Origin of the sequence: Caulobacter sp. RHG1 (genome assembly GCF_013181195.1) — a bacterium.
GTDB lineage: Bacteria > Pseudomonadota > Alphaproteobacteria > Caulobacterales > Caulobacteraceae > Caulobacter.
This window is the reverse complement of record NZ_SMZP01000006.1, coordinates 1-57,093: the sequence shown is the minus strand read 5'-3', so window position 1 is coordinate 57,093 and position 57,093 is coordinate 1. Positions and strand designations below refer to the sequence as shown.

Below are 57,093 nucleotides of genomic sequence, written 5' to 3'. Positions count from 1 at the left end.
TCCCGGCCGGTGCCCGAGTTCAGCACGAACGACTGACCCCAGCTGGCGTGCAGCGCCCAGGCGTCGGTCAGCCGGTAGCGGCCGGCCAGGCGATAGTCGAGCGGCTGGCCCTCCGTCCGCCCCGTCGCGCCGGTGCGGTTGTTGCGGATCTTCTGGACGTAGTCGTCATAGCGCACCCCGCCGGTCAGGCTGAGGCGGTCGGTGACCTCCCACAGGTCCTGGACGTAGACGGTGGTGACGCGGCGAGTCTCGTGATTATCCGTAAACGGAAGAAGTGGCAGAGCCTGGCCGCCGTAGACCGGATTGAAGACGTTGATCGGGTACGGCGCGGCCGCCGTCGGGTTGCGGCGCAGGAAGCGTTCCTGGAAGTCCAGCGTGTAGCCCTTGAGGCCGATGCTGACATGGTGATGACCAGGCCCGGCCTGGATGTCGCCGTTCAGCTCCAGCCGGCCCGACCAGTCCTCGACCGCGAAATCGCGCTGCCGGCGCTGGCGCCATAGGGTGTCGCCGACCAGCCGTGACTGGTCGCTGGAAAAGCCCTTCAGCGTGCCCTCGCGATAGGCCAGGCCCCCGTTCAGGCTCCAGGTCCCGCCCAGCGCCGCCTCGCCGCTCAGCTGATGGCGCTTGTTGCGAAACTCGGTGACCCCGTCGCCGGGCTCGCCAAAGAAGGCCGAGGCCGGCAGGGCCAAGGCGTCACCGTTGATCGCCGGCTGGCCGCGGTCGAACGGCGTGTCGTAGCGGGTGATCTCGCCAACGTAAGTCAGGCGCAGGCCGTCCTTGGGCTTCCAGGTGAGCGACGGGGCGATGGCCGTGCGGTTCAGCGTGACGAAGTCGCGCCAGCCGTCGCTCTCCTCATGCGCCACCACCAGGCGGGCGGCCAGGGTGTCTGTCAGCGGACCGGTCAGGTCCAGCTCGCCGCGCCTGAGGCCGAACGAGCCGACGGTCGCCGCCGCCTCGGCCTGCCGCGTGAAGCGCGGGGTCTTGGAGACGATATTGACCCGGCCCGCCGGATCGATGTCGCCGAACAGGGCGCCGGCCGGACCTTTCAGCAGCTCGACCCGCTCGGCCGTCGCAGGATCCCGCGGCGGGGCCAAGCCCCGGTTGGCCAGGAACCCGTCGACATAGTACTCGGCCCCGCCGTCGGGGGTCCCTAAGAACCCGCGGATGGCGAAGTTGTCCATGACCCCGCCGCGGTTGTTCTGCTGGCTGACGCCGCTGACCAGCTCAAGCGCGTCGGACAGGCGCGAGGCCCCGACCGCCTGCAGCAGGTCGCGCTCGATCGAGCGGCTGGACGGCGACATCAGCTCGGTGACCCGCCCGGCGCTGAGCGTGACGTCGGCGGCCGCGTCGCGCCGGCCCAGGATCACGATCGCCTCGACCGCCTCCGCTTCGGGAAGAGGCGCGGCGTCGACACCGGACGCGGACAACAGGCACGCGACCGCGCAGCTCGAAAGCGAAGGCAAGACCGGAAACTCCGTTTGTAATGTTATATTGTATCGGCTAATCGAAACCTCGCCATGCTGTCAACCGTCGCTGTCGCCGCCCCGCCCTCACCCGCCCCCACCGCGCGCATCCGTTCGATCGACGCCCTGCGCGGCCTCGTGATGCTGCTGATGCTGGTCGACCACACGCGGGAGTTCTTCTTCATCCACGCCCAGGTGTCGGACCCGATGAACCTGGCCACGACGCCGCCGGACCTGTTCTTCACCCGGATGGCCGCGCACCTGTGCGCGCCGGTGTTCCTGGCCCTGACCGGTCTGGCCGCCTTCCTCTACGCGGCCAAGAGCGGCGGCGCGGCGGCGGCCTCGGGCTTCCTGTTCAAGCGCGGCCTGTTCCTGGTCGCGCTGGAGCTCACGCTTGTCGGCTTCGCCTGGAATTTCTCGCTGAACCCGCCGGTGATCTACCTGCAGGTCATCTGGGCCATCGGCCTGTCGATGATCGCCCTGGCCGCGCTGGTCCATCTGCCGCGCGCCGCCCTGATCGCCGTCGGCGTCGTCATCATCCTGGGCCACAACCTGCTCGACCCGATCGCCTTCGAGCCGGGCCAGCCCGGCCACGCTCTGTGGGCCATCCTGCACGATCGCGGCTTCATCGAACTGCCCTGGGGCGCGCGAGCCCGCACCTCGTATCCGCTGCTGCCCTGGATCGGCGTCGCGGCCCTGGGTTACGCCATCGGCCCTTGGTTCCGGCAGGAGGCCTTGAGCCGCCGCCGCAAGCTGGTGCTCTCAGGTCTGGCGATGCTGCTGCTGTTTGCCCTGCTCCGCGCGACGAACCTCTATGGCGATCCGACGCCGTGGAGCGTCCAGCCCACCGCGCTCGGCACGATGATGAGCGTGCTGAACCTGCAGAAATACCCGCCCTCGGCCGACTTCCTGCTGCTGACCCTGGGCGTCGGCGCCCTGTTGCTGGCAGGCCTGGAGAAGATCCCCGACCGCCTGGCCATCGCCGTGGCGGTGTTCGGCGGCGCGCCGCTGTTCTTCTACCTCCTCCACCTCTACGGCCTGCACCTGCTGCACCTGCTGGCCACGGCCGTGTTCGGGCCCAACCAGGGCGAGGTGTTCGGCCTGCCGAACGTCGCGTCGCTATGGCTGCTGTCGGCCGTCGTCGCCGCGCCCTGCTGGTACGCGTGCCGCTGGTTTGGCGCCCTCAAGCGCCGCAGCGATCAGCCGTGGATGAAGTACCTCTAGGACGAGGTCAGTCGGGGCGGAACTTGTTCACCGCCACCCGCAGCTGGCCGACATTGATCGGCTTGGCCAGCACCTCGATGCTCTCGAAGCCCTTGCGCGGCAGGTCGCCATAGCCGGTGGCGAACACGAACGGCACGCCGCGCTCGCGCAGCTGCTCGGCGACGGGAAAGACCATCTCGCCGCCGATATTGACGTCCAGCACCGCGCCGTCGGGTTGAGGATCTTCGCCGCCCAGCCAGGCCAAGGCGTCTCCGACCGCGCCGAACGACCCGGCGACTTCGCAGCCCAGATCGTCGAGCATGTCCTCGACCATCATGGCCACCAGGGCCTCGTCCTCGACGATCATCACCTTGGATTTCATGCGGCCAGCCAGCTCATGCAGCGAGACTCATCCGTTGTGAAAGCGGCGCGCGCAGGGTGTAGATGACGCCGTCCGGCGTGAAATCGAGGGTGGCCTTGCCGCCCAGGTCGCGCGCCAGGCCGCGGGTGATCATCTGCGACCCGAAACCCTTGCGCTCGGGCGTGCCGACGATCGGCGGGCCGCCAACCTCGCGCCAGGTCAGGGTCAGCATCGGCGGGCTCGCCGTCTCTTCGACGCTCCAGCGAATGACGATCCGCCCGTCGGCCGTCGACAACGCGCCGTGCTTGGCCGCGTTCACCGCCAGCTCGTGCAGGGTCATGTGCACCGACACCGAGGTCTCGGCGCTGAAGGTCAGGGCGGGGCCGATGATGTCGAAGCGGTCGGAAAGGTTGGCGCTGAACGGGGCCAGGGCCTTATCCAGGATCTCTTCCAGCTGGGCGCGCCCCCAGGCGCGGCGCGTCAGCAGCTCGTGGGCCTTGGACAGGGCCAGGATGCGGTTCTCGAAGGTCTCGGCGAAGGCTTCCGGCGAAGACGCCGCGCGCAGGGTCTGGCGCGAGATCGACTGGACGATGGCCAGGGTGTTCTTCACCCGGTGGTCCAGCTCCTGCAGCAGGAAGGTGCCGTGGTGGCGAGCATCGACCAGGCTGTCGTGCAACCGGCCGCTCTCCAGGGCCGAGGCCGTGGCGCGGGCGATGACCTGCAGCTTCTGCACCGTCTCCGGCGACGGCGTATGCTCCTGCGCCCAGTAGGCGCCGATGGCGGCTACCGGGTCCTCCATCCGCACCGGCGTCATCACCAGGCTTTTGACGAAGGTCGGGCGATAGGCGTCGTGCGGAATGCGGTCGTCCAGATAGATGTCGGGGATGACCACCGTCTGGCGGTTCAGCATCGCCCAGCCGGAGATGCAGGCGGTCAGCGGGAAGCGCTTGCCCTTCCACAACGGGCCGATCGCATCCTCGTCGAAGTACCAGCACTGGTTATTGTCGCGCAGCACGAAGGCCACGCCGTCGGCGCCCGAGATGCGGCGAGCGGCCTTGCGGACCACGTCCGCAACCTCGCTGATAGTGCGGGTCGCCGAGAGCGCCTCGATGGTTTCGATGAGCGTCAGCAGGCCGTTGTCGGCGTGTTGGGCATCGTCTCGGGGCGCGTAGTCCAGCATGTCTCCAACATCACACGGCGGTTGTATTCGAAACCCTAACATGCGCGCCAAGACGGGCAAGCTGGGCCTTATGCGACCGATGCGCGCAAACGCACATGCGCACCGGTTGAGCCCGTCGCGGCGCTTTCGTCGGGTTTTCGACACAAGGCTCGCCGAACGCCGGACTCCCTTGCGGAGTCAGGGCTGGACGCGAGTTTCCGACCTGGTTCGCGCTCTGCGATTATGACGCTGCGGGCTCGGCGGCGGCCGGCTCACCGCGCAGCACCCGCGACAAACGGTCGCGGTCCAGAGCGCCTTCCCAACGCGCCACGACCAGGGTCGCGACCCCGTTGCCGACCAGATTGGTCAGAGCTCGGCATTCGCTCATGAACCGGTCGACACCGACCAGCACGGCCAGGGCCGCGATGGGGATATCGGGTACGACGGCCAGGGTCGCAGCCAGGGTGATGAAGCCCGCCCCGGTCACGCCCGAGGCTCCCTTCGAGGTCAGCATGGCCACGCCCAGCAACGCCAGTTCCTGGCCAAGCGTGATCGGGGTGTTGGTCGCCTGGGCCAGGAACAGGGTGGCCAGGGTCATGTAGATGTTGGTGCCGTCCAGATTGAAGCTGTAGCCGGTGGGGATCACCAGGCCGACGATCGAGCGCTTGGCGCCGGCGTTCTCCAGCTTCTCCATCATCTGCGGCAGCACGCTCTCGGACGAGCTCGTGCCCAGCACGATCAGCAGCTCCTCGCGGATATAGGCCAGGAAGCGCAGGATCGAGAAGCCGCTGGCCCAGGCGATCGCGCCCAGCACCACCAGCACGAACAGGATCGAGGTCAGGTAGAAGGTCGCCACCAGCGCGCCCAGCTGCATCAGCGCCCCGATCCCGTACTTGCCGATCGTGAAGCCCATGGCCCCGAACGCCCCGATCGGCGCCAGCCGCACCACCACATGGATGACGCCGAAGAACAGCTTGGCGATGTCTTCCAGCACGTTGGCGACCTTGTCGCCGAAGTCGCCCATCCGCGTGCAGGCAAAGCCCGTCAGGATGGCCACCACCAGCACCTGCAGCAGATTGCCCTCGGCGAAGGCTCCCACGAAGGTGTCGGGGATCAGGTGCAGCAGGTACTCGACCAGCCCCTCGCCATGCTTGGCTTTCTCGACATAGCCGGCGGCGATCGACGGATCGACGGTGGCGGGATCGATGTTGAAGCCATCGCCGGGCCGCAGGGTGCGCCCGACCAGCAGGCCCAGCGCCAGAGCCACCGTCGACACCACCTCGAAGTACAGAAGCGCTTTGACGCCCACCCGGCCGAACGCCTTGATGTCGCCCATCCGGGCGATGCCGCCCGCCACGGTGCAGAAGATCACCGGCGCGATGACCAGCTTGATCAGCTTGATGAAGGCGTCGCCCAGCGGTTTGACCGCCACCCCGATCTTCGGCCAAAGCGCCCCGACCAGGATACCCAGCGCAATGGCGACCAGGACCTGCACATAGATCGATTTCAGATGCCGCAACCCAATCGCCCCCACAAGCTGCGCCCGATCCCCTCGGCGGGGTTCGCACGCCCGCCGTCTTGCGCTATTGACCCTGACCCGCGCGCGCCGCGGCCCGGTAGCTCAGCAGGATAGAGCAGCGCTTTCCTAAAGCGAAGGTCGGGGGTTCGAGTCCCTCCCGGGCCGCCAAAATTTTTCAATGAAAACAATATTTTGATGGATTTTATCGCGTCACAGGCGAGCAGAAAAAATGGAACAAACCAGGTAAAAGTCCCGCCTGCGGGAGTCGATTCCCCGCAATAGTCCCGCACAATGTTCTGCGTGCGTTCTTGATTTTTCGAGGTTGAAACCCAGCGGGCAGCAACTCACTCCGATGCCGATCGCTGACGCTTTGCGCGTTCAGGCTTTCGTCGGCGGCGCGAATCCGTAACCTCACCTCATAGATGCCGCGTCCAGTGCTCTTCAGACACGATTGAGATCGGTCGGCCCTCTTCGCGCCACTCACTTGCCTGCAAGATTTTGTTGCCGAAGGTCGAATGCTTCCAGGAATCGGTCGCGTAGGCGCCGATCACGAGCACCTCGGTCTTGCGACTGAGCCCGCCGCTCACACCGCCACGCTCGACGACGGCGCGTTCGCAGGCTTTGCGCTGTCCATAGATGAAGGTCCCTGTGAAACAATAGGTTCTGCCCGTAAAGGACAGCTTGGGCGGCGGATCGCACAGGGGAAGCGTCGATGACTTCAGGACCTCTCCCAGCTCAAAGTCACGATTGGAGAAACTGCCCAGCGTCTCCAGCAACGACACCTTTTCCTCATCGTCCAAGACACCGTCCGCCAGAGCTTCGTTGATACGCTCATAAAGCGTCCGGATGAGCGGCTGCTCGCTGATCGCGACGTTGGCCGCGAGCCACTTCTGGAGAAACTCGACTTCAGCCTGATTGATATCGCCGTCCGCCGCCACGCCGCGCGCGAGACCGACCAGTTCGTCGATCTGACGCGAGGCGATCCGATCACCGCCGAAGCGATTGAGAAGTTCGTCGTCCATCGTCATCCCCCAATTTCCAATGGTTAGTGCGCGAAATGATCCCGCACGTAGGCCGCGACCTGGTCCAACGGGATCTCCGGCGACGAGGCGCCGGCGCGTACGACCAATCGCTTGGTCGCCGGGCCATTCCCCTCCGACAGCGCGAGGTAGACAGGCGTCCGGGACCGTTTGACATCGATCCTGCAGACCAGCTCGCCCTTCAGCATCGGATAGCTGACAGAGACGCACCCAGCCCTGAAACTCTCGGAGAAGCGATCCTTGATCAGGTTGGTCAGGTGCAGTTCGAACCGGTCACGGACGCCGCCGAAGCAGGCCACGTCTTGACCAATCCCTCGAACGGTTCCGTCGTCCCGAACCCCGATCAGCAGAACCCCGCCGCTGTGATTGCTGAAGGCGGCGATCGCTTTCATGGCGCTGTCCTCCAGTTTCTTGTTCACAAGACCCTGACGGAGATCCCAGCGCAGCGTCTCTTTGAACTCGAGCCGTTCGCCTTCGCCTTCCGCGATCAGCATTTCCAGCGCGGGCCTTTCAGGCTCCCGCTTCGGCTGGGGCGCATTGGGACCGACCTCGATCAGCGTATCCCGTCGCGCGAGAACGCCCTTTTCAACGGCGCGCTCGACCACGACGCCGAGCACGTCACGCAGTTGGGTGCTGGTCGCCTTGAAACCGAAGGCTCGCGAGACAGCCTGAATGGCCTGGTCCTCGGTGGCGCCAAAGTTTCGGGACACCACATCGACCAAAGCCGCTTCGATCTCGGCGGGCGGCAGCATGTCAGGCCGGCGTAGTGTCGGCGAGGCCGCCTCGCCACGATCGCGCACAAGGATATCGGTGCCCGGCGTCGAGAAGAACTCCCCTTCCGCCACGATCCGGCCCATGCGGGTCGAGATGTCGACGGCGTTGCGTATCGCATCGCGAATTCGACCGCCCGCCCTGCCGACGCCCCAGGCGGTGCGCATGCGGACGACGATTTCGTCGAAATGGATCGGCCCTTCGCCTTGAACGACGGATTCCGCCAATTGCGACAGGACCCCCGTCGGCGTCTCATGGATGTCGCCGAAGACATGGGCTGGGCGCGTCACGACCGTCTCGACATAGGGTTGCGAAAGAGCCGCCTCTTCGGCGACGCCTGCCAGCCCCATTTCCGTGACGTCCTCGCGCTCCACGGAAATGATCTCGTAGGGCGCAAGACGCGCCGCGGCCGCGCCATCGCGAACCAACTCGACTTTGGCGGCTTCGATGGCGGCTATGGCTCGCTCGAGCTGCTCCTGCGGACGCTTGAACCAGTCGCCGCTCCAGATACGATGAACGATCCAGCCTTGGCTCTCCAGAACGCTGCGGCGCAAGCGATCGCGGTCACGCGCGGAACGCGCGCCCTTGTAGGACGGCCCGTCACACTCGATGGCCAAAAGATATCGGTCCGGATGATCCGGCGAGGCGACGGCGATATCGATGAACAGGCCCGACACGCCCACGTCCTGGTGAACCTGGTAGCCACGGCTGTGCAGGGCTTGAGCCACCTGGGCCTCGAAGACGGGATGCCGGTCACGGCCGATCGACTCGGCCAGAGACATCCGCCCAGTGCGAGCGAAGTGCATGAACAGTTTCAGCGCGAACACGCCTTTGCGCGTCGAAGCGAAATCAGGGTCGATATCTTCGTCGGTCAGGGAGGCGAAAACCTCGCACCGCCGCTTGGCTCGGCTAATCAACACGTTCAGGCGACGCTCGCCGCCGTCTTGTCCGACAGGTCCAAAGCGCATCGGCGGCCTGGCGTCGAGCGCCGTGGGTCCATAGCCGATCGAGATCAGGATGACGTCGCGTTCGTCCCCCTGGACGTTCTCCAGGTTCTTGATGAAGAACGGCTCGGTCGGATGCAGCTGGAAGAAAGCCTCGTTCGCCGGCGTCAGCTGTCGACGCAGGAGCTCCAGCTGCTCCATGATCGCCTTGCGTTGCGCCGCCGAGAAGGCGACCACACCCAGCGATAGCTCCGGCGTGGTGCGGGCGTGATGGACGATGGCCTGGGCGACGGCCTTGGCTTCCACGGGATTGGTGCGCGAGGCGCCGGTCTCGAACACCCCTTCCTTGATGTGGTGGAAACGCAGACCCAGTCCCGATTGCGCCGTGAACGGACTGGGGATGATCACCAGCTTGTTCTCATAAAACTGGCGGTTCGAGATCGCGATCAGCGACTCATGGCGGCTGCGGTAGTGCCAGCGCAGCATACGCATAGGCAGGCCACGCGCCGTGAACAGCCCCAGGATGCTCTCGATGTCGGCCACCTTGGCGGCGCCTTCATCGTCGTCTCCGTCGGCCTGCCCCGTCATCTTCGAGAAGAAGGCCGTCGGCGGCAGTTGCTGCGGATCGCCGACGACCACCACCTGGCGGCAGCGCGCGATCGCGCCGAGAGCGTCTACAGGCTGGATCTGGCTGGCCTCGTCCATGACCAGAAGGTCGAAGGTCAGCTCGCCCGGCGGCAGGAATTGCGCCACCGATAGCGGGCTCATCATGAAGACGGGCTTCAGCCGCTGTACCGCGGGGGCGGCCTTCTGCATCAGCTGGCGGATAGGCATGTGCCCCCGCCTACGCGCCATCTCCCCTTTCAGGACGCCCAACGGGCCGACCGCGCCGCCAACCAACGGGGGGATCTTTCGGTGATGCGCCCGCGCCACCTGCATGGCTGCCAGGCGAATACGCTGCTGATCCAAATCGACGAACTCGCGAACGCGGCGGCCTTGAATTTCCCCGTCGAACACCGCCAGTTCGGGATCGGCTTCGACCTGCTGCTCCAGCACGGCTTCGAAGAAGGCCTGTTCGAAATCGTCATGCACGGCCACGGGCTCAAGCCGGCCGTCATGCAAGCGCTCGACGATGTCGTTCAAGCCCAGCGCCGCGGCCTGCTTGGCGCGGGCGCGATAGTTCACCCAGGAGGTCAACCGCTCGCCGCCGTCTCGCCAAGCCGCCAGATGGGCGCCCAAGATCGCGACCGGCGTCGTCAACAGATCTTCAGCCACGACGGCCGCCTCGGCGCCAGCCTTGAGATCGCCGAGCAAGGCGCCGACGTCAGCGGTCCAGACGTCCCGCGCCGCCAGGCTCGCTTCCCAACGGCTCGCCAGTCCAGTCCGGTCGGCGATCCGTGACGCCAGCGCGCGGATGTCTCCGTTGGCCAACAGCCACAACGCCGCCTCAGACAACTCGGTCCAGTCCGACGCCTCGGCGCGCCATCGAGACCCGAACGCCGCCCGCCCCTGCGCGTCAGCAGAGACCAGAGCCGCGCGGCGGCCCTGGCCCTTCAAAAGGTCATCCAGATCACGCAGGCGGACGGCCAGCGAGGGTTCATCCTGAAGGCGCAGCGCCAACAAAGCCCGGTGCGTGCCAACGACGACATCGCAAGCCTGCGCCAAGGCGGCGAGGTCGGTCAAAGCTGGCTCTTCCGCTGAGCCGAACAGCTCCCGTCGACCGCTTCCCACCTCGTCCCAGAGCCGATTGACCTCTGTCCAGAGCGTATCCAGGTCACGCGCCAGCGCCACCGTAAGATCGGCGATGCGCCGGCGATCCGGGCTGGCGCTGACGATGAGACGCGGCTCCGCGCCCAGACCACGCAGACTGCGCATCCACTCCACCAGCGCCGTAAGCGGCGCGGCCGCCGACCGCTCTCCTCGCCAGTCACCAGCGAAAGCGCTACGGCCAAACTCGGCGTCGTCCCGGATGAGCTTCAGGGCCGCCTGTCCGCGCGCTAGAGTGTCCAGAAGCGCCAACTGGCGCGCCAGCGGCGTTTTCGGGTCAGTCAGGAACGACCGGACCAGCCGGTCTGCCGCCCGCCACTCACCGCTGAACAGCCTGAAGAAGGACGACCCATGGGCCGCGAGCACGCCGCGCGCCGCTGCCAGATCCGCCGACCAGCCAGCATCGCTCAGAGCCGCACCGATCTCACGACGCGCTTCTTCCAAGGCTTGAACCGCGCCTGCTAGGTCCGCCGCTCTCTCGATGCCGCTGTTCCAGAGGTCCTGGGCGAAAGCGGCGGGATCCGCGTCCGGCGCCGCCCCTACCCGCTCGCCGATCTGGGCCAGGTCCGCCAATCCCTTGACGTCAGTCGGCCGCGCCTGACGTCCCAGCGCCTCGGCAAGCCGGCGTCCCTGCTCGAGCAGGAGAGGGACACGGCTGACGATCACGACGGCCCGATCGAAAGCCTCGTTCGACATGGCCGGGTCGAGCGGTGCGAGCACTGTTCGCAGCGGCTCCAAATCGACCGACCAGGCCTCGCTCGAAAAGATCGGAGCCAACTGAGTTGTCAGCGCCGTATGCTCGACGCCGTTGGCGAGCAGATCGCGCACCACGCTCGGCGTGTCCCAGATCTCGGACGCCAAGGCCTCGGCGTCGAGCGACGGCGCTTCGGCGAGACGGCGCGCCAGGACCGCCAGGGGTTCAAGTCCGGTCAGCGTCTCCGGCTCGCGCGCTTCAAGCAGGCTCGCGATGGCGACATTCTCTTCGCGCATGGCGACTAGGCGCAGGTACAGCGCCGCCAGTCGCTCTTCCAGCCGGGCAATATCCGTCGGCATCGCCCTGTCCCGTTCGACGCCACGCCACAGATGTTCGCCTGGCGCGCCGATGTCGAGAACGCGTTCGGCCAATTCCCCCAGCAGCCGTGAACGCTCCTCGAACGCCGCCTTAGTCCAGGCTTCCACGCCGTCGAGACGCAGATAGCCCGGCTTCACACCCGCCTGTCGCAGACGAACGAGATGGCCGATCACCTCATAAGGCGTCTGTTGCGACGCGCCCAGGGGCGTATGCAGTCGTTCGGCGTGGGCGTTCAGGTGATCCCGAGCATCCGTGAGGCGGGCGTTCAGCGCCTCCAGGCTCTCAGACTTCGGTGCGCCCAGTTCCCAGGTCCGACGAAGCTCCTCGAGGACGGCGCGCTTGTTGGCCTTGTTGCTATGCAGTTCGAGGCAGGCGTCGCCAACACCCGTGGAATCCAGGCGGCGCTTCACCACCTCCAGCGCGGCCATCTTCTCCGCGACGAACAGCACCGTCTTCCCATCGGCGATCGCCGAGGCGATGACGTTGGCGATGGTCTGGGACTTGCCGGTGCCTGGCGGCCCCTGGATCACCAGGTCACGCCCGCGACGCACCTCTTCCACCGCCAAGGTCTGAGAGCTGTCGCTGTCGACGATATGGATCATCTCCGACGGCGAGATATTGGCGTCGATCGACTCGTCTTCCGACAGGAGGGCTTCACCTTCGGGGAAGCCATCGGACACCAGCGGGCGGATCAGCGCGTGATCGGCCAGCTTCGCGCCCGCCGGCCACGTGGCCGGGTCCAGGTCGCGGTACATCAGAAACTTGGCGAAGGAAAAGAAGCCCAGGACGATATCGTCCGGATCGACAGACCAGCCTTCCTTCGACGAGATGGCGTCAGCGACCGCCGCGGCGTAGGCGGACGGGTCGAAATCGTCACTCGCCTCGAACGTCGGCAGCTTCAGGCCGTGAACACGGTCCAGATAGGCTTCCAGCGACAGGTTCGCGGCGAAGTCCTCCAGCCGCGCGCGCAGCTTGAATTTCTCGGCCGCATTGCCGCGCTCCAGCTCGACCGGAACCAGAATGAGCGGCGCGTACCGGACGACGCTCGTATTGTTCGGATCGACCCACTTCAGGGTTCCCAGCGCCAGGAAGAGGATGTTGACGCCCTGCTCCTCTTCCAAGGTTCTGGCGTCGTAATAGAGGTCTAGCAGCTTCTTCTGCAGACCTGCGGGAGTCAGCCGGGTCTGGAGTCGGGTGTCGGCATGGCGATTGGCGACGCCGCGTGCATCGACCCCGTCGTCCTCGGGCTGCGCCAGTTCCGCGATCTCGATTTCATCATCGTCCTGCTCGGCGGTCGCGCCCTTGCCGGCCAGGAAGGTGAAGGCCTTGCCGTCCTTGACCAGCAATCGGAACACCTCGGCCGTGCGCTCGTCGATCACCTCAAGCGTCTTGGCGCTCTTTGCCGAACGCGGGATGTTCAGAAGCCGGTTGCGGGCTGAGAGATCCAGTAGCTCCGTCCTGGCGCGTTCCAGCTTCGCATCCAGCGGAAGATCGCTTTCGAACACCGATTGGCGCTCGCCCGCAGCAGTTGCAGCAACATCAGTCATATTCGCCCCCGTTGAGCGCACTCTACGAGGGGGACGTGCATCGTCTAGAGGGCGAACCGCAAATTGAGCATGGCCGAGCCTAGCCCCCGCGCGCCCTTGAGCGGCGCAATCCGATCAGCTCGGTGGCGTCGCGCCAGTTGCGGACCTCGGCATCCGCCCAGAAACAGGACCTCTTCCGGACGGCGCGTGTTCAACGATCCCAATCTTCATCGGCCAACGGCTCTGCGTTCAGTTCGTCACGAAGCGTTCGCCAATTCGGCAAAGACTTGTCCATCAGATCGACAAAACGGTCTGAGTGCTGGCGCTCCAGGAAATGCACCAGTTCGTGAACGACAATATATTCGAGAGTTCGGGAAGGCTTCTTCACCAGCTCGAGATTAAGCCAAATGCGTCCGGCATCGACGCTGCACGTCCCCCATTTGGTCTTCATCCGCTTGATACCCCAGACCGGTGGCGGCACATCCAGTTTGATCACCCACTTGTCGATCATAGGCGCCGCTTGCGATCGGAGCTCTTCCCGGTACCAGCTGAGGAATACACGCTCTCTGGTGTCGCGGTCGCTCTCGGACCTGACATAAAGATCAAGGGCCTTCACGCTGCGGACTTGTACCCAGCCAGCGGGGGCGCCTTCGATCACGCGCAGCCGATATGGCCGTCCCATGAAATAATGGGTCTCGCCCGACACATAGGCGCGCTCCGATTGGCGAGGCTGATCGGCGAACCGGGCGCGTTGACGTTTGATCCAGGGCAAGCGGGTCACTACGGCCAAGCGAACCGCATCGTCGCTCACGGCGAGTGGCGCTGCTACCCGAACTCGCCCGTGGGGGGGATAAACACCGACATGCAAGTTCTTAATTGGCTTGCGTACGACGTCGATACGAAGACCGCCAACACTGATTTTATGCGCCTCAGTACTCATGCTGGCTCTTCACCAGATCCATGATGAACTCGACCTGCTCGTTGTCGGAAACATGACAGCGGATAGCGTTGCGAATTTCGCGCTCTTTGAAGGTATTTCCGCGCCAGTCGTCCTTCTTGACCTTGCGAATGTCGGTATCGATCGCCGCGGCGACGTCTTCGTTATTGCTGAGGTTGTCATACAGCGCGCGCCGCGCGGCCGAGTTCATTGAGTCTGGATAGGTCGCGCCGCCCGGGTTGCTCGCCGCCTTTGTGAGCGCCACGATCTTGGCGAGATATTCTTCGTAGTCGATGCCAATGTCTGGAATTGACGCTAAGTGCTCGTATAGGACCAACAACTATAAACGATGCACCGCTTGTTGCTCCTTCACAAGCGCGGCCCTTTGCTCTTCAGATAGGGCCAACCGAGCCTCTACCGTGATCTCCCCGACTAAAAGGTCGATCACAAACGAACGCCAAACGGCTACGCTATTCGACAGCAGCCAAGGATATCGTCGGATAAGCCGGCGGAGCACCCAGAGCGGCAGCCTAATCTCCATAGGAAGCCGGTGGAGCGCTGCACCTGGTCAACACCGGTTTCATCGAGCGTCAGTAGAGGTCTCGCCGCCATGCACCGCGCATGGGTCGCCATGGCGCATGAGCCAGTCAAACGCAGACAGCTGAATCCTGCCGCTGACGGGGTTCTTGCATTGCGCGCCTGAACGGGTCCGTTCGCCGCACATCGCTCGGCCGTCTAGCGCGACCCATAGCTCGTACTCCTCCACCTCCAGCTGGTAATGAGCTGCAGCAACCGCCTTCCAGTCATCCAGATAGGCGAGGACCATTTCGGCCTCGAGAGGGATGGTTTCTGCCCCTCCGGGCGCTGACACGGCCGCGCTGAACTCGATGCCGGCTTTGACCAGCTTCTCGACGACTCTTCGTTCTTCAGCGCGCATGGGTGGCTCCAAAGGCGTTTGCGGGATCAACGATAGTCACGGACAGATCGCGAAGGAGCGCGCCAAGTTCGTCGCGTAGCGCTCTGGCCGCCAAGGCCGTGCGCGTCCGTATCGTTCGGGATGACGGGATCCACGCACATGGGGCGAGGTAGCTGGTCGCCCATCCCAGATCCTTGGTGCGGATCGCACCGGCCCAGATCTCACTTGGCCCTTCGAAGGCCTGCGACCCGGCCGGCAACTGAGCAGAGGGGGGCGGCGCAGCTTCGTCCGCCCAACATCCTTTGAGAAGCCAGCTGGTCGGCGACTTGGTGAACCGCCTGGGACGGTCCTGAACGCGTTGGGCGTACCCCCGCGCGCCGCGAATGAGTTCGTCCGGCGTTGCGTCGCCACAGCGGACCAGGCGCATGAACGCGACCTTGGCTCCACGCTGTTCGACCTTGTTCGGATAGGCGGACCAAAACTCAGCGAAGTGATCCTCGGATGTCCCCGCCTGGGGCGCGTTGGGTTCACTTACCGGTTCTATTACAGGTTCCTCTATATAGGCGGACGCCATATTGGCGGGTGTTGGTGCCGAAATTGGCGGGTGTTTCGCGCCAAATTGGCGACCGAAGGCCCTCTTCAGCTTCGCCAAATTGGCGCCCCCTGGGCTCTCCAGGGATGGCTGGTCGGGCTCTTGACCGCCCTCCCCGCCGAAACGGCGCAGCGTATAGAAGTAGGCGCTTTCGCCACGCCGCCGGTCCTGCCTAGCCTCACGGCTGATCCATCCTTCAGCGATCAACCAGGCCAGATGCCTCTCGATCGTCCGCTCGCCTTGCGCCGTCCACTTTGCAAGCCGCTTCACGGAGGGGAAGCAAGTCCAGGCTTCCCGGCCCTCGTCCCGAGCATGTTCCGCAAGCGCGACCAGAATAAACTTGGCGCCGCTGCTGCGGATCGGGGCGTTGAAGGCCCATTGCATGGCGTAGAGGCCCATTTCAGGCCTCCCCTGCACAGCTAGGAAGGTTAGACACCCGCCCAAAAACGCCAATGAAAACAAGACCCCGTTTCGAACGAGTTAGACACACTAACGCATTGTTTTCATTTACTAGTAGGACATCCTCCCGGGCCGCTATAAACGGTCAATATTTCAACATCTTGAGATATTTTCTAGCCCGCGGCCAGCCGTCTCGAAACCGGACCAAAACGGGCAGAACGGGCAGAACGGGCAGAACGGGACTCGAAGTCCCCGAATAGTCCCGGATAATGTTCCACCTTTGTTTACGGCACTTCGAAGCATTCAATCCTTAGTTCGTCACAGCGCAGCCCTTCGCGTCTGCCCGGTCTCGGCTGTCGGGCACGCCCCATAGCGTCACGCGCACCGGTCTCGGTGGACGGAGGCGCAGTCGGCTCCTTGTGACGGCGGCGCGGGCAGCTTCAGCCCAGCTTTTAGGCGCCGGGGCCGATCGCAGCGGACCTATCTCATTGCCATTGAGCATCGTGTGATTGTCATACAATGTACTTCGGTTCTTGTAATCGGAGACTACTCGACATGACGCGATTGGCGCCCCGCTGGCGGCAGCTGTGGATCGGGATCGTCGCCTGCTATGCGGCGACAGCGTGGGGGTCCGACGCGGCGGCGCAGGGTAACAAGGCTTCGACGGATGCGAACCTGACGGCCAAGGCGGTCTGCGAAAGCGTCGTGGCCTGGGATCTTTCGCGACTGGACGGCGCGCCGACCTCGATCACGGCCGCCAAGCTGGTTGCGGCGGCGAACGGGACGCCGGAATATTGCGACATCAGCGGCTATGTGCAGCCGCAGATCCAGTTCCAGCTGCGTCTGCCGACCAAGACCTGGAACGGCCGCTACTTCCAGGTCGGCTGCGGCGGCTTCTGCGGCGGCGTGAACATCCAGAACTGTGGCGACGTGCTGGCCAAGGACTTCGCCGTCAGCGCCAACAACATGGGCCATGTCGGCCACTTCCTGCGCGACCCGCTGTGGGGCGAGAGCGAAGACGCGCGCCGCGACTACGGCCGCCGCGCCACCCACGTCTCGGCCATCGCGTCCAAGGCCATCGTCGAGAAGTTCTATGGCGCCAAGCCCGCCTTTTCCTATTTCCGCGGCTGCTCGACGGGCGGTCGCGAGGGGCTGATGGAGGCCCAGCACTATCCGGGCGACTTCGACGGCATCATCGCTGGTGACCCCGCCTTTGCCGGCCGCCTGGGCGCGATCGCCAACACCTGGGACGCCAAGTATCTGCTCAAGCCCGACAACACGCCGGTGATGTCCGACGCCACCCTGCAGGTGCTGCACCAGGCGGTGATCGCCGCCTGCGACGGGATCGACGGGGTCAAGGACGGGATCATCATGGATCCGCGCGCCTGCAAGTTCGACGTCAAGACGGTGCGCTGCAAGGACGGCAACGAGGGCGCGACCTGCCTCAGCGAGGCCCAGGTCGCCGCCGCGCTCAAGGTCTATGACGGCCCGCGCAACAGCAGGGGTGAACGCCTGTTCCCCGGCGGCGAGACCTTCGGCAGCGAAGGCGCCTGGAAAGGCGACGACCGCCTGACCCTGGCCGACGGCGCCCAGCGCTTCCTGAACTTCACGCCCAATCCGCCGACGTCGTTCACCTACCGCGATTTCGACTTCGACGCCGACATCCCGAAGATCAAGGACGCCCTCACCCGCTATGACCCGGTCGCGCCGGACACCGCCCCCGACCTGACCGCCTTCGAAGCGCGGGGCGGCAAGCTGATCCTGTATCACGGCTGGGCCGACCAGGGCGTCTCGCCCCTGAACACGCTGGACTATTACGCCCAGGTCCACACCCGTCAGGGCGGGCTGGACAAGACCCGCAACTGGTTCCGCCTGTTCATGGTGCCGGGCATGTTCCACTGCCGCGGCGGCAATGCGCCCAACACCTTCGACTTCATGCCGGCCGTCATGGCCTGGGTCGAGAAGGGCGAGGCTCCGAATGGCGTGGTCGCGACCCAGAAGGACGCGAGCGGCGCGGTCATGCGTCAGCGCCCCCTATTCGCCTACCCGCAGTTCGCCGCCTATGACGGCAAGGGCGACGTCAACGCCGCCGCCAGCTGGAAAGCCGCCACGCCGAAAAAGCTGACCGACGACCGCATCGACTGGATCTTCGGTCCCAAGGCCACCGCCCCGCAGACGGGAGAGCAATGATGAGCCCCCTGATCGTCGGCATCGGCGGGGCCACGCGTCCCGGCTCGACCACCGAACTGGCGCTGAAGGTCAGCCTGGCTGCGGCGCAAGCTGCCGGGGCCGAGGTCCGCCTGTTCGACGGCGCCTTCCTGGCCAGCCTGCCGCACTATGATCCCGCCGCCGCGCGCACCCCGGCCGAGGCGGCGTTCATCGCCGCCTGCCGCGCCGCCGACGGCTTCGTGATCGCCAGTCCCGCCTATCACGGCGGCGTCTCGGGCCTTGTGAAGAACGCCATCGACCTGATGGAGGAGATGCGGGCCGACGCGCGGGTCTATTTCGACGGCTGCGCGGTCGGCTGCATCGCCACGGCCTATGGCCCGCAAGGCGGCGGGCCCGTGCTGGCAGGCCTGCGGGCCATCGTCCACGCCATGCGCGGCTGGCCCACGCCCTGCGGCGCCTCGGTCCAGAGCGCGTCCGGGCTGTTCGACGCCGAGGGCCAGTGCCAGGACGCCAAGGTCCGCGAGCAGCTGGAGCTGGTCGGCCGTCAGGTCGTCGCCTTCGCCCGGACCACCGCCCAAGCGGCTTGATCCTGATCAATTTCCAGGCGCCGCGCAGCCATCGGCTTCGCGGCGCCGCTTTGCCGTCCAACCCCGGCTTCGATTGCATACCGTATGCGACAGGGGTGGGACCCGTCTTGGAAAGGCCGATTTCCTTGATTACCCATGATACTCGACGAGGGCGGCGCAGGCCGGCTCTCTCCGTGCTGCTGGCCGCGTCCGCGCTGGCCAGCACGGCCCAGGCGCAGGACACGGTGATCCACGCCGGCCGGCTGATCGACGGCCTGACCACCAAGCCACGCGAGCAGGTCTCGATCCTGATCGCCAAGGACCGCATCACCGGCGTCGAGGCGGGCTTCGTCACGCCGGCCGGGGCCAAGGTCATCGATCTGTCCAAGGCCACGGTGCTGCCGGGCCTGATCGACTCGCACACCCATGTCACCTCGCTGAGCCGCACCGGCAATGGCATCGCCAAGGCGGTGACCAATTCGGCGCTGGACGCGGCCCTGGCCTCGACGGTCAATGTCGGCAAGATCCTGCAGTCGGGCGTCACGACGGTGCGCGACCTGGGCGGGCTGTCAGGCGTCGATATCGCCATGAAGAAGGCCATCAACCAGGGCTCGGTCGCCGGACCTCGCATGTGGGTGGCCGGCGAGGCCATCGGCCCGACGGGCGGCCATAACGACTGGAGCCACGGCTATGCCGAGGACGTCTCGCGCCGCGACTGGGGCGCGGGGCTGGCGGATGGTCCCGACGCCGTGACCAAGCTGGCCCGCACCGAGCACAAGCTGGGCGCCGACCAGATCAAGATCATGCCGAGCGGCGGCGTGGTCAGCCAGGGCGACGATCCCAAGGCCCAGCTGATGAGCGAGGCCGAGATCAAGGCCGCCGTCGAGGCCGCCCACGCCCTGGGCATGAAGATCGCCGCCCACGGCCACGGCAAGGGCGCCATCGACGTCGCCGTCCGCCTGGGCGTCGACTCGATCGAGCACGGCACCTATGCCGACGCCGAGTCCTGGAAGCTGATGAAGGCCAAGGGGACCTATTTCATCCCCACCCTGCTGACGACCCAGCGCCTGTACGAGACCGCCAAGACCCGGCCCGAGGCGCTCAATCCCTCGACCGTGGCCAAGGTTCTGGCCATGGGCCCCAGCCTGACCAAGCTGACCAACGCCCACGCCGCCGGGGTCAAGATCGCCTTCGGCAGCGACACGGGCCAGGGCGAGAACGTCAAGGAGGCCGCGCTGATGGTCCAGGCCGGCATGAGCCCGGCCGAGGTGATCACCGCCGCCACCGCCGCCGGCGCCGACCTGATCGGCTCGCAGGACATCGGCGCGGTCGCTCCAGGCCGATATGCCGACATCGTCGCCGTGGCCGGCGATCCGCTGGCCGACATCACCGAGCTGGAACGCGTCAAGTTCGTGATGAAGGGCGGCAAGGTCTATCGCGCCGACGGCGCCCCGGTGTTCGTGGAGCTCGTCAATCCATGACCGCCGACGCGCTCGAAGCTCCCGCCGCCGTCCGCAAGCCGATCGGCGCCAAGGGCTGGCTGATCATCGGCATCTGCCTGTTCGGCATTTCGACCGGCCCCGCCGCCTTTGGCCTGGCCTCGCTGGGCCTGGTCATCAACGCCTTCCAGGAGCAGTTCGGCTGGAGCCGCAGCGAAGTCAGCGGCGCGGCGTCGCTGATGATGCTGTGCACGGCCCTGTCCCTGCCGTTGGTCGGCGGCCTGGTCGACAAGTTCGGGGCGCGACGCGTCCTGATCCCGTCGGTCATCGCCCTGGGCCTGTGCCTGCTGGCCATTCCGCTGGTCGTGACCAAGGTCTGGCAGTTCATGGCCGCCTACGTGCTGATGGGCACCCTGGCCGCCGGGGCCAACAGCGTGCCCTATATGCGCATCCTGGCCTCGTGGTTCGACCGTTCCCGGGGCCTGGCTATCGGCATCGCCGGCAGCGGCACGGGCCTGGGCTTCGCCTACGTCCCCCTGGTCGGCCAGGCGGCGATCCACCAGTTCGGCTGGAAGGGCTGCTATGTCGCCCTGGCGCTGATCATGCTGTGCGTCACCCTGCCGATGGTGCTGTTCCTGCTGAAGGAAAAGGCGCAGGGCGAACCCAGCATCGACTCTGATTCAGACACCGCCGAAGCCAATCCGGCCGAGAGCCAGGGCGACACGCTGAAGGCCGCCATGGCCAAGCGCGACTTCTGGGTGCTGGCCTCGATCTTCGTGGGCCTGGCCTTCGTGCTGTACGGCCTGATCCCGCACATGGTCCCGCTGCTGACCGACCGAGGCCTGACGGCCGAAGCCGCCGCCAGCATGGCCTCGCTGTTCGGCTTCGCCACCTTCGGCGGGCGGGTGCTGATCGGCTTCCTGATCGACCGCTTCGACGCCCGAAAGATCGCGGTGATCTTCTTTGGCCTGTCGGCGCTGGGCATGGCCCTGCTGGCCGTGCCGCTGCCGACCTGGGCGCTGATCGTCCCGGCCCTGCTGCTGGGCGGAAGCCTGGGGGCCGAGGTCGACATGCTGGCCTATCTGACCAGCCGCTATTTCGGGCTGAAGGCCTTCGCCCGGATCTTCGGGGTGCTGTTCTCGGCGGTGATGGTGGCCATGGGCCTGGGCCCCGTCGCCTTCGGCGGGGTCTATGACGCCACCGGCTCGTACCAGGTGATGCTGGCGATCGGCGCGCCGGTCTGCATCGTCGCGGCCCTGCTGATGCTGGTCCTGCGGCCCTATGGCGAGCGCAAGCGGGGGGCGGCGATCTCGGTCACCTGACCGGGATGCTCCGTTCAAAGAGAAAGGGCCGCGCCTCCTTCGAGGCGCGGCCCTTTTTGCTGAGGCGTGGGACCCTAGTAGTCGGCGGGGTTACCCTCGACCTGCACCCGGAAGCCCGAGCGCAGCTGCGGGAAGTAGTCCCACACCGCCAGATGCTGGGTGCAGCGGTTGTCCCAGAAGGCCACCGCATGCGGTGTCCAGCGGAAGCGGACCTGCCAGTAGGCGTTTTCGGCGTGGTTATAGAGGTATTGCAGGAGGGCGTTGCTCTCCTCGCGGCTGACGCCGTTGATGTGGCTGGTGAAACCGCGGTTGACGAACAGCACCTTCTTGCCGGTCACCGGATGGGTGCGGATCACCGGGTGGACCGCCTTGGGGAACTTGCCCTCGGGATCGAAGCGACCGAAGGCCAGAGCGCCGTCGTGGGTCGCCGTCAGGGTTTCCAGATAGGTCTTCATGCCCGGCGACAGCGCGTCATAGGCCGCGTACATGCTGGCGAAGATCGTGTCGCCGCCCAGGGTCGGCAGGGTGTGCATGTAGAGGATGCTGCCCATCGGCGGCACCGCCAGGCACGACATGTCGGTGTGCCATTCCTCGCCGGCGACGTGCTTGGACGTCTCGTCGGCGTGCAGCTTACGCACCTCGGGATGGTCCGGCAGGCCCTTCAGGGCGTGGGCCTGCAGCTCGCCGAAATACTGGCCCACGCGCTTCAGCGAAGCCGGGTCCAGCGTCTGGTCGCGGAAGAAGATCACCTGATGGTCGGCGATCGCCTGGTTCAGGTCGGCCAGCTGGTCGGCCGAGATCGGCTGCGACAGGTCGATGCCGCTGATTTCGGCGCCCAGGGTCGGCGTCAGTTTCGACGCGGTGATGGTCTTGTAGGCCATGAAGGAAACTCCGGTCCGTGGACGCCCGACTTCTGCGGGTCGTCCTCCCCCTTGAAAAACATTGTCGCCGGCCTCGCCGGCCGGCTTTGTCATACAAAGCAGATCGGCCGCACGATCTCAATTTCTTTGTATACAGTATGCAGAAAATCGACGCCTAACGCCGCCATTGCATACAGCATGCCGATTGCGTCGGCGCCGCCCCTCCCCTAAGCCAGCCAGGGGATTTCGACGGAGACGGGGATGGTCAGGAAGACGGGCGACATCGCACCGGGAGAGCGCCTGCGCGACCAGGTCTATCGCCGCATGCGCGAGGAGCTGCAGTCGGGCGCCCTGGAGCCTGGCCGCCGCCTGGTCGAGACCCAGCTGGCCGAGACCTATGGCGTCTCCCGCACCCCCATCCGCGAGGTGCTGCTGCAGCTGTCGCGCGAAGGCGTGCTGACCCAGCAGGAGCGCGGCTTCCTCGTTCCGATCGACACCCAGAAGGACATCCTGGACCGCCTGGAAATGCGCCGCCTGCTCGATGCGCGCCTGGTCCGCCACGCCGCCCAGGAGGCGACGTCCGACGAGATCCGCGCCCTGGCCAAGGCGCACGAACGCCAGGAAAAGGCCCACGCAGCCGGCAAGGCCAAGGCCTTCATCGACGCCAACGCCGAGTTCCGAACCCTGCTGCGCGAAATGTGCCGCAACGCTCTGCTGCGTCGCTGCGCCGGCATGGTCGACGATGTCTTCCAGACGATGCGCGGCCGTATCCATGAGACCCCCGAAAACCGTGACCTGACCCTGGCTTGCGACGCCCAGATCCTGAAGGCCCTGCAGGACCGCGACCCCGACGCCGCCGAGGCGGCGGTGACCGGCTTCGTCGATCGGCTGCTGGCCTACTACGAGGCGCGCGCGGCGGGCGAATAGGCGCAAGACGGCGCCGCTTCACGCGATTCCTCGCTGAAGTTGGATGGAGAGGCGACGGAGCGGCCGGGCGAACCCGGAGACCGTAAGGTTTGTTTGTGTTTCGGCTCGCGAGCCCGCTCCGCCAGGTTGTTCTTGTCCGTGAGGGCGGAGGGCGTGGGCCTTGTCGGCCCGGGACTCCAAGAACCCCCGGACGGGCGCAGAGCAAGTCGATCGGCTACATCCGTCTCGACCCCGACGCTCCACGATAGGCGGCTTTAACGGTCACCGCCCTGTCGCTCCGCTGAAGGCTTGATCCCGAACGGTCCCGTCACCCGTACGCGCCCCTAAAGAGTAAGCCGCACGACCTGACCAAACCGTCCGGGAGCCATCAGCGGCCCCGCTCAACCTATCCCCGTCGCCGCTTTGGGCCGGATCCAAGCGCCCTCCCCTTGCGACGGGGACCAGATGAGTATGGGGCAGGGCTGAGCGCGGATGATGGAATGGCGCGAGAAATCGACAAGCGATTGATTTCGTTTGGTCTGGAACCGCGAATGCCGTGGATAGAACACGCGGAACGCCCGTGCCGGCCCCTCCACCGGCGTTCGCCGGTCCCCCTCCCCCAAAGGGATTTATATACGTGCTTGACCCAAAATGAGAGGTGAGGGATAGTCAGATCACAGTCGGGAGCAGCCGCCGTGATCCAGAAATTCGACAACCTGATCCAGCTTTTCCGGGCCTTTCCGACCGAACAATCGGCCATTGATCACCTGACCGCGACGCGCTGGGCTAACGGAAAGTTCTGCCCTCTGTGTGGCAATGCCGACGAGGCCAAGATTGGAACGTTGAGCGGCACGAACACCCACAAGTGCTACTCGTGCCGCAAGCGCTTCTCCATCAAGGTCGGGACGATCTTTCAGGACACGAAGCTTCCGCTACGCACTTGGTATGCGGCTATCTGGATGATCACGAACCATCCGAAGGGCATCGCCTCGACGACGCTGGCGACGGATCTGGGGATCACTCAGAAGTCGGCCTGGTTCGTCCTTCATCGCCTGCGCCATGCTGCGCGCACGGACAGCTTCAACGCGCCCCTAAGCGGCGACGTTGAGGTTGATGAGACCTATGTGGGTGGCAAGGAGGCTAACAAGCCCAAGCGCCTCCGAAAGCGCGTCAATGGCACGGCCGGTAAGACCGCCGTTGTGGGCGCCGTAAGCCGTAATGGTGATGTGGTCGCTCGCGTCGTCACTTCCACCAACACGGCGACGCTCGACGGATTCGTTCACCAGCACGTCTCGGCTGATGCCTACTCGGTTTCAACCGACGAGCACGCTGGTTATCGCCTGCTAGGCCGAACCTTCAATCACGGCATTGTCCGTCACAGCGCTGGCCAGTACCGCAAGGGCGACTTCCACACCAACTCGATTGAAGGCGTTTGGTCGCAACTGAAGCGCCAGATCATCGGCGTTCATCACTGGGTCTCTCCGAAGCATCTGGACCGCTACGTCGGTGAGATGGCCTATCGCTACAACCGTCGTAGCGAAGCCAAGGGCCAACGCTTCGCCGACCTCCTCGGCAAGATCGAATGCCGCCTCACCTATAAGGCGCTCACCGCATGACCAGCCCGAAGACGGAACCGCCGCTTTTCCTAGACATGGGATTTGGAGAGGCCTTGGCGCGCTTCATACAGACGAAGCCGGAAGAGGTTGCTCCACCGCCAGGGCAAAAGACAAAAGCCCCCAGGCCGAAACCTGGGGACCCTGGTGTTATCGCCTCTGGTAAGGCGAAGGCCGGTGGTAAACGCGGACCCTCGTAGGGCGTCCATTTTGTATGCGCCAATGAGCGCGGACGGTGGTATGCTTACGCATAGCCTTTTTCCTTCTTGGTGGGGGATTGAGACTTCTGAAAGCCGCTCCGGGCCAGGAGCGGCTTTCTTCGTTTCATGGACATCACATCGGCTTCCCTCCAGTTCATGGCTGAAGGTTGAAGGTCCGAAAAATCGGCGCCAAACGCTAAGTTAAATCTGCAAAACCAATTCTGCGCTATTTTCGCCTAATTGATGGATTTCCTCGACTTTTTGTCATTCCAAGCTTGGATATCTCGTCTTTAACGCGCTGTTCCGAAACCGCAGAATTGGGGAAAGCACTTCGCGCAGAATTCAGAAATGTGCGGAACGGAGCACCTGGGTTTGCCCCTCCGAAAGCTTCAGCCCACGACCTCAGCTCGCTCAACCCGACCTTTGGCTTTCGCAAGCTTTTGGGATCGCTTTTTGGTGGATCAAGAGAGGCCACGCTTTGCGATAGTTGGGTCTCTATGCGCGAAGTCGGAGCCATCCTCTCAACCCCAACAGGCTCAAACCGCACGCCATATGCATTGAAGGAGACTCCCCGCTGCCCTGAGGTGAAACCCCTGAAAGTGCCTAAGATCCAGAACTGAAAGTCTGTTCCGGTAGACCAATCGTCCCATATGGTTCTAGCCAGAACCACAAACTGATGGGCAGTGCCGCCAACCACCAATGTCTCAGCGGCAGCCCTGATTAGTCCGTCCTCTAAGCGGCTAGCAATGTCATCCTGCTTTACCGTCGTCGGGACGGTTGGGCCGATAAGGTCAAGCGCCTGGCTTGGCGTCAGCCAGTTTCCGTACTCGACTTCACTGATTTTGCCGGCCGATATCATCGGGACCTAAGCTCTGACGCCCACATCAGAGAGTCAATTTACAGTCTCGCTCTGCCGGTCTCGCTTTCGACCCTACCGCGTGGCAAAGTGGACTCACCGCCCAAGCCTTGATCAGCGACGGCGGCGCGCATCAGCGCTGAGACGCAAGGGACCCCCTTTGTCGGGCGGCTCCCCAAATAAAACACCTCTCGTAGGGAATACGGGAGGCGCGTCTCCTTGCGTGCGCGTGATCAACCGTCCCGGCTCCAGGCCGGGCAACGCGGGGATTTACATGCGCAAGGTTCTAGCAGCGGCCATCGCCGTCGTTGCTCTGGGTGGCTGTGTCTCAACAACCATGAAGCAATCTGTCGGGCTTCCGATTGAAGAGGCCTACATGCGTCACGGTCGGCCGGTGAACGAGTTCGATCTTCCCGATGGCCGTAGAGCTTTTCAATTCCGGGTCGGAGGCGGAACAGCAACTCTTCCACAGTACGGAACGGCCACGGCAACGACGGTAGGCGCCACGACCACCGTAAGCACGATGACAACGCCAGGAATGGTCCACTCCGAGGGATGCCTGACAACCCTGATCGCGGCCAAGCGTGGAACCGGATGGGTCGTCGAAGAGTCTCGCGTGCCTAAGCAGTTGGTGTGCTGACCATGAAGGACAAGATTGCACTGGTGGCCGCTATAGGCGCCCTTATCGGTATCACCGCTTTCCTCGTTCTCGGCACCGACGCCAAGTTCTGGACCGGAGCCTCTGTCGTTGCTGGCCTCTATATGCTGGCCATGATCGTCGATCGTGTTGGACGAGTTGCTGATGCAGCCGAAGAAACGCGCGACCTAACTCGCGAGATGGCCGTTAACGTCGAGCGCAGCAATCACAAGCTCAACGACATTGCGGAGGCCTCAGTAGGCACGCCTCAAGCGCCTCGCAGGAATCTACTGCAAGGCATCAGCTAGGAGGTAGGGCACTGTCTTTATCGTACGGTGCCTTTCCATTTTGGGTCACTCAGGTATATAAACCCCTCCCCCAAAGGGGGAGGAGAGATTTATCCGCCCCGCTTGGGGGCGGACAGACCGCGCAGCGGTCAGGTGGGGGCCTGTGCTGAGCTTACCCCGCCTTCGCCAGATCCAGCGCCACATCGGTGATCATGTCTTCCTGGCCGCCGACCATGCGGCGCTTGCCCAGTTCCAAGAGGATCGTGCGCACGTCCAGGCCGTGGTCCTCGGCCGCCTTTTCGGCGTGGCGCAGGAACGACGAATAGACCCCCGCATAGCCCAGGCTGAGGGTCTCGCGGTCGACGCGGACCGGGCGGTCCTGCAGCGGGCGGACCAGGTCCTCGGCGGCGTCCATCAGCTTGAAGAGGTCGCAGCCGTGGTTCCAGCCATAGACATCGGCGGCGGCGATGAAGACTTCCAATGGCGCGTTGCCGGCTCCGGCCCCCATGCCCGCCAGCGAGGCGTCGACCCGGATGGCGCCGTTCTGGACGGCGGCGATCGAGTTGGCGACGCCCAGGGACAGGTTGTGGTGGGCGTGGATGCCGCGCTCGGTCTCGGGTTTCAGCACCTTGTCATAGGCCTGCAGGCGCGCGGCGACGGCGTCCATGGTCATGGCCCCGCCGCTGTCTGTGACGTAGACGCAATGGGCGCCGTAGGTCTCCATCAGCAGGGCCTGCTGGGCCAGGGCCTCGGGCGGGCTCATGTGGCTCATCATCAGGAAGCCGGCGACGTCCATGCCCAGGCCGCGGGCGTATTCGATGTGCTGGCGCGAGACGTCGGCCTCGGTGCAGTGGGTGGCCACCCGCACCGAGCGCACGCCCAGCTCGTAGGCGCGCTTGAGGTCATGCACGGTGCCGATACCCGGCAGCAGCAGGGTCGTCAGCTTGGCGTGGGTCAGGACCTCGCCGACCGCCTCGATCCAGGCCCAGTCGGTGCAGGCGCCGAAGCCATAGTTGAACGACGAGCCCGACAGGCCGTCGCCGTGAGCGATCTCGATGGCGTCGACCTTGGCCTCGTCCAGGGCCTTGGCGATCGTGCGGACGTGGTCGACCGTGTAGCGGTGACGGATGGCGTGCATGCCGTCGCGCAGGGTGACGTCCTGGATGTACAGCTTCTTGTCGGTCATCTTCAGGCCGCCTTCTCAGCGCGGTGGGCGACGATGGCCTCGGCGGTCTTCAGCGCCGCGGAGGTCATGATGTCCAGATTGCCGGCATAGGCCGGCAGGTAGTGGGCCGCGCCCTCGACCTCGAGGAAGATCGTGACCTTCAGGCCGGTGAAGGCCTGGTCCATCTCGGGGATGAACAGCGGGGCGTTGTCGCCCAGGCGCTCGAACTGCACCTTCTGCTTCAGGCGATAGCCGGGAACATAGGCTTGCACCTCGCGCACCATCGCCTCGACCGAGGCCTCGATGGCGGCGGTGTCGGCGTCGTCGCAGAGGCAGTAGACCGTGTCGCGCATGATCAGCGGCGGCTCGGCCGGATTGAGCACGATGATCGCCTTGCCGCGCGTGGCGCCGCCGACCGTTTCGATGGCGCGCGAGGTGGTCTCGGTGAACTCGTCGATATTGGCGCGGGTGCCGGGGCCGGCCGACTTGCTGGCGATCGAGGCGACGATCTCGCCATAGTGGACCTTGGCCACGCGACCGACGGCGGCGACCATTGGGATCGTCGCCTGGCCGCCGCAGGTGACCATGTTGACGTTAGGCGCATCCAGATGCGCCGCGCCGTTGATCGGCGGCACCGTGTACGGACCGATCGCGGCCGGGGTCAGGTCGATCACCTGTTTGCCATGGGCGCGCAGCACCGCGTCGTGATGCTTGTGAGCGCCGGCGCTGGTGGCGTCGAAGACGATGGCGATGTCGGCGAAGTTCGGCAGGGCGACCAGGCCGTCGATGCCGCCAGCGGTGATCGGCACGCCCAGGCGCTCGGCGCGCTTGAGGCCGTCCGACTCGGGATCGATGCCGACGAACGCTCCCATCTCCAGCGACTTGGACAATCGCATGACCTTGATCATCAGGTCGGTGCCGATATTGCCCGATCCGATGATGGCCACTTTCGTCCTGTGGCCATGGGGCGCCTGACTGTTCATCACTTTCCGATCCGCGAGCCGAAACCTGTCGCCCTGAAGGCGGATCTTTGTCATACGATATTATCTTAAGCGCGCAAGTCGGAGAGGCATGATGGCGGTTGGCGGACGTTTGGCCCTGATCGGTTACGGGGCCATCGGGCGGGAAATCGCCCAGGAAATGACGCGTCTGGGCGAGGCCGCCCAACTGGTCGCCATCCTGGTCCGCCCGGGCCGCGACGCCGACGGCGCGCCGGTGGTCAACGACCTGGAAGGCCTGCTGGCCGCCAAGCCCGACATCGTCCTGGAATGCGCCGGCCACCAGTCGGTGCGCGACTACGGCGCCGGCGTGCTGGCGGCAGGCGTCGATCTCCTGGTCTCGTCGGTGGGCGTGCTGGCCGATGCGGCGATGGTCGAGACTCTGTCGGCGGCCGAGGCGAGCGGCGGCGGCCGCGTGCTGCTGCCGGCCGGGGCGATCGCGGGACTCGACGGCCTGTCGGCCGCGCGCCTGGCGGGCCTGTCGTCGGTGACCTACACCTCGCACAAGCCACCGGAAGCCTGGCGTGGCACGCAGGCCGAGCAGTTGATCGACCTGGACCACACCGAGGACGAGGTGGTGTTCTTCGAAGGCACCGCCCGCGAAGCGGCCCTCGGCTATCCCAAGAACGCCAATGTCTCGATCGCCGTATCCCTGGCCGGAATCGGTCTGGACGACACCCGGGTGCGCCTGGTTTCGTCGCGCAAGGTCACCGATCCGCTGGGCGTGATCGAGGCCGAAGGCGCGTTCGGCCGCTTCCTGTTCGAGATTTTCGGCAAGGCCTCGGCGACCAATCCCAAGACCTCGGCCCTGACCGCCTACAGCCTGCTGCAGACCGCCCGCCTGGGAATCGCGCTACCCGCCTTGCGGTTGATCAAGGAGAACGCTCGCAGGACTTGATCTTTGCGCTATGCGCGGCTTTGAGAGTCTTTGTAGGATAAGCAGACAATCAGGCTTGGCCGAAGCCGCGCATGGAAAGCTGAGGACGCCTTGGAATACGAAGACCTTCGCATCGTCGAGACCCCGTCCCTGGTCCGCGATTATACGCTGGAAAAGCTGCGTAACGCGATCAGCACCGGTCTCTATCCGCCTGGCGCGCGCCTGGTGGAGCGCGAACTGTGCGAAGCCCTGGGCGTTTCCCGCACCTCGGTGCGCGAAGCCCTGCGCCAGCTGCAGTCGGAAAATCTGGTCGAGGTCAGCAAGCGCCGCAACATCAGCGTGGCGGTGATCACCTCCAAGGACGCCGAAGACATCTATCTGATCCGCGAAATGCTCGAAACCATGGCGATCCGCCGGTTCGTCGCCCTGGCCGACGACGCCGAGGTCAAGCAGCTGGTCAAGATCCAGAAGAGTTTCGGCAAGACCGCCAGCAAGAGCGCCCCGCGCCAGTTGGCCGCCCTGGCCGGCGAGCTCTACAACACCATCCTCGAAGGCGCCCGCAGCCGGGTGATCTCGGAAGTCGCCCGCCCGCTGCTGGCCCGCGTCAACTATCTGCGCGCCGTCTCGATGTCCGAGCCCGGGCGCATGGAAGGCGGCCTGGTCGAGTGGGAGGCCATGGTCGACGCCGTGGTCGCGCGTGACGCCGACAAGGCCGCCGAGGCCATGGCCCAGCACCTGCGCAACGCCCGCGCCGCCATCGTCGCCCGCCTGGAAGCGGACGAAAACCAAGCGGAAAAGGTCGCTTCTTAAGCAGCCCGGGGCAGCGCCCCGACAGCGCCAACTTATATGATTGTCATACAAAGATTCGAGCCCTAGCGTGTCTCCGTTCAACGGAGTTCGCTATGGCTTCCTCGCGTAAGGTCATCATTGTCGGCGCTGGTCCGGTCGGCGCGGTTCTCGCCTGGGCGCTGCGCCGCAAGGGCCTGCCGGTCGTTCTGGTCGAGGCCCTGGCCGAGCCCGAGATCGACTGCCGCGCCGCCTCGTGCCATCCGCCCACCGTGGCGATGCTGGACGACCTGGGCCTGCTGCAGGACGGGCTGGAACAGGGCCTGGTCTCGCCGGTCTTCCACTATCTGGACCGGCCGACGGCCTCGCTGATCGCCCGCTTCGACATCCGGCAGATGCAGGACGTCCCCAGCCACCCCTACGTTTTGCAGTGGGAGCAGTACAAGATCGTCAAGACGATCGTGCCGCGCCTGCAGGCCGACGACGGCGCCGAGATCCGCCTCGCCACCCGCCTGATCGACATCGAGCAGACCGCCGACGGCGTGAAGGCCCGCGTCCAGACCGACGGCCAGCCTGAAGAGATCATCGAGGGCGCCTATATCGTCGGCTGCGACGGCGCCCGCAGCACGGTGCGCAAGCTGACCGGCTTCGAATTCGAAGGCTTCACCTGGCCCGAGCGCTTCCTGAAGATCGACACCTATTTCGACTTCACCACGCTGCGGCCCGAGATCGACAATCGCAACTATTTCGCCGATCCCGACGAGTGGCTGAACCTGTTCAAGGCCCGCGGTCCTGGAGGCGACGGCCAGTGGCGCGCCGTGGGCCCCACCCTGCCCGAACAGACCGAGGAAGAGCTGCTGGATCCGGACTTCATCGAGGCCCGCCTGCAGAAGTTCTGCCCCAAGCCCGGCCGCTACGAGATCGCCACGGCGGCGACCTATCGCGTCCACCAGCGCGTGGCCTCCAGCTTCAACAAGGGCCGGGTGCTGCTGGCCGGCGACGCCGCCCACGTCAACAATCCGGTCGGCGGCATGGGCATGAACGGCGGCATCCACGACGCGGTGAACCTGACCGAGAAGCTGGCCCAGATCCTTCTCGAAGGGGCCGAGGCGCAGCCGCTGCTGGACCGCTACACTCGCCAGCGTCGCAAGGCCCAGACCGACTTCGTCCAGGCCCAGAGCATCCAGAACAAGAAGACCCTGGGCGAGACGGATCCGACCGTCCGCGCCGCCAATCTGGACGCCATCCGCACGGCCGGCGTCACGCCGGACCTGCACGACGCCTTCATCCGCCGCGCCTGCATGATCGACGCCGTCAAGGTCGCCGACGCGGTCCTCTGATCAAGACAAGGGAACTCAACGCCATGGCCGCTCGTCACCAGCGCCCCGCCCATCTCGAGAACGCCTCGCTCGAGGAGATCGCCGAGACGTACATCGCCAAGTTTGAGACCCGCGTGCCCGACTGGGACGCCTTCTCCGACGCCAATATCGACGGCTACCGCCGCGCCCAGCACCGCTTCATCGGGGCCGGCGCCTCGGGCAAGCACGACGCGGCGGGCGTCATCCCGGCCGAGAACTTCACCCTGTCGATCATGCTGGTCCCGCCCGGCCAGGGCAACGCCCCCCACACCCACGAAGTCGAGGAGGTGTTCTTCATCCTCAAGGGCCGCTGCGTGGTGTTCATCGACGACGAGGACGGCCGCCGGGTGTCCAAGGAGCTGGGCCCTTGGGAGTGCATCTCCTGCCCGGCCGGCGTCATCCACGGCTATGTCAACGAGACCGACGAGGACTGCTACCTGCAGGTCGTCCTGGGCCGCGGCCGCCCCGACGTCGCCGGCTTCGCCGACCAGACGCTGTTCGAGAACCGCGAGCGGCACCTGAAGGACTAAGGGCGCCCCACACCCCGAAACGCGAAAGGCGCTGGCGTCACGGCCAGCGCCTTTTTCATTGCCCCTCTCCCATGGGGAGAGGGAGGGACCCGCGCCCGCAGGGCGTGGGAAGGTGAGGGGTTACAGCCCAGGACGCCATCTGACTGGATAGGCCGCGCTTCGACCACAGACGACCAACGCCGCGGCGCTGAAGGCCCTGAAGCTTCACAGATGGGTGGCGAGCGGACATTGGCGCGGTGCGCTCTAGGTCGTAGCCTGCGACGATGAACAGCGCGCCCTTTCTTGCCGCCCTTCCAGACCATCTCGTCGCCGCTGTAGAGGTGATCGGCGGAAATGCTTCGTGGCCGCTCACCTCGATAGCGCTTGTGATAGAGGCTTACCGGGACGCGGGGATGATCAATCGGGGCGGCGACCTTCAAATCGTCCAAGACGGTTGCGCTTGGGAGTCGCCGAACCTCGGCGTCTGGATTTTCGATAGCGAGCTGACCGGACCAGAAAATGGGTTGGTCAACGAAGCGGCTAACCTGGCTTTGTCGAAGCTAGACGCACTAGATCGCGAGGCCCTGCGCGAAGATGCTGCTGCCGGCTGTCCGTTCTTCGCGGAGACCGCCTCGGCGATCGATCTGTCTATCCTTCGCATGACCTGGCGCGCCGAGCCGCCTCTGCCGCGAGCTGACCTCTCGAGCGCCGGCTGAGGGTGGTGAGCGGCCATCGCCACCCCACCCGGAACCAGGCGATCAGAGCTTCACGACCTCGCCGTCTTCCTTGGTGAAGCTTTCGGGCCGGCGGTCCAGCAGCTCCAGCACGACCTCCGACGGCCGGCACAGCTTCACGCCCTTGGGCGTCACGACGATGGGCCGGTTCATCAGGATCGGATGCTCGACCATGGCCTCGAGGATGCGGTCTTCGCCCACGTCGTCGGCCAGCAGGCCCAGCGCTTCGGCGGGCGTGCCCTTCTCGCGCATCAACTGGCGGAACGTTAGGCCCGCCTTGCCGGCGAGGTCCCGCAGCTGATCGTGCGTCCATCCGGCTTGCAGGTACTCGACGACCTGGGGCGCGTAGCCGGCGGCCTCGACCATGGCTACGGTGTTGCGCGAGGTGCCGCAGGCGGGATTGTGGAAGATGACGATTGAGAAGGCGGTCATGCAGGCGTTTCCGTTTTGAGAAGCCAGCCGAAGACGCCGGCCGCGAATAGTGCGCCGACGATCTGGGGCAGGATGAAGGCTGGCGCGCTGGATGGCGCGATGCCGGAGAAGGTGTTCGACAGGCTGCGCGCGATCGTCACCGCCGGGTTGGCGAACGCAGTCGAGGCCGTGAACCAGTAGGCGGCGGTGATGTAGAGCCCCACCGCCATCGGCGTGCTGTCCGGTCGGAACCGCACCGTGCCAAGAATGGTGGCGATCAGGCCGAACGTCGCTACGGCCTCGGAGAACGCCTGGCCGCCGCCGTCCCGCAGCTTGGTGGAGACCTGCAGGATCGCCTCGCCGAACATGGCGTGCGCGGCCCAGACGCCCAAGATTGCGCCCACGACTTGAGCGACCGGATAGATCAGGGCCAGCCGCCACGGCATCTCACGCCGCATGGCCGCGACCAGCGTGACGACGGGGTTGAAGTGCGCGCCGGAGATCGGGCCGAACACCGCGATCAGCACGACCAGCGCCGCGCCGGTGGCCAGGGTGTTGCCCAGCAGGGCGATGGCGACGTTCCCGCCCGCCAGCCGCTCGCCCATGATCCCCGAACCGACCACGACCGCCAGCAGCAGGGCCGAGCCCAGGCCCTCGGCGACCAAGCGGCGCGACACGCTCGTCATCAGCAGCATGCCTTGGCCCGGGCCACGACCTCGTCCAGCGGCGCGCAGATTTCGGGCGCGCCGTTGCAGCAGTCCTCCATCAGGAAGCCGAGAAGGCCGCTCATGGCGCCATAGTCGGCCGAATAGATGATCGAGCGGCCGTCGCGACGCGAAGCGATCAGGCCGGCGTGCGACAGGACATTGAGGTTGGCCGACAGGCTGTTGGGCAGGACATCGAGCGTCCGGGCGATGTCCCCCGCCGCGATTCCGCCCGGCCCCGCCTTCACCAGCAGGCGGAAGATCGCCAGGCGCCCCTCATGGCCGAGGGCGGAGAGCATGTTGACAGCGGGCTTCGATTCCATATTTCCAATATGCTAGAAATATCCGAGAATTCAATGATGCAGTTGGAGTCGCCCGTGACCGAGTTCCCCGCCCTCGACCCGAAGTTCCTCGCCCCGGTCGACCAGGACCGGCTTGAGGTCGCGACCCTGGCGACGCATCCGCCGCGTATCCTGTTGCTCTATGGGTCGCTGCGGGAGCGTTCGTTCAGCCGCCTACTGGTGGAGGAGGCCGCGCGTATCCTCCAGGCCATGGGGTGCGAGACCCGCGTCTTCGATCCCCGCGACTTGCCGCTTCCGGACGCCACGGGTCCCGACCATCCCAAGGTCCAGGAACTGCGGGCGCTGTCACTGTGGTCCGAGGGGCAAGTCTGGTGCAGCCCCGAACGCCATGGCGCAATCAGCGGGATCATGAAGGCCCAGATCGACTGGATTCCCCTGGAGATCGGCAGCGTCAGGCCAACCCAGGGCAGGACGCTGGCGGTGATGCAGGTCAGCGGCGGCTCGCAGTCGTTCAACGCCGTTAATACCCTGCGCTTGCTGGGCCGCTGGATGCGGATGATCACCATCCCGAACCAGTCGTCAGTGGCCATGGCCTACAAGGAATTCGACGAGGAGGACCGCATGAAGCCGTCCAGCTACTACGACCGCGTCGTTGACGTGATGGAGGAGCTGGTGAAGTTCACACTGCTGACGCGCGATCGGGCGGACTACCTGGTTGATCGCTACAGCGAGCGCAAAGCCGGCGGGCGTATCCCGGAGCACGTGGCGCTCGGCGCGGAGGCGATGAGGCACGAGGCGGCCAGCTAGCCGACCTTCCGAAAGTCTCGGAGGGGTCGCAAGCGGGAAATGACGCCTACTCTGGAAGCAGACCGTCAACGCGTCCAATGGCATGGCGCTGGCAGTTCAGTTGCCCGGCGTCCTGTAGATAGGGCGCATCCGCACAAGGCAGCGCGCCAAGGGCGGCAGAGGGTGTAACCTCTCACCCTCCCAACGCTTTGCGGCGGCCCCCTCCCCCTCTCTATGAGAGAGGGCTTCCCGGCCTCAAACGCTCATCGCCACGCCGCCCATGCCGCTGGCCCAGGACGGCAGGGACTCGTAGTAGAGGATCTCGCCCTTCGCCTGCGGCACCGCGCCGGCCATGGCGATCCAGGCGGCGACTTCCAGGCCGCCGTTGCCGGCCGCGTCCAGGATCTCGGCATTGGTCAGGCGGGTCAGTTCCTCGGCGTGGCCGCTGACTAGGTTCTCCATGAACCAGCGGTCCCAGTCCTCGTTGACCCGGCCTTCCTGCGGCACCGCCAGCCAGTGCGAGAGGCCGCCGCCGGCCAGCAGGGCCACGCGCTCGTGCGCCGGACGCTGCTGCTCGACGAAGCGCTTCAGCAGGGCCCCGGCGGTCCAGCACTGCGCGGGCGCCGGCGACGGGTCCAGCACCGAATTGACGTAGAAGATCGCCGTCGGGATCTGGCGCTCAGGGTCGGCCACGCCGTGCGGGATCATCACCCCGTGGTCGGGCCGCACGCCGTCCATCGCATCGACCGGCAGGCCCTGCTCGGCGCAGAACGCCGCCAGGCCCAGGGCGAAGTCGGGCGCGCCGGGGATCGGATCCGTCGGCAGGCCCATGTCGCCATAGGGCGTCAGCACGGCGTCCGCGGCGACCGCGAACGGCGCGGGCACGTCGACGCGGAAGTTGTTCAGGTGGTCGCTGGTCAGCACGACCAGCACATCGGGCTTCAGCGCCCGCAGGCGCGCGCCGATCTCGCGCATGCCCTGGAAGACGCGCTCGGCCTGGTCCTCGACGCCATCGGGCGCCCCCAGGACGTGGGAGGTGGCGAAAGCGCCGACGATCTGGCCCACGGGCTATCTCCGGTCGAAATAGTAGCTGATCGGGAAGCCCTTGATGGTCAGCCGGCCCGACCAGATCAGCCACTTCATGATCAGGTTCGGGTGGATGCCCAGGGCGTAGAGGTCGTCACGGTAGCCGGTGCGCAGCACCGGCCGCGCGTCGGCCGGCACGCCGAAGCGCTCGAACAGCGCCTCGTCGTCCTCCTTGACCAGACGCCGGTCGCCCGGCGCCTGGATCAGGTGGTGGATCATGTCGTGGACGCCAGCAGGGGCCGCCATGGCTCAGGCCGCCTTGGTCCGCTGGAGGAAGGCGTCGACGGCGGCGCAGAAGTCGTCGCGGCGCTCGATCATCGCCCAATGGCCGCAGTGGGGCACGATATAGCCCCAGCTGTTGTCCAGCAGCTCCAGGAACTTGTAGGCGCGCGGCAGGATGGACACGCCGTCCTGCTTGCCGTTCACCACCAGGGTCGGGTGCTTGATCTTGCGGACCTCGTCCTCCGGATAGTTCAGCGTGCCGGTGCGGGTCAGGGCGTTGATAGCCTGCAGGGCCGCCTTGATCTCGGGATCCTCGCAGAGGTCGTAACGGTACTGGACCATGGCCTCGGTCGGGACGAAATCCGGACCCGTCAGGCCGCCGATAACCCGGCGCATGCCCTCGACCGTGAAGTCGTATTGCAGGTTATGCAGCAGGTGCGCCGAGGGCTTTTCCGGGATCGGCAGGCCGGCGCTGCCCATCAGGACCAGCTGGCCCACCAGGTGCGGCCGGTCGATGGCCACGCCGATCGAGGCCGCGCCGCCCATCGAGTTGCCGACCAAAGCGACGCCCGACAGGCCCATGGCCTCCAGGAAGTCGCCCAGGTGCTTGTTACGACCCGGCTGGTCGTAGCGATAGCCCTCGGGCGAAGGCTTGTCGCTGTAGCCGAAGCCGATCATGTCCGGCGCGATGACGCGCCAGGACTTGGCGAAGATCTGGATGCAGTCCAGCCAGTTGCCATAGGCGTCGGCGCCCGCGCCGCCGCCGTGGACCAGCACCAGGGGCTCGCCCTGCCCGGCCTCCAGGTAGTGAGTGCGCACGCCGGCGGCGTCGATGAAGTTGGACGTGACGCCCGTGCCTTCCAAGTTGGGAACGCTGATCATCGCAGGTGCTCCGGCGTCTGGATGCCACGGTTGCAGCGGCTGGCCAGGCGCCGCCATTCCAAGAGGGTGACGTCCGGCTCACAGAGCATCTCGTCCACCCAGCCGAAGTCGTCCCTGTAGAAGGGCTCGGTCACTTCACGCGCCCAGATGTCGTCGGCGTTGAAACCGTCCAGGCCGTGCGGCTTCCAGATGGTCTCGAAGTCGTTGGCGAACTTCATCCGCTCCTCGTCGGTCGAGACATGGCCGCCGATGGTCTGGAAGTAGATGTGGCTCTCGCCGTCGATCGGCACATACCACTCGTACTGGTCCATGCCCTTGTTCGGGAACGAGTCGACCTTCAGCACGCCGGGCAGCCAGCACGAGGTCTTCATCGCCGCCGAGGTGCCCTGCACCGTGGCCGTGCGCGGACCGGTGACGACCACCTCGCCGTCGATCATGCCCTCCCACATCGGCTTGTGCAGTGCGAAGTCGTCGATGACGCCCTTGGGGCCATCGGGCTCCTCGACCGTCACCACAGCGCCCGGCAGCGGCGTGTGGCCGATCGGGAAATTGAAGGTGCGGTAGTGGCGGAGCGTGGTGTCCTTGTGGATGAAGATGTGCAGGGCGTCGAAGCCGTTCTCGGCCCCCAGGCGCCAGTTGGAATTCACCACCCGGTGCTTGCCCAGCACCATGACGTTGTCGTCCAGGAAGCCGGGCGGCACGTCGTGCCCCAGCGGCGGCGGCGGGCCGTCCTCGGTGTCGCCGATGAACACGAAGATCACGCCCTTGGCCTCTTCGACCGGGAAGGTGACGATCTTGCGCCGGCCGATCAGGCGGCTGTCGGGCACGGCCAGGATGTTGACCAGCTCGCCCGTCTGCACCCGGTAGGTGTAGCCGTGGTACCAGCAGGTGATGGTGTCCTTGGTGTAGCAGTCCAGCTTCTTGGACAGCGGCACGCCGCGGTGCAGGCAGCGGTCGCGGATGGCGAACACCTTGCCGTCGATGCGCTTGAGGATCAGCGCCTCGCCCAGCATCTTGACCGTGATGGCCTGGCCTTCCTCGATCTCCTTGGAGAAACGCACGGGATACCAGTGGTTACGGAAGCCGAGCTTCGCCTCCACATAACCCTTCCAGTCGCCGACGGCGTTGGCGACGTCCGGATTGACGAATTGCTGCTCGCTCATGCCCTACCCTAAAAACTGACCGACGGGCGAACCCATCTTTGTATGACAATATGACGCTATACGAAGGCGTCGATGGAAACCTGACCGCGCGGCGCATCCCGCCGAGCAGGCGCCCAGGTTTCAGGCGCCGTGATCAAAGCTGAGGCTGACCGTCCCGATGCCGGTGATCACCGCCTCGACCTGATCGCCCGGATTGACGACGGCCATGGGGCCCAGCGCGCCGGTCAGGATCAGCTCGCCGGCCCGCAGCGGCTGGCCCAGGGCGATGCTCTTGCGCGCCAGCCAGGCGGCCGCGTTCAGCGGATGGCCGAGGCACGCCGCCCCGGCCCCGCGCGAAACGGTTTCGCCGTTGACGCTCAGGGTCATCTCGCAGCCCAGCAGGTCCAGGCCCTCGGGCCGGCGCGCGGGCGTGCCCAGCATCACCAGGCCAGACGAAGCGTTGTCGGCGACGGTGTCGACGATGTTGATCTTCCAGTCGGCGATGCGGCTGCTGACGATCTCGATCGCCGCGATCACGCTGGCCGTCGCGGCCAGCACGCCTTCGGCGTCGATCTCGGGATCGTCGATGTCGGCGCCCAGGAAGATGGCGATCTCGGCCTCGACCTTCGGCTGCTGCAGCCGCCCATAGGGCACGACCTGGCCGGGCTCGTAGATCATGTCCGAGAACAGGTGGCCGAAGTCCGGCTCGCCCACGCCCAACTGCTTCTGCACCGCTTCGGAGGTCAGGCCGATCTTGCGGCCGGCGTGGCGTCGCCCCGCCTCGCGCCAGTGGCGGACCTGGGCCATCTGCACGGCATAGGCGGCCTCGGCGTCGCCGGCGGCGAAGTCGGGACTGACCGGCGCCAGCAGCGGGCCGTCATAGGCGGCCAGCAAACGCGCAGCGGTGTCCTCAATCAGATCAGCTTGAGTCATTCGGCCCCCAAGGCATGAAATTATGTATGACAAACTGGCAATCAGACCTATCAGCGAGACGCGACGGCGCCAATCCTTGCGCGGCTGATTTTTTGTATTATTGTCATACAAAGATTGATCAGCCTCGAGCCCGCCATGCACGCCGCCCACTTCACGTTCGCCGACGGTAAGACGCTGGAGCTCGTCGTCGCGCCCGGCCAGACGGTGCTGGAAGCGGCGATGACCATCGACGCGCCGCTGCGCTACGACTGCGCCTCGGGATCGTGCGGCGCGTGCGTGGCCCAGCTGTGCGACGGCGAAACCGAGTTCGACGCCGGCGCGCCTACCCCGCTGTCGCCCGCCGAGTGCGCGGCCGGCCTGCGCGCCACCTGCATGACCCGGCTGCGCGGCGACGCGGCGTTCCAGCTGCCTTACGCCCTGGAGCCAGCCCCCTCGGCGCCCGCGCGCTACCAGACCCAGGTGATCAGCGTCGAGCGCGTGGCCGCCAGCGTCCACCGCCTGGTGCTGGCGCTGGACGACGAGGACTTCGTGTTCCAGAGCGGCCAGTATGTGCGCCTGCGGCCGCCGGGCTCGCGCCAGGCCCGAGCCTATTCGATCGCCAGCGCGCCGCACACCACCGGCGGCGAGGCGCGGCTGGAATTCCTGATCCGACATGTGCCGGATGGCATGATGTCGACCTGGCTGGCGGACAGCGCCAAGGCCGGCGACCGGGTGACCCTGCACGGTCCGCTGGGCAGCTTCGCCCACGACATCCGCGCCAAGCGCCACGTGTTCCTGGCTGGCGGCACGGGCTTGGCGCCGGCCGTTTCGATCCTGCGCCAGCTGGGCGAGGCCTCAGGGCCGGCCCTGCTGTGCTTTGGCTGCGCAACACCCGACGACCTGTTCTACGAGGCCGAGCTGGCCGAACTGGCGCGCAACAATCCCGACCTGGAAGTGCGCACCGCCGTAATGGGCGGCGAGTGCGGCGACCGCGCCCAGCTGGGCACGGCGCTGTCGCTGCTGACGCCGGACGACGTCGCCACCGACGCCGCCTACTATCTCTGCGGCCCGCCACCGATGATCGAAGCCAGCCGCGCCTGGCTGGACGCCCAGGGCGTGACGCCGACCGCCATCCGCTGCGAGCGCTATATCCCCGGCGGCTAAGCCGCCCCCTTTCTCAAGCAACCTGGGCCATCCGCCGGAAGGCCTCCACCGCCGCGTCCCGATCATGCGTCGCCAGCAGGGTCGCCAGGGCGATGCGGGCTTGGCTGGCCCCAAGGTCGCCGGCGAAGATCGCGCCGGCCTTCTGCAAGGCCAGGCCCGTGGCGTAGTCCGGCGCGCTGGCGCCCTCGGGACAGCGCGAGGCGACCACCACCACCAGTCCCGCCGCGATCGCCGCCTTGACCGCTTCCAGCGCCGAGGGCCCGACATTGCCGCGGCCCAGGGCGCACAACACCAGGCCCTTGAGGCCCAGTCCCGGCGCGGCGGCGATCAGCGGGGCGGCCGAACCCGCCCCCAGCGCCACCAGCTCGACCGCCTCGGACGGCGTCATCAGCGGCAGGGGCGCGAGCCGGACGCGGCGTCCCGGCGGCGGCAGGACCGAGCGGCCGACCACCCGCCCTTCGACGCCATCGCGCGCCCGGAAGGCCCGCATGTCGCTGGTGTGGATCTTCACCGCCTGACGGGCGGGAATCAGCCGGCCGGCGAAGGCGATGACCACCCCCGCCCGGACCATGGCCGGCGAGGCCGCGGCGGTGATCGCGTCGCGCAGATTGCGGGGACCGTCGGACCGCCCTCTCCCTGCCGCCCGCTGGGCGCCGGTGAAGACCACGGGCTTGTCGGCCGAGGCGACCAGATCGACCAGGAAGGCGACCTCCTCCATCACGTCGGTGCCGTGGGCGACGACGATGCCGTCGACCTGCGGCCGGGCCTGCGATTCGACCACGGCGGCGGCCACGGACGCCATGTCGGAAAAGCTCATCGCCTCGGACAGCCCGCTGTGGACCCGCCACACCCGCACCAGCGGCGCGCCCTCGGGCAATAGACCGGCCAGGCGGTCTTCGGCGTCGCTGGCGGCCAGGGCCCCGTCGGCATTGGGCCGTGAGGTGATCGTGCCGCCCGCGTCGAGCAACAGAATGTGGCCCATGCCCAATCTCCGGTCATTCGTGAGGAAAAACGCTTGCGGCGCCCCTGCCGCTTGTCGCATTTTCTGTATGACAATATGACATTGTTTGCACGCCTTCCGAGGCGCTTTCTCGTCGATTTCAGGACTTAGCGACCGACATGACCGCCGACGCCATCCGCCTTTGCGCCGCCGACGACCTTGCCGACGGCGACATGCGCCGCTTCGACCTCGACGGTCAGGACCCGATCGTCCTGTGCCGGATCGGCGACGACTATCTGGCGGTCGACGACGAGTGCACCCACGCCATCGCCTCGCTGTCCGAGGGCCGGCTGGAGGGCGAGGTGATCTTCTGTCCGCTGCACGGCGGCAGCTTCAATGTCCGCTCGGGCAAGGCGTGCAGCCTGCCCTGCAAGCAGAAGCTGCGCACCTATCCGATCGAGATCGCCGACGGCGCGATCTGGGTCACGCCGTAGCTATCTCCCCACCGCATAGGCCTGCATCAGGCGCGGCGTGGCCGCGGCGCTGAGCAGGCCGTCGGCGCGCCGCTCGGCCGCCGTCAGCCGCCCCGCCGACCAGGCCGGGGCGACCTGCAGGTCATGGCCGCGCGCCTTCAGGTCGGCGATCACCGCCGCGCCGGCGCTCTCCTCGATCACCGACACGCCCGGCAGGGCCTCGCGCGGATAGAACGACGACGGGAAGTGCACGGTGTGGAACAGCGGCAGGTCGATGGCCTCCTGCAGGCCCAGCCCGTGGTGGATCCGGCGCAGGAGCAAGGCCAGCTGCCACTGATCCTGCTGGTCGCCGCCGGGCGTGCCGCAGATCAGCGCCGGCCGTCCCTCGTGCAGGGCCAGGGTCGGGGTCAGGGTCGTGCGCGGGCGCTTGCCGGGCGCCAGGCTCGAGGGCAGCCCCGGCTCCAGCCAGAACATCTGGGCGCGGGTGTTCAGCGCGAAGCCCAGCTCGGGAATGGTCGGCGACGACTGCGGCCAGCCGCCCGAGGGCGTGGCCGAGACCATGTTGCCCCAGCGGTCGATGACGTCGAGATGGACGGTGTCGCCGGGCTTCAGGGTCGGCTTCAGGTGGGCCATGGTCGGCTCGCCGATCCCTAAGCCCCCCGCCGTTCCGTCCGCCGGCTTGACCATGCCCAGTGCGCGAGCGACCTGGTCCTCGAAGCCCGGCAGGATCCCCGGCCGGATCTCGTCCGAAGCCCGGTCGCCGATCAGCTTGCGACGCTCGACGGCATAGGCTTCGCTGAGCAGAGTCTCGATCGGCACGTCGACGAAATCGGGGTCGCCGTAATAGGCCTCGCGGTCGGCGAAGGCGAGCTTGGCGGCCTCCAGCACCACGTGGGCGAAGTCGGCGCCGTTGGGGTCCATGGCCGAGAGGTCGAAGCCCTTCAGCAGCGACAGCGCCTGCAGCAGCACCGGCCCCTGCCCCCAGGCCTGCGTCTTGCAGACCGTCCAGCCGTGATAGTCGAAGGTGGTCGGCGCCTCATAGGTCGGCCGCCAGCCGGCCATGTCCTGGCCGGTCAGCAGGCCCCGATGGCGACGGCCGCTGGAGTCCATCAGGGGCTCGGCGCGGCAGAAGCGGTCGATGGCCTCGGCGACAAAGCCCTCGTACCAGGCGGCCAGGGCGCGATCGAGCTGCTGCTCGCGCGTCCCCTCGCCGGCCTCGTCCAGGATCCTTTGCCAGGTGGCCGCCAGGGTTGGGTTGCGGAACAGCGACTGCGGTGCGGGCGCCTCGCCCCCGGGCAGCCAGATCGCCGCCGAGCTCTTCCACTCGGTCTGGAAGGTCTCCTTCAGCTCGGCCAGGGCGCGCGAGACGCCGGGCAGCACCGGATGGCCGTTCAGCGCATAGCCCAGGGCCGGCTCCAGCACGTCGGCCAGGCGCAGGCGGCCGTGGTCGCGCACGAGCGTCAGCCAGGCCCCGAACGAGCCCGGCGCCACCGCTGCCAGCAGGCCCGAGCCCGGCACGGCGTCCAGGCCCAGGGCCTTGAACGCCTCGATCGTGGCGGCGGCCGGCGCGGAGCCCTGGCCGCACAGCACCTCGACACGATCGGTCTCGACGGAGTGGAAGATGATCGGGACCTCGCCGGCCGGACCGCACAGGTGCGGCTCGACGACCTGCAGGGCGAAACCCACGGCGGCGGCGGCGTCGAAGGCGTTGCCGCCCTTCTCCAGCACCGACATGCCGACCGACGAGGCGATCCAGTGGGTGGAGGCGACGACGCCGAACGTGCCGCGGATTTCGGGTCGGGTGGTGAACATCAAGGCGCCTCCTGGAGGTCCGACCTAGGCCTCTCTCACGGCACGCCGTCAATATGATTGTATGACAAAAAATCACAGCCTAAGACCAAGCTGAACAATCGATCACGCCCGGAGCAACCCGTGTCCAAGTTCTCGTCCGCCCTGGCCCGCATGCGTCCGGACAACTTCACCCTGTGCCTGGTCGGCACGGTGATTTTGGCCTCGCTGCTGCCCTGCCGAGGCGTCGCCGCGACCCTCGCCAACGCGGTCACCGACATCGCCATCGCCCTGCTGTTCTTCCTGCACGGGGCCAAGCTGTCGCGCGAGGCGATCCTGGCCGGCATCGGCCACTGGCGGCTGCACCTGCTGGTGCTCGCCTGCACCTTTCTGCTGTTCCCGGTCATCGGCCTGGGCTTCAAGGCCGCGCCGGCCTGGCTGCTGGATCCGACCCTCGCCGCAGGCCTGCTCTATCTGTGCATCCTGCCCTCGACCGTGCAGTCGTCGATCGCCTTCACCGCCATCGCCCGCGGCAACGTGCCGGCGGCGATCTGCGGGGCGTCGCTGTCGAATATCCTGGGCGTGGTGGTCACCCCGATCCTGGCCGCCGTGCTGCTGGGGGCCAAGGGCCAGGGCGGCGATCTGGTCGGCGCGGCCGGATCGATCGTGCTGCAGCTACTGGTCCCGTTCGTCGCCGGCCACCTGCTGCGCCCGTGGATCGGCGGCTTCGTCGACCGCCACAAGAAGGTGCTGACCCTGGTCGATCGCGGCTCGATCCTGCTGGTGGTCTACACCGCCTTCAGCGCCGCCGTGGTCGAGGGCCTGTGGCGCAAGATGGGCGCCGGCGACCTGGCGACGGTCCTGGTGCTGGACTGCGCCCTCCTGGCCATCGCGCTGGCGGCGACCAACCTGATCGCCCGCCGCGCGGGCCTGTCCAAGGCCGACGAGATCACCCTGGTGTTCTGCGGCTCCAAGAAGAGCCTGGCCTCGGGCGTACCGATGGCCGGCCTGCTGTTTCCCGCCGCCGTGGTCGGGCCGATGATCGTGCCGCTGATGCTGTTCCACCAGATCCAGCTGATGGTCTGCGCCGTGCTGGCCCGCCGCTACGCCGATCGGCCGGAGGACTAGGCGCAAGAAAACGGCGCGGTCCTGGGACTGGACCGCGCCGCCGCAACGCTGACGAAAAGGGGTAAAACGTCAGGCGTATTCGCGCGAGGCGACGATGAACGCCGCCCCTTTTTCCAGGAACGGCCGGATCATCCGCAGGCAGGCTGCGGGCTGATCGACCTGGGCCGCGTGGGCCGCGTCATAGACGTAGCTGAGGTTCACGTGCGGCAGGCTGCCCGCCAGGGTCCAGCCCGTCTCGGGCGGCACCGTGACGTCCAGCGTGCCCATCAGCACCAGGGTGTGGGCCTGGATGGTCGGCAGGGTCTCGACCAGGGCCTGGTCGACATAGACGCCGGCCATGTAGGCGCCGAACGCCTGGCCATTGGCGATCGCCGTCTCGCGGGTCGGCGCGATCGCCGCGGCCTTGGCCGGATAGGCGAACAGGTTGGCCCGCGCCTGTTCCGGCGTCAGGCTGGTCTCGTCCATGCCGAAGCGCAGGCCGGCCGGGGCTTCCAGCACCAGGCGACCGACGCCCTTGGGATGGCGCGCGGCCATCCACAGCGCGATCCAGCCGCCGAACGAGGCGCCCATCACGTCAGGAGCCTCGCCGATCACCAGGGCCGCGAACTCGGCCGCCAGATTGGCCAGGTCGATGACGGTGTCGACGCCGGCGTGGCGCGGCGTCCCGTCGAAGCCCGGCAGGATCGGCACATAGACCTTGCGGAACTTGGCCAGCCCCTGGACCACCTCGGTCAGCAGCGCGCCGCCGGCCGGGTGCAGGTACAGCAGCGGCTCGCCCTCGCCGGCCACGAAGTAGGACAGCTCGCCCGTGTAGAGCGTGATCTGCTTGCGTTCGAAAGTCATGACGGCGGCTCCTACAGGTCGCGCACTTGCGGCAGGACGCGGTCGCGGAACAGGTCCATGCCCTTCCTGACGACCGGGATCGGCAGGTCGCCGATCTGCATGCTCATGTTCAGGCGGCCCGCGCCCAGCTCGTCGCGGAAGCGCTTGATCTGCTTCACGACGCTTTCGGGGCTGCCGCAGATGATCGAGCCGGCGTCGATCATCTCCTGGACCGTCTTCTTGGCGGTGACCTTGTCCAGCCGGTTGTCATAGCTGGCGCCGGCCTTCTGGGCGCTGAAGTAGCCGGCCTGCAGAACGAGCTTCAGCGCGTCCAGCGTCGGCTTCATCAGCGTGCCGTGGAAGTAGTCGAGCGCCTGGGCGAAGACCTCATGGGCCTCTTCGTCGGTCTCGCAGATGCAGGTGCTGGCGCCCATCATCACGTGGTCGTCAGTCGCTTCCCAGCCGGTCTTCTTGGCCGTCTCGCGGAAGATGTCGACGTTGTTGCGGGCCACGGCCATGTCCGAGATCAGGCCCATGGCCATGATCGCCTTGCTCTCGCCGGCGAACACCGCCGACTCCTCGTTCGAGGCCGACATCAGGATGGTCGGATAGGGCTTCTGGATGGGCTTGGGCCAGATCGACACCGACTTGAACTGGAAGAACTCGCCTTCCCAGCCGAAGGGCTCCGGCTCGGTCCAGCACTTGATGATCAGCTGGGCGGCTTCCTTCTGGCGGGCGCGGCTCTCGCCCGGAGGCGAGTTGTAGGCGATGTACTCGTGCGGCACGCCGCGCATGAAGCCCGCGATCAGGCGACCGCCGCTCATCACGTCCAGCATGGCGTATTCCTCGGCCACGCGGATGGGGTTGGACAGCGGCAGCAGGTTGCCGATCATGGCCAGCTTCGAGACCTTGGTCTCGCGGGTCAGGATCGAGCCGATCAGGTTGCAGTTGGGCATCAGGCCGTAGGGGCTGAAGTGATGCTCGTTGCAGCCGATCCAGTCGAAGCCGCAGGCCTCGGCGTGGACGAGCAGGTCGATATAGTCGTGATAGAGCTTCTGACCCTTGATCGGGTCGTAGTCCTTGTTGGGCGTCGGGTAGACGCGCGGCGGCTCGGGATAGCCGGGCCACGGCATCAGATTGAAAAAGCCGAACTTCACGCTGGATCCTTTCGGTACATACGCGGCGCCGTCCCTCAGGACGGGTCGATGGAAGAGGTGACGGGAGCCAGGGCCAGCCGCAGCGGCTTGAGCCCCAGGGCGAAGGCGATCGCGCCGGCGATCACGCCGACGACGCCGACGATGGCCATGGCCAGGCCGATCTTGCCGGGATCGTGCAGGACCTTGTCGCTGATCAGGGCCACGGCCAGCGGCACCACGGCCGCGCCGATCACGCCCTGCATCAGGATGTAGAAGGCCGAGACCTGGCCGCGCAGGCGGTTGGGCGAGATCAGGGTCGCAACGGTCGCCTGGTGGCCCACCGAGGCGCAGACCAGGAAGACGCTGACCGCCAGGGCCAGCAGGCTCAGCGGCGCGGTCGGCGCCAGGGTGATCAGGGCCGCGAACGGGATCAGCAGCACGGCGCAGACCAGGCCCGTCTGGAACGGCGCGTCGAGCTTGCCTCGGGCATAGCGTCGGTCGGTCACCGCCGCCCCGACCACCTGACCCAGGCATGCGGGGCCCAGGAAGATGAAGCCCAGGGCCAGGCCGATCTCCTTGGGCGACAGATGATGGTGCCGCCCCAGGAACGCCGGCCCCCAGGCCAGGAAGGCCGCGAACGGCACATTGGTCATGCCGTAGCCGAAGACGTAGGCGGCCACGACGGCCCAGCGGCGCTTCATGAAGGCCCAGAAGGCTTTCGTCTCTTTCTGGGTTTGACCGGCCTCGGCCTGCGCGCCCTCGCCCTGGCGGCGCGGCGGTTCGCGCACGGCCAGCATCAGCAGGGCGACCAGCAGGCCCGGCAGGCCCACGGCGATGAAGATGAAGCGCCACGGGGCCAGCGCGCCCAGGACCGGCAGGGTGATCGTCGCCTGGCTGTTGGCGAAGCTGATCAGGAAGCCGCCGATCAGATAGGCCAGGCCCGAGCCCAGCGACACGCCCATCGTATAGATGGCGATCGCTCGCCCGCGCGACTTGGGCGGGAAGTAATCGGCGATCATGGAATAGGCGCCCGGCGACAGCGCCGCCTCGCCCACACCAACGCCCATCCGAGCCAGGAACAGATGGCCGAAATCCTTGGCCAGCCCCGAGAACGCGGTCACCAGGCTCCACAGGGCGATGCCGGCGGCGATCACGCCCTTGCGCGAGGTGCGGTCGACCAGCCAGCCCAGCGGCAGGCCCATGGTCGCGTAGAACATCGAGAAGGCCAGGCCGTTGACCAGGGCGATCTGAGTGTCGCTCAGGTTCAGGTCGGCCTTGATCGGCCCGACCAGCATCGACAGGATGATCCGGTCGATGAACGAGAAGACGTAGGCCAGCAGCAGGATAGCCAAGGCGAAGTAGGCCATCCGGCGCGGCGGCCATCCCGTCGCGGCGCTCTCGGACTTTTCTTCCACGCTTGAACTCCCCGTCGGCGCGGACAACGGCCGGCCGCGCCGGTCGTTCTTAGTTTTTCGTGTGATTGTAATACAAGAATAGAAGGTGTCTGGACGTCGCGATCGTCCCGGCGCCGCCTTTTGGAGCGCTCACGACAGCGCCGGCTCAGCAATTGGGCGCCAATCGAAAAACAGTTGAGCCAGATCAATGCGCGATCCGAAAGCGCTGCGCCGTCAGGCCCAACAGCGGGACCGGCAATTGACCTGGATCAATGACAAGGATCGACGAATTGGCGCCCACGCTGCGAGCAAGCCCGCCCCTGAAGCGCTCACGCTTTCGGCGTAACGCGGGAATTTCGTCACACAGCCCGCCGCGTTCGCGTTGTCGGTTTGTCAGACAAAGTCACTTTGTATGACAGTAAACTTGTCTGACAACGACCGGGCCGACGCGCCAATCTGGCCGACCAACGGAGCTGTCGTCGCGCCCCGCTCAAGCGGGCGCTTTCGCAGAGACGTCCGCACGCCAAACGGCGGCGGCAAGGGGATGAAGATCATGTCGTATGCTTTCGGGGCCCAGCGCTCCGCTCAACGCTCCCGGACTCTTCGCCAAGGCCTGATGCTGGCCACGGCCGGCCTGGCCTCGCTGGCCTGCGCCCAGGCCCACGCCCAGACGGCTTCGGCCGGCGACAGCGACGTCGTGACCGAGATCGTGGTTTCGGCTACCCGTCGCGGCGACGTGTCGGTACAGAACACGCCCCTGGCCATCACCGCCTTCTCGGGCGCCACGCTGGAGAAGCAGGGCATCGCGACCCTGCAGGACCTCTCCAAGGTCGACCCGTCGCTGACCATCCAGAGCTACGGCGCCTCGCAGACCAAGGTGATCATCCGCGGCATCCAGTCGAACGTCGGCGCCACCTCGGGCATCTATCTGGACGAGACGCCGCTGGTCGGCGCGCAGGGCGGCAACATCCTGGGCGACGGCAAGCCGGGCCTGCGCCTGTACGACCTGGACCACATCGAAGTGCTGAAGGGTCCGCAAGGCACCCTGTTCGGCGCCAGCTCGATGAGCGGCACCCTGCGCGTGATCACCACCAAGCCCGACCTCAACGACTTCGGCGGCCGCATCTCGGTCGGCGCGGCCGCGCTGAAGGGCGGCAACAACTATTATGACGGCAACGCCTCGCTGAACGTGCCGATCATCGCGGACAAGCTGGCCCTGCGCGTCACCGGCTGGTCGGAAAGCGGCGGCGGCTTCGTCGACCAGACGGTCAACGGCGTCCTGCACAAGAACAACAACGACGCCCACGTGAAGGGCGGCCGCGCGATCCTGCTGTTCCAGCCGACCGATCGCCTGACCATCACCGCCACGGCGACCCATCAGGAGATCGACGTCGACGGCACCCAGGCCTGGCACACCCGGACGGGTCCGTACAACAACCCGTCGCCGACGATCGAATTCTACCGCGACAACTACAACCTCTATAACGTCGTGGGCGAGTACGACCTGGGCTTCGGCACGGTCACGGCGTCCAGCTCGTACACCAACCAGCGCGTGGTGAACCCCAAGGACAGCACGCCTACGGCCCAGGGCTTTGGCCTGACCGGCTCGACCCTGTTCGTGCCGACCGCCGTGTTCAAGGACTGGGTGTCGGAACTGCGCTTCTCGTCCAAGTGGGACAGCCCGTTCCAGATCGTGGCCGGCGGCTATTACGAAAACAGCCAGTCGGTCTACCAGACCAACTCGGTGGTCGCGACCAGCACCGGCGAGGCGCTCTGCTACACCTTCAGCGAATGCGTGGCCAAGGGCCTGCACAAGCCGGGTCGCGGCAACAGCCTTTATGAGTTCGGCACCAACACCAAGCGCAGCGTCGGCCAGTACGCCGTCTACGCCCAAGCCGACTACACCCTCAGCGACAGCCTGACCGCCACGGTCGGCCTGCGCTACTTCAAGGCCGACATCCACGACATCATCACCAACCTGCAGACGGTGTTCCCGGACTTCATCTTCGGCCGGGTCACCACCCCGTCGGTCACCGGTGACAGCCGCGGCAGCAACGACAAGCCCAGCTACAACGTCGCCCTGATGTGGAAGGCTACGCCGGACATCAGCGTCTATGCGCGCGCCGCCTCGGGCTTCCGCATCGGCGGCGTCAACACCGCCACCTCGCTGGCCCAGCAGGCCGGCGTCGTGTTCCCGGGCACCTACAATCCCGACAGCCTGTGGAACTACGAACTGGGCGTGAAGAGCTACTGGCTGGACCGCAAGCTGTTCGTCGACGCCGCCTTCTACCGCATCGACTGGAACGGCCAGCAACTGTCGGCCCAGGCCCCCGGCGCGTTCGCCTACACGATCAACGCCGGCAAGACCGAGGTGAACGGCGTCGAGGTCAACTCGACCTTCAAGCCCCTGCCGGGCCTGAGCCTCAGCGGCAGCGTCAACTATGTCGACGCCAAGCTGGCCTCGGACCTGCCCGCCGACGTGATGGCGGCCGGGACCTTCGGCTTCACCGGCGACCGCGTGCCGCTGACGCCCAAGTGGGCCATGACCTTCTCGGCCGAGTACGAGGCCGACCTGACCGCCGACGTCCGGGGCTATGCCCAGGCCGGCGTCAACTACCGCGGCGGTTCGACCACCTCGTTCAACAACCGCAACACCTACAACACCAAGCTGCCGGCCTTCTACATGATCAACGCCAAGCTGGGGGTGCGGAAGGACGCCTGGGATCTCAGCCTGTTCGGCGAGAACCTGACCGACAAGGCCGCGTACCTGGGCGTCGTCGAGTCGCTGGACGGCATCCGCGTGTTCTCGCCGCGCCCGCGCACCGTCGGCGTGCGGATCAGCAGCACGTTCTAGCCGCCGCGTCCGACCGTCACGAAGGGGGGCTCTGGACCACGCGTCCAGGGCCCTCTTGCGTCGGGCGACAGGCCTGGGTTTGGCGCCGCCGCGTCGCGATTTCAGGAACGCCTGTAGCGGGGACAAGACCCGTCCGGCTGCCTAAGGGTGAGAGCCTCCCGCCGATCCGGAGCCTCCAGAATGCCAAACGACAGCTACCCCGTCGGCCTCGTGTTTGAAGTCGCGTTCGAACCCTTCACGGCGACCCTGACCCTGCTCTCGCAGACCCGGTTGAAGTTCCAGATCCAGGAAGGGCCCTTCGCCCACAGCGAGACCGTCGACATCCATGTCGCGCCGCTCGGCAACGGTCTGTTCGCGGTGAGCTGGACGGAAGAGACCGGTGCGACCGTCACCCACGTGCAGGACTTCGACCGCGGCGTCGTTCACTCTCACGCTACGCTGGCCGACGGCCAGTTCCTGCGCATGACCGGGCCGATGCGGATCATCGAACCCGCCGCGCGGACTTCGGACGATCGTCCGCATCGCAACAAGGCGCTGGTGCTCGACGCGATGACGAGCCTGTTCCAGCGCCGCGACGCCTCGGCCGTCGATCGGCTGTATGTCGCCGACTATGTGCAGCACAACCCCCACATCCCCCAGGGCCGCGCGGCCCTGAAGGCCTTGGTCGAAGGCCTGTCGGCCGATGTCTGGTATGAGCCGGGCCTGATCCTGGCCGAAGGCGATTTCGTCGCGATCCACGGCCGCATCCGCGGCTGGGCGCCGACGCCGCTGGTCGTGGTCGATCTGTTCCGCATCGAGGGCGGCCGGTTGGCCGAGCACTGGGATGTGCTTCAGGACGAGGCGCCCGTCGAAGCGGCGCTTTCCGGCCTGGCGATGTTCGATCCCCACGAAGCCAAGCGCGGGCCGTCCTTGTAGAACCGTCCGATCGAGGGCCTGCTAACATCCTGCCGCAAGACCCGCCCCCCCATAAGCCGAGAGAGCCGCCGTGCACGATCCCGAAATCCGCGATAACCCCGAAATGAAACGCTACGAGCTGCCTGTCGACGGCGACGTCGCGGTCGTGACCTACAACCTGTCGCCGGGGTCGCTGATGATCACCGAAACCGTGGTGCCCCAGCGTCTGGAGGGACGCGGACTGGCCAGCCGGCTGGCCAAGCACGTGCTCGCCGACGCCAAGGATCGCAATCTTCTGCTCCTGCCGGTCTGCCCCTTCTTCATGGGCTATCTGCAAAAGCACCCTGAGCACGCCGAAGTCGTGCACCCGACCTATCGGGGCATCCTGAAGATCTAGCCGATCCCTCGCGCGGAGCCTTTCTGCAATCGCCAGATCGGCTCCGCGCGCTCTCAGGCCTCTCGGCGAGGCTGGGCGATGGCCGCCAGGGCGTCGCGATTGTTCCAGTATTCGGTCAGGAGCTCGGTCAGGACGCGGATCTTCCGCACCGGATACTGGCCTGGCGGACGCAGCACGTAGGCTCCGGCCGCCGGCGGCGGATAGCGCGTCATGACCGGCGTCAGCGCGCCCGAGGCGATGTGCGCGTCGACGAAATCGTCCGGCAGGCAAGCCAGACCCAGCCCCGCCAGCGCAGCGACGGCCAGCGCGGTGCCGTTGTCGGCCTTGAACCGCCCTCGCGGGCGCACCGTGATCACCTTGTCGCCATCGAGAAAACGCCAGGGCTCGGTGCCCTGCAGCAGCGCCTCGTGGTCGACGACCTGGTCGGGCGTCTCGGGCGCGCCGTGCGCGCGGATATAGTCCGGACTGGCGACCAGCTTGCCAAAGAGCGGTCCGATGCGGCGTGCGACGAGATCGGAATCTTGCAGATAGCCGATCCGGATGGCGCAGTCGTAACCCTCCGCCACCAGGTCGACGAAGCGATCCGTGTAGCAGGCCTGAATGCTGAGCTCGGGATGGCGGCGCGCCATTTCCGCCAGTACGGGCGCGATATGCGTCGGGCCGAACGTCAGGGGCGCGGAGATCCGCAGCCGTCCTCGCAAGTCGCCCTCCGGCAGGATGGTCTCCTTGGCCACGTCGATGTCGGCCGCGATCCGGGCGGCATAGTCCCGAAAGAGCTCGCCAGCCTCCGTCAGCGCCGCGCCGCGTGTCGTACGGGCCAGAAGCTGGACCCCCAGCTCGGCCTCGAGCCGCTGGAGTCGGCGGCTGACGATGGACTTGGCCATGCCCAGCCGCCGTGCAGCGGGCGATACGCCGCCTGCGTCGGCCACTTCCACGAAGGTGCGCAGGTCTTCGGTGTCCACTTTGGCGTTCCTGAAATCGCGACGGAGCGTAGCCCTATGAGGACATATCGCATCGAAATCCGGAATGCCAAGGTCTGCGCAGACAACGCCGCAAAGCAGCGTCGGTCGATCCCCCACATGTCTGAAGAGAGCCCATCATGACCCTCCGCAACGGCCTCGATTCCCTTCTGCGTCCCGAAGACTCGGTTCTCGTGCTGATCGATCACCAGCCCTACCAGCTCGCCAATCTCAACAGCCACGACCCCCAGGCCGTGGTGAACAACACGACCGGCCTGGCCAAGCTCGCCAAGGCTTTCGATGTGCCCACAATCCTCACCAGCGTGATCGCGGCGCGCGGCGGCCTGATCTTCCCGCAGATCACCGACGTCTTTCCTGGGCAGGCGGTGATCGACCGCACCCTGATCAACACGTGGGAGGACGAGAAAGTCGTCGACGCGGTCAAGGCGACGGGGCGCAAGCAACTGATCGTCGCGGGCCTGTGGACCGAGATCTGCGTCGCCATGCCGGTGATCCAGGCGCTCGGCGAGGGATGGGACGTCACGGTGATCACCGACGCTTGCGGCGCAGTGTCGGTGGAAGCGCACCAGGTCGCCATCCAGCGCATGATCGCGGCCGGCGCCAACGTCATGACCTGGGTCGCGCTGATGGGCGAATGGCAGCGCGACTGGGCGCGCACCGCCACGGCGCCGGCGCTGTCACAGATCAGCCTCTATCACGCCGGGGGCAGCGGCATCGCGGGCCTGTGGGAGCAACAGCTGCTCGACACGCCGGTCGAGTCCCTCTCGGGTCCGTCCCACTAGACGGCGCAGCGGCGCGCGCCCGGGCCGACGCCGGCTTGGGCGCGCCGCCCACGGCGAGCGATCGCATGGCCAGACTCCCCCGGGAGGCGGAGTCGGCCGACCGCGCTGGCCTTGACGCCTTCGGCATCTTGGCCCGCGCCTACGGGCCTATGACGGCCTGTATACGGGAAGCAGAGCGATAATCATCGGCCAGCGGCGCCGACGCGGATGGTCAGGATAGCCGGTCGCGGAACGCGTCGTAGTCGAAGTTCCGGATGACCCTCAGCGCGTCGGTGTCGCTGTTCCACAGCGCGATGGCCGGCAGCGGCACCCCGTTGAAGGTGTTGGTCTTGACCATCGAATAGTGGGCCTGGTCGAGGAAGGCGATGCGCGCGCCCGGCGTCGGGCGCTCGGCGAAGACGTAGTCGCCGATGATGTCGCCGGCCAGGCACGACGGGCCGCCCAGGCGCACGACGACGCCCTCGGCCAGCTCCTTGAGCATAGCGGGGCGGTACGGCGCCTCGATCACGTCCGGCATGTGGCAGGTGGCCGAGATGTCGGTGATGGCGATGGGCATGCCGTTGTCGAAGACGTCCAGCACCTCGCCTACCAGGACGCCGGCGTCCAGCGCCACGGCCTCGCCCGGCTCCAGATAGACCTGTACGCCGTGACGCTGGGCCACATCGTTCAGGAAATCCACCAGCCGGTCGGTCTGATAGTCGGCGCGGGTCACATGGTGGCCGCCGCCCAGGTTCAGCCATTTCACGCCGCCCAGCAGCGGGGCCAGCTTGGGCTCCACCGCCGCCCAGATGCGGGCCAGCGGCTCGAAGTCCTGCTCGCACAAGGCGTGGATATGCAGGCCGTCGACACCCTGCATGTGCTCGGGCCGCAGCTGCGACACCGGGAAGCCCAGGCGCGAACAGGGCTGGGCCGGGTCATACTTGGCGACCTCGCCCTCGGAATGCTGGGGGTTCAGCCGCAGGCCGATCTCGAAGACCTCGCCGGCGGCGCGGGCCTGCGCGATCAGGTCAGCAAAACGCGCCACCTGGTCGGGGGAGTTGAATATGACGTGGTCGGACAATCGCAGGATTTCCGGCAGGTCCTGCGCCTTGTAGGCGGGCGAATAGGTGGTCAGTTCGCCCTTATAGAATTCTCGCGCCAGCCGCGCCTCCCACAGACCGGAGGCGCAGACGCCGTCGAGATACTCCCCGACGACGTCCGCCAGCGACCACATGGAAAAGGCCTTCAGGGCCAGCAGGACCCGGGCGGAGCCCCGATCTCGAACGTCCTTCAGCACCGCCAGATTGCGCCGCACCGCGACCTCGTCCACCACGAAGGCGGGCGAGGCCACACGGTTCAGGTCGAAATGCGCGAAGGCGCCCGGATCACCGGCCCGAGTTTCCATGAGTTCTGCTTCTCAGCCCTTAGAACGCCAGCGGCGCGTCCAGATCCTCGACCGTCCAGGGCAGGCCCTGGGTGTTCAGCATGTCCATGAACGGATCGGGATCCAGCTGCTCCATGTTGAACACGCCCGCGCCCGACCACTTGCCGGTCAGCAGCATGGCCGCGCCGATCATGGCCGGCACGCCGGTCGTGTAGCTGACGGCCTGGTTGCCGGTCTCGGCATAGGCCTCCTCGTGATCGCAGATGTTCTTGACGTAGACCGTGCGGGCCTTGCCGTCCTTCTCGCCGGTCGCGATCGTGCCGATATTGGTCTTGCCCTTGGTGAGCGGACCCAGCGAAGACGGCTCGGGCAGCAGCGCCTTGAGCAGCTCCATTGGGATGATCTCGCGGCCCTGGAACATCATCGGCTCGATGCTGGTCATGCCGACATTGCCCAGCACTTCCAGGTGCTTGAGATAGCTGTCGCCGAAGGTCATCCAGAACCGGATGCGCTTGATCTCCGGGTAGAACTTGACCAGGGACTCCAGTTCCTCATGGTACATGAGGTACATGTTCTTGGGGCCCACGCCCTCGAAGTCGAACACCTGCTTGTGGCTCAGCGCCGGGCCTTCGACCCACTGGCTGTTTTCCCAGTGACGCGACGGGGCGGTCACTTCGCGCAGATTGATCTCGGGGTTGAAGTTGGTGGCGAACGGCAGGCCAGTGTCGCCGCCGTTGCAGTCCAGGATGTCGAGCGTGTCGATCCGGTCCAGCAGGTGCTTCTTGGTGTAGGTCGTGAACACCGAGGTCACGCCCGGGTCGAAGCCGCTGCCCAGCAGCGCCATCAGGCCGGCTTCCTTGAAGCGCTCCTGATAGGCCCACTGCCAGCTGTATTCGAACTTGGCCTCGTCGCGCGGCTCGTAATTGGCCGTGTCGAGATAGTTCACGCCGGCGGCCAGGCAGGCGTCCATGATCGCCAGATCCTGATAGGGCAGCGCCAGATTGACCACCAGGGCCGGCTTCACCGACTGGATCAACGCGGTCGTCGCAGCGACATCGTCGGCGTCGATCGCCGCCGTATCGATGGTCACGCCCGTGCGTTGCTTCACCGACTCCGCGATGGCGTCGCACTTCGACTTCGTCCGGCTCGCCAAGGTGATGTGCGAGAAAATGTCCTTGTTCATCGCCATCTTATGGACAGCGACCGAACCAACGCCACCTGCGCCGATCACCAGCACCCTGCTCATTTCAGCTTCTCCTAACGCCTAGCAACCACCCTAACGCGCTCGCGCGCTTGAGGGGGGCGGGGGTCATATCACGCGGATCGCAGGTTCGCTAACCTGCCCGCGTCTGGGTTAGCGGAAAGGTGGGCCGCAAGCTATCTCGCGAACGTGAAGTCTGCGCATCGCGCGCCTAAACGGGTATGCTGAAACGGCAAAAGCCACCCGAAGGTGGCTTTTGTACGTAGACCCTTGGGTGCGGGGACAGGATTTGAACCTGTGACCTTCAGGTTATGAGCCTGACGAGCTACCGGGCTGCTCCACCCCGCGTCAGGGTGTTTTGGATTGTGATGGCAGGGTG

50 protein-coding genes and 2 tRNA genes (1 of these 52 only partly in view) are annotated in these 57,093 nt (G+C 66.4%); 22 read left to right on the top strand and 30 right to left on the bottom strand.

Features of this window, described 5'->3' with window-relative positions:
• A protein-coding gene (locus tag E1H18_RS16805) for a TonB-dependent siderophore receptor (protein WP_206679085.1) crosses the window boundary here: on the bottom strand, positions 1-1,427 show its 5' portion. It extends 601 nt beyond the left edge of the window; 1,427 of the gene's 2,028 nt are visible here — the first part of the coding sequence; it begins with the start codon at positions 1,425-1,427; its stop codon lies off the left edge, out of view.
• A gap of 90 nt (positions 1,428-1,517) precedes the next feature.
• Here E1H18_RS16805 and E1H18_RS16800 point away from each other — a divergent pair, with 90 nt between their 5' ends.
• Positions 1,518-2,687 (top strand): DUF1624 domain-containing protein, encoded by a 1,170-nt coding sequence (locus E1H18_RS16800; protein ID WP_172270548.1) that lies wholly within the window; start codon positions 1,518-1,520, stop codon positions 2,685-2,687.
• A 7-nt stretch (positions 2,688-2,694) separates the two neighbouring features.
• Here the strand turns inward: E1H18_RS16800 and E1H18_RS16795 are convergent, their stop codons facing one another.
• The 3 genes from E1H18_RS16795 to E1H18_RS16785 form a co-directional block, all read right to left on the bottom strand.
• The gene (locus tag E1H18_RS16795; RefSeq protein WP_172270546.1) at positions 2,695-3,048 is read right to left on the bottom strand and encodes a response regulator; all 354 of its coding nucleotides are present in this window, start codon (positions 3,046-3,048) and stop codon (positions 2,695-2,697) included.
• 13 nt (positions 3,049-3,061) lie between these two features.
• Complete coding sequence (locus E1H18_RS16790; RefSeq protein WP_172270544.1) at positions 3,062-4,207, bottom strand: sensor histidine kinase; 1,146 nt, start codon at positions 4,205-4,207, stop codon at positions 3,062-3,064.
• A gap of 220 nt (positions 4,208-4,427) precedes the next feature.
• Entirely contained in the window at positions 4,428-5,696 is a 1,269-nt protein-coding gene (locus tag E1H18_RS16785) for a dicarboxylate/amino acid:cation symporter (RefSeq protein ID WP_172271210.1), read from the bottom strand.
• Between the two features lie 100 nt (positions 5,697-5,796).
• On the opposite strand from E1H18_RS16785, the gene E1H18_RS16780 reads away from it, so the two are divergent.
• Positions 5,797-5,873, top strand: a tRNA-Arg gene (locus E1H18_RS16780).
• A gap of 248 nt (positions 5,874-6,121) precedes the next feature.
• On the opposite strand, the gene E1H18_RS16775 is transcribed toward E1H18_RS16780, so the two are convergent.
• From E1H18_RS16775 to E1H18_RS16750, 6 genes are all read right to left on the bottom strand, one after another.
• Positions 6,122-6,727 (bottom strand): BRCT domain-containing protein, encoded by a 606-nt coding sequence (locus E1H18_RS16775; protein WP_172270542.1) that lies wholly within the window; start codon positions 6,725-6,727, stop codon positions 6,122-6,124.
• Positions 6,728-6,750: 23 nt separating this feature from the next.
• Positions 6,751-12,846: a DUF3320 domain-containing protein gene (locus E1H18_RS16770; RefSeq protein WP_172270540.1), complete on the bottom strand. Its 6,096-nt coding sequence runs from the start codon at positions 12,844-12,846 to the stop codon at positions 6,751-6,753.
• 190 nt (positions 12,847-13,036) lie between these two features.
• The gene (locus E1H18_RS16765; RefSeq protein ID WP_172270538.1) at positions 13,037-13,765 is read right to left on the bottom strand and encodes a M48 family metallopeptidase; all 729 of its coding nucleotides are present in this window, start codon (positions 13,763-13,765) and stop codon (positions 13,037-13,039) included.
• Entirely contained in the window at positions 13,755-14,027 is a 273-nt protein-coding gene (locus tag E1H18_RS16760; RefSeq protein ID WP_172270536.1) for a hypothetical protein, read from the bottom strand. Before E1H18_RS16760 ends, E1H18_RS16765 begins: the two co-directional genes overlap by 11 nt.
• A gap of 315 nt (positions 14,028-14,342) precedes the next feature.
• Positions 14,343-14,699 carry a hypothetical protein gene (locus tag E1H18_RS16755; protein WP_172270534.1) on the bottom strand — a complete coding sequence of 119 codons (357 nt, stop codon included), beginning with the start codon at positions 14,697-14,699 and terminating at the stop codon, positions 14,343-14,345.
• Positions 14,689-15,669: a helix-turn-helix domain-containing protein gene (locus tag E1H18_RS16750; protein WP_172270532.1), complete on the bottom strand. Its 981-nt coding sequence runs from the start codon at positions 15,667-15,669 to the stop codon at positions 14,689-14,691. Before E1H18_RS16750 ends, E1H18_RS16755 begins: the two co-directional genes overlap by 11 nt.
• A gap of 555 nt (positions 15,670-16,224) precedes the next feature.
• On the opposite strand from E1H18_RS16750, the gene E1H18_RS16745 reads away from it, so the two are divergent.
• The 4 genes from E1H18_RS16745 (at position 16,225) to E1H18_RS16730 (ending at position 21,165) form a co-directional block, all read left to right on the top strand.
• Positions 16,225-17,859 carry a tannase/feruloyl esterase family alpha/beta hydrolase gene (locus E1H18_RS16745; RefSeq protein WP_172270530.1) on the top strand — a complete coding sequence of 545 codons (1,635 nt, stop codon included), beginning with the start codon at positions 16,225-16,227 and terminating at the stop codon, positions 17,857-17,859.
• Positions 17,859-18,425, top strand: coding sequence for an NADPH-dependent FMN reductase (locus E1H18_RS16740; RefSeq protein WP_206679084.1), 567 nt, complete (start codon positions 17,859-17,861; stop codon positions 18,423-18,425). The genes E1H18_RS16745 and E1H18_RS16740 overlap by 1 nt, the downstream gene beginning before the upstream one ends.
• Before the next feature lie 173 nt (positions 18,426-18,598).
• Positions 18,599-19,885 carry an amidohydrolase family protein gene (locus E1H18_RS16735; protein WP_206679083.1) on the top strand — a complete coding sequence of 429 codons (1,287 nt, stop codon included), beginning with the start codon at positions 18,599-18,601 and terminating at the stop codon, positions 19,883-19,885.
• Positions 19,882-21,165 carry an MFS transporter gene (locus E1H18_RS16730; protein WP_172270526.1) on the top strand — a complete coding sequence of 428 codons (1,284 nt, stop codon included), beginning with the start codon at positions 19,882-19,884 and terminating at the stop codon, positions 21,163-21,165. The genes E1H18_RS16735 and E1H18_RS16730 overlap by 4 nt, the downstream gene beginning before the upstream one ends.
• Positions 21,166-21,239: 74 nt before the next feature.
• Here the strand turns inward: E1H18_RS16730 and E1H18_RS16725 are convergent, their stop codons facing one another.
• On the bottom strand, positions 21,240-22,046 hold the full coding sequence (locus E1H18_RS16725; RefSeq protein WP_172270524.1) for a TauD/TfdA family dioxygenase: 807 nt from the start codon (positions 22,044-22,046) through the stop codon (positions 21,240-21,242).
• 240 nt (positions 22,047-22,286) lie between these two features.
• Between E1H18_RS16725 and E1H18_RS16720 the strand changes: the two genes are divergently transcribed.
• The 3 genes from E1H18_RS16720 to E1H18_RS16710 all read left to right on the top strand — a co-directional run bounded on the left by E1H18_RS16720 (position 22,287) and on the right by E1H18_RS16710 (position 26,545).
• Entirely contained in the window at positions 22,287-22,952 is a 666-nt protein-coding gene (locus E1H18_RS16720; protein WP_172270522.1) for a GntR family transcriptional regulator, read from the top strand.
• Between the two features lie 674 nt (positions 22,953-23,626).
• Complete coding sequence (locus tag E1H18_RS16715) at positions 23,627-24,547, top strand: IS1595 family transposase (RefSeq protein WP_172270520.1); 921 nt, start codon at positions 23,627-23,629, stop codon at positions 24,545-24,547.
• Positions 24,548-26,242: 1,695 nt separating this feature from the next.
• Positions 26,243-26,545 (top strand): hypothetical protein, encoded by a 303-nt coding sequence (locus tag E1H18_RS16710; protein WP_172270518.1) that lies wholly within the window; start codon positions 26,243-26,245, stop codon positions 26,543-26,545.
• 151 nt (positions 26,546-26,696) lie between these two features.
• Here E1H18_RS16710 and dmpG read toward each other — a convergent pair whose 3' ends face one another.
• A complete protein-coding gene (gene dmpG, locus E1H18_RS16705; protein WP_172270516.1) occupies positions 26,697-27,710 on the bottom strand; it encodes a 4-hydroxy-2-oxovalerate aldolase in 1,014 nt (337 codons plus the stop codon).
• Positions 27,711-27,712: 2 nt separating this feature from the next.
• Positions 27,713-28,672, bottom strand: coding sequence for an acetaldehyde dehydrogenase (acetylating) (locus E1H18_RS16700; RefSeq protein WP_172270514.1), 960 nt, complete (start codon positions 28,670-28,672; stop codon positions 27,713-27,715).
• Positions 28,673-28,763: 91 nt separating this feature from the next.
• Here E1H18_RS16700 and E1H18_RS16695 point away from each other — a divergent pair, with 91 nt between their 5' ends.
• From E1H18_RS16695 to E1H18_RS16675, 5 genes are all read left to right on the top strand, one after another.
• Positions 28,764-29,585, top strand: a complete 822-nt coding sequence (locus E1H18_RS16695) for an aspartate dehydrogenase (RefSeq protein WP_172270512.1) — start codon at positions 28,764-28,766, stop codon at positions 29,583-29,585.
• Between the two features lie 90 nt (positions 29,586-29,675).
• Positions 29,676-30,374, top strand: a complete 699-nt coding sequence (locus E1H18_RS16690; protein ID WP_172270510.1) for a GntR family transcriptional regulator — start codon at positions 29,676-29,678, stop codon at positions 30,372-30,374.
• Positions 30,375-30,466: 92 nt separating this feature from the next.
• Positions 30,467-31,690 (top strand): NAD(P)/FAD-dependent oxidoreductase, encoded by a 1,224-nt coding sequence (locus tag E1H18_RS16685; RefSeq protein ID WP_172270508.1) that lies wholly within the window; start codon positions 30,467-30,469, stop codon positions 31,688-31,690.
• A 23-nt stretch (positions 31,691-31,713) separates the two neighbouring features.
• Complete coding sequence (locus tag E1H18_RS16680; protein WP_172270506.1) at positions 31,714-32,238, top strand: cupin domain-containing protein; 525 nt, start codon at positions 31,714-31,716, stop codon at positions 32,236-32,238.
• Positions 32,239-32,501: 263 nt separating this feature from the next.
• Positions 32,502-32,933 (top strand): hypothetical protein, encoded by a 432-nt coding sequence (locus E1H18_RS16675; protein WP_172270504.1) that lies wholly within the window; start codon positions 32,502-32,504, stop codon positions 32,931-32,933.
• Positions 32,934-32,975: 42 nt separating this feature from the next.
• Here E1H18_RS16675 and arsC read toward each other — a convergent pair whose 3' ends face one another.
• The 3 genes from arsC to E1H18_RS16660 are packed head-to-tail and all read right to left on the bottom strand — an operon-like array spanning position 32,976 to position 34,389.
• A complete protein-coding gene (arsC, locus tag E1H18_RS16670) occupies positions 32,976-33,383 on the bottom strand; it encodes an arsenate reductase (glutaredoxin) (protein ID WP_172270502.1) in 408 nt (135 codons plus the stop codon).
• Positions 33,380-34,048 (bottom strand): MIP/aquaporin family protein, encoded by a 669-nt coding sequence (locus tag E1H18_RS16665; RefSeq protein ID WP_172271206.1) that lies wholly within the window; start codon positions 34,046-34,048, stop codon positions 33,380-33,382. The genes arsC and E1H18_RS16665 overlap by 4 nt, the downstream gene beginning before the upstream one ends.
• Positions 34,048-34,389: a helix-turn-helix transcriptional regulator gene (locus tag E1H18_RS16660; protein ID WP_172270500.1), complete on the bottom strand. Its 342-nt coding sequence runs from the start codon at positions 34,387-34,389 to the stop codon at positions 34,048-34,050. The genes E1H18_RS16665 and E1H18_RS16660 overlap by 1 nt, the downstream gene beginning before the upstream one ends.
• A gap of 54 nt (positions 34,390-34,443) precedes the next feature.
• Between E1H18_RS16660 and arsH the strand changes: the two genes are divergently transcribed.
• Positions 34,444-35,175: an arsenical resistance protein ArsH gene (gene arsH, locus E1H18_RS16655; RefSeq protein ID WP_172270498.1), complete on the top strand. Its 732-nt coding sequence runs from the start codon at positions 34,444-34,446 to the stop codon at positions 35,173-35,175.
• A 234-nt stretch (positions 35,176-35,409) separates the two neighbouring features.
• On the opposite strand, the gene E1H18_RS16650 is transcribed toward arsH, so the two are convergent.
• From E1H18_RS16650 to E1H18_RS16630, 5 genes are all read right to left on the bottom strand, one after another.
• Positions 35,410-36,219, bottom strand: coding sequence for a protocatechuate 3,4-dioxygenase (locus E1H18_RS16650; protein WP_172270487.1), 810 nt, complete (start codon positions 36,217-36,219; stop codon positions 35,410-35,412).
• 3 nt (positions 36,220-36,222) lie between these two features.
• Entirely contained in the window at positions 36,223-36,486 is a 264-nt protein-coding gene (locus E1H18_RS16645) for a hypothetical protein (protein WP_172270485.1), read from the bottom strand.
• A 3-nt stretch (positions 36,487-36,489) separates the two neighbouring features.
• On the bottom strand, positions 36,490-37,344 hold the full coding sequence (locus tag E1H18_RS16640; RefSeq protein WP_172270483.1) for an alpha/beta fold hydrolase: 855 nt from the start codon (positions 37,342-37,344) through the stop codon (positions 36,490-36,492).
• The gene (locus E1H18_RS16635) at positions 37,341-38,507 is read right to left on the bottom strand and encodes a Rieske 2Fe-2S domain-containing protein (RefSeq protein WP_172270481.1); all 1,167 of its coding nucleotides are present in this window, start codon (positions 38,505-38,507) and stop codon (positions 37,341-37,343) included. The genes E1H18_RS16640 and E1H18_RS16635 overlap by 4 nt, the downstream gene beginning before the upstream one ends.
• Before the next feature lie 120 nt (positions 38,508-38,627).
• Positions 38,628-39,419: a 2-keto-4-pentenoate hydratase gene (locus E1H18_RS16630; protein WP_172270472.1), complete on the bottom strand. Its 792-nt coding sequence runs from the start codon at positions 39,417-39,419 to the stop codon at positions 38,628-38,630.
• Positions 39,420-39,554: 135 nt separating this feature from the next.
• On the opposite strand from E1H18_RS16630, the gene E1H18_RS16625 reads away from it, so the two are divergent.
• Entirely contained in the window at positions 39,555-40,562 is a 1,008-nt protein-coding gene (locus tag E1H18_RS16625) for a 2Fe-2S iron-sulfur cluster binding domain-containing protein (protein ID WP_172270463.1), read from the top strand.
• A gap of 13 nt (positions 40,563-40,575) precedes the next feature.
• Here the strand turns inward: E1H18_RS16625 and E1H18_RS16620 are convergent, their stop codons facing one another.
• Positions 40,576-41,544 carry an asparaginase gene (locus E1H18_RS16620; protein ID WP_172270461.1) on the bottom strand — a complete coding sequence of 323 codons (969 nt, stop codon included), beginning with the start codon at positions 41,542-41,544 and terminating at the stop codon, positions 40,576-40,578.
• 137 nt (positions 41,545-41,681) lie between these two features.
• On the opposite strand from E1H18_RS16620, the gene E1H18_RS16615 reads away from it, so the two are divergent.
• Positions 41,682-41,996 (top strand): non-heme iron oxygenase ferredoxin subunit, encoded by a 315-nt coding sequence (locus tag E1H18_RS16615; RefSeq protein WP_172270459.1) that lies wholly within the window; start codon positions 41,682-41,684, stop codon positions 41,994-41,996.
• Here the strand turns inward: E1H18_RS16615 and E1H18_RS16610 are convergent, their stop codons facing one another.
• On the bottom strand, positions 41,997-43,787 hold the full coding sequence (locus tag E1H18_RS16610; protein ID WP_172270457.1) for a gamma-glutamyltransferase family protein: 1,791 nt from the start codon (positions 43,785-43,787) through the stop codon (positions 41,997-41,999).
• Positions 43,788-43,907: 120 nt separating this feature from the next.
• Here E1H18_RS16610 and E1H18_RS16605 point away from each other — a divergent pair, with 120 nt between their 5' ends.
• Positions 43,908-44,891 carry a bile acid:sodium symporter family protein gene (locus tag E1H18_RS16605; RefSeq protein ID WP_370526538.1) on the top strand — a complete coding sequence of 328 codons (984 nt, stop codon included), beginning with the start codon at positions 43,908-43,910 and terminating at the stop codon, positions 44,889-44,891.
• 69 nt (positions 44,892-44,960) lie between these two features.
• On the opposite strand, the gene E1H18_RS16600 is transcribed toward E1H18_RS16605, so the two are convergent.
• From E1H18_RS16600 to E1H18_RS16590, 3 genes are read right to left on the bottom strand one after another with little or no spacing between them, the layout of a single operon-like run.
• Positions 44,961-45,734 carry an alpha/beta fold hydrolase gene (locus tag E1H18_RS16600; RefSeq protein ID WP_172270455.1) on the bottom strand — a complete coding sequence of 258 codons (774 nt, stop codon included), beginning with the start codon at positions 45,732-45,734 and terminating at the stop codon, positions 44,961-44,963.
• A gap of 11 nt (positions 45,735-45,745) precedes the next feature.
• Positions 45,746-46,870, bottom strand: coding sequence for an LLM class flavin-dependent oxidoreductase (locus E1H18_RS16595; RefSeq protein WP_172270453.1), 1,125 nt, complete (start codon positions 46,868-46,870; stop codon positions 45,746-45,748).
• Between the two features lie 35 nt (positions 46,871-46,905).
• A complete protein-coding gene (locus E1H18_RS16590; RefSeq protein ID WP_172270451.1) occupies positions 46,906-48,264 on the bottom strand; it encodes an MFS transporter in 1,359 nt (452 codons plus the stop codon).
• Between the two features lie 532 nt (positions 48,265-48,796).
• On the opposite strand from E1H18_RS16590, the gene E1H18_RS16580 reads away from it, so the two are divergent.
• The 3 genes from E1H18_RS16580 (at position 48,797) to E1H18_RS16570 (ending at position 52,388) form a co-directional block, all read left to right on the top strand.
• Complete coding sequence (locus E1H18_RS16580; RefSeq protein ID WP_172270447.1) at positions 48,797-51,097, top strand: TonB-dependent receptor; 2,301 nt, start codon at positions 48,797-48,799, stop codon at positions 51,095-51,097.
• Between the two features lie 180 nt (positions 51,098-51,277).
• Positions 51,278-52,012 (top strand): nuclear transport factor 2 family protein, encoded by a 735-nt coding sequence (locus E1H18_RS26505; RefSeq protein ID WP_206679082.1) that lies wholly within the window; start codon positions 51,278-51,280, stop codon positions 52,010-52,012.
• 70 nt (positions 52,013-52,082) lie between these two features.
• Positions 52,083-52,388: a GNAT family N-acetyltransferase gene (locus E1H18_RS16570; RefSeq protein ID WP_370526537.1), complete on the top strand. Its 306-nt coding sequence runs from the start codon at positions 52,083-52,085 to the stop codon at positions 52,386-52,388.
• 53 nt (positions 52,389-52,441) lie between these two features.
• Here the strand turns inward: E1H18_RS16570 and E1H18_RS16565 are convergent, their stop codons facing one another.
• Positions 52,442-53,350: a LysR substrate-binding domain-containing protein gene (locus E1H18_RS16565; RefSeq protein WP_172270445.1), complete on the bottom strand. Its 909-nt coding sequence runs from the start codon at positions 53,348-53,350 to the stop codon at positions 52,442-52,444.
• A gap of 137 nt (positions 53,351-53,487) precedes the next feature.
• On the opposite strand from E1H18_RS16565, the gene E1H18_RS16560 reads away from it, so the two are divergent.
• Positions 53,488-54,150 (top strand): hydrolase, encoded by a 663-nt coding sequence (locus E1H18_RS16560; RefSeq protein WP_172270443.1) that lies wholly within the window; start codon positions 53,488-53,490, stop codon positions 54,148-54,150.
• A gap of 211 nt (positions 54,151-54,361) precedes the next feature.
• Here the strand turns inward: E1H18_RS16560 and E1H18_RS16555 are convergent, their stop codons facing one another.
• From E1H18_RS16555 to E1H18_RS16545, 3 genes are all read right to left on the bottom strand, one after another.
• Complete coding sequence (locus E1H18_RS16555; RefSeq protein WP_172270441.1) at positions 54,362-55,534, bottom strand: carboxynorspermidine decarboxylase; 1,173 nt, start codon at positions 55,532-55,534, stop codon at positions 54,362-54,364.
• A 19-nt stretch (positions 55,535-55,553) separates the two neighbouring features.
• Entirely contained in the window at positions 55,554-56,759 is a 1,206-nt protein-coding gene (locus E1H18_RS16550; RefSeq protein ID WP_172270439.1) for a saccharopine dehydrogenase family protein, read from the bottom strand.
• Between the two features lie 226 nt (positions 56,760-56,985).
• A tRNA-Met gene (locus tag E1H18_RS16545) sits at positions 56,986-57,062 on the bottom strand.
• Between the last annotated feature and the right edge of the window lie 31 nt (positions 57,063-57,093).

Bases quoted from the DNA above. Each gene is read 5' to 3' on its own strand.
- E1H18_RS16800 (WP_172270548.1), top strand. From the start codon at position 1,518: ATGCTGTCAACCGTCGCTGTCGCCGCCCCGCCCTCACCCGCCCCCACC.
- E1H18_RS16795 (WP_172270546.1), bottom strand. From the start codon at position 3,048: ATGAAATCCAAGGTGATGATCGTCGAGGACGAGGCCCTGGTGGCCATG.
- E1H18_RS16790 (WP_172270544.1), bottom strand. From the start codon at position 4,207: ATGCTGGACTACGCGCCCCGAGACGATGCCCAACACGCCGACAACGGC.
- E1H18_RS16775 (WP_172270542.1), bottom strand. From the start codon at position 6,727: ATGGACGACGAACTTCTCAATCGCTTCGGCGGTGATCGGATCGCCTCG.
- E1H18_RS16770 (WP_172270540.1), bottom strand. From the start codon at position 12,846: ATGACTGATGTTGCTGCAACTGCTGCGGGCGAGCGCCAATCGGTGTTC.
- E1H18_RS16765 (WP_172270538.1), bottom strand. From the start codon at position 13,765: ATGAGTACTGAGGCGCATAAAATCAGTGTTGGCGGTCTTCGTATCGAC.
- E1H18_RS16755 (WP_172270534.1), bottom strand. From the start codon at position 14,699: ATGCGCGCTGAAGAACGAAGAGTCGTCGAGAAGCTGGTCAAAGCCGGC.
- E1H18_RS16750 (WP_172270532.1), bottom strand. From the start codon at position 15,669: ATGGGCCTCTACGCCATGCAATGGGCCTTCAACGCCCCGATCCGCAGC.
- E1H18_RS16745 (WP_172270530.1), top strand. From the start codon at position 16,225: ATGACGCGATTGGCGCCCCGCTGGCGGCAGCTGTGGATCGGGATCGTC.
- E1H18_RS16740 (WP_206679084.1), top strand. From the start codon at position 17,859: ATGAGCCCCCTGATCGTCGGCATCGGCGGGGCCACGCGTCCCGGCTCG.
- E1H18_RS16730 (WP_172270526.1), top strand. From the start codon at position 19,882: ATGACCGCCGACGCGCTCGAAGCTCCCGCCGCCGTCCGCAAGCCGATC.
- E1H18_RS16725 (WP_172270524.1), bottom strand. From the start codon at position 22,046: ATGGCCTACAAGACCATCACCGCGTCGAAACTGACGCCGACCCTGGGC.
- E1H18_RS16720 (WP_172270522.1), top strand. From the start codon at position 22,287: ATGGTCAGGAAGACGGGCGACATCGCACCGGGAGAGCGCCTGCGCGAC.
- E1H18_RS16710 (WP_172270518.1), top strand. From the start codon at position 26,243: ATGAAGGACAAGATTGCACTGGTGGCCGCTATAGGCGCCCTTATCGGT.
- dmpG (WP_172270516.1), bottom strand. From the start codon at position 27,710: ATGACCGACAAGAAGCTGTACATCCAGGACGTCACCCTGCGCGACGGC.
- E1H18_RS16700 (WP_172270514.1), bottom strand. From the start codon at position 28,672: ATGAACAGTCAGGCGCCCCATGGCCACAGGACGAAAGTGGCCATCATC.
- E1H18_RS16695 (WP_172270512.1), top strand. From the start codon at position 28,764: ATGGCGGTTGGCGGACGTTTGGCCCTGATCGGTTACGGGGCCATCGGG.
- E1H18_RS16685 (WP_172270508.1), top strand. From the start codon at position 30,467: ATGGCTTCCTCGCGTAAGGTCATCATTGTCGGCGCTGGTCCGGTCGGC.
- E1H18_RS16680 (WP_172270506.1), top strand. From the start codon at position 31,714: ATGGCCGCTCGTCACCAGCGCCCCGCCCATCTCGAGAACGCCTCGCTC.
- E1H18_RS16675 (WP_172270504.1), top strand. From the start codon at position 32,502: ATGAACAGCGCGCCCTTTCTTGCCGCCCTTCCAGACCATCTCGTCGCC.
- arsC (WP_172270502.1), bottom strand. From the start codon at position 33,383: ATGACCGCCTTCTCAATCGTCATCTTCCACAATCCCGCCTGCGGCACC.
- E1H18_RS16665 (WP_172271206.1), bottom strand. From the start codon at position 34,048: ATGACGAGCGTGTCGCGCCGCTTGGTCGCCGAGGGCCTGGGCTCGGCC.
- E1H18_RS16660 (WP_172270500.1), bottom strand. From the start codon at position 34,389: ATGGAATCGAAGCCCGCTGTCAACATGCTCTCCGCCCTCGGCCATGAG.
- E1H18_RS16645 (WP_172270485.1), bottom strand. From the start codon at position 36,486: ATGGCGGCCCCTGCTGGCGTCCACGACATGATCCACCACCTGATCCAG.
- E1H18_RS16640 (WP_172270483.1), bottom strand. From the start codon at position 37,344: ATGATCAGCGTTCCCAACTTGGAAGGCACGGGCGTCACGTCCAACTTC.
- E1H18_RS16635 (WP_172270481.1), bottom strand. From the start codon at position 38,507: ATGAGCGAGCAGCAATTCGTCAATCCGGACGTCGCCAACGCCGTCGGC.
- E1H18_RS16630 (WP_172270472.1), bottom strand. From the start codon at position 39,419: ATGACTCAAGCTGATCTGATTGAGGACACCGCTGCGCGTTTGCTGGCC.
- E1H18_RS16625 (WP_172270463.1), top strand. From the start codon at position 39,555: ATGCACGCCGCCCACTTCACGTTCGCCGACGGTAAGACGCTGGAGCTC.
- E1H18_RS16620 (WP_172270461.1), bottom strand. From the start codon at position 41,544: ATGGGCCACATTCTGTTGCTCGACGCGGGCGGCACGATCACCTCACGG.
- E1H18_RS16615 (WP_172270459.1), top strand. From the start codon at position 41,682: ATGACCGCCGACGCCATCCGCCTTTGCGCCGCCGACGACCTTGCCGAC.
- E1H18_RS16610 (WP_172270457.1), bottom strand. From the start codon at position 43,787: ATGTTCACCACCCGACCCGAAATCCGCGGCACGTTCGGCGTCGTCGCC.
- E1H18_RS16600 (WP_172270455.1), bottom strand. From the start codon at position 45,734: ATGACTTTCGAACGCAAGCAGATCACGCTCTACACGGGCGAGCTGTCC.
- E1H18_RS16580 (WP_172270447.1), top strand. From the start codon at position 48,797: ATGTCGTATGCTTTCGGGGCCCAGCGCTCCGCTCAACGCTCCCGGACT.
- E1H18_RS26505 (WP_206679082.1), top strand. From the start codon at position 51,278: ATGCCAAACGACAGCTACCCCGTCGGCCTCGTGTTTGAAGTCGCGTTC.
- E1H18_RS16560 (WP_172270443.1), top strand. From the start codon at position 53,488: ATGACCCTCCGCAACGGCCTCGATTCCCTTCTGCGTCCCGAAGACTCG.
- E1H18_RS16555 (WP_172270441.1), bottom strand. From the start codon at position 55,534: ATGGAAACTCGGGCCGGTGATCCGGGCGCCTTCGCGCATTTCGACCTG.
- E1H18_RS16550 (WP_172270439.1), bottom strand. From the start codon at position 56,759: ATGAGCAGGGTGCTGGTGATCGGCGCAGGTGGCGTTGGTTCGGTCGCT.